Raw genomic sequence first — 57,671 nt, forward strand, 5'->3', positions numbered from 1 at the left:
AAGGTTACCGTCCACAGTTCTACTTCCGTACAACAGACGTAACAGGTACTATCGAATTACCAGAAGGCGTAGAAATGGTAATGCCAGGTGATAACATCAAAATGACAGTATCATTAATTCACCCAATCGCAATGGCAGACGGTTTACGTTTCGCTATCCGTGAAGGTGGTCGTACTGTTGGTGCTGGTGTTGTTGCTAAGGTTATTAAATAATTTAAACCTACTACATTAAGTATAAAGCGCATAAATAAATGCGCTTTATTAACTCCTATATAATTTTACGTTTACCTTTTAAAATCTTTATAAACAAATTTTCCTATAAAAATTCATATTGATGAATAATAAAAGTCAATTATGTCTTAAATAACTAAACTCATTTTAAATATTAATTAATGACTTTTTAGTTATTAATTGACATCTCTTTTCTCGCCAATACGTTATCTTCGAAATTTTAACTTTTCATTCATTAAATCACGCTAAGAGGAGATGTCGCTTTCAATTAACTTAACTGCAATAATAAATTTACTCATTACTCTTAAAGTTTTATTATCAGAGTTTAAACCATCAAATTTTTTATTTATATAATGGAAAAAATTATTCTTTTAATAATTATAAAAAATTTTGGATAGTTAATTTTTACAAGCAATATAATTAATACTTCCTATATTTTCATAACCATCGTAACCTACACCACCATTTACAGAATGTACAACAAACTGTCTGTCATTAGTATAATTATCTCTAGTCCAGTAATGTTTAGATCGCCATGCAGATTCTGGATAAGTGTTTTCGTTCATTGGTCCCCATTCAGCGCCTAAACTAAAATCAATAGATCTCGTATAGTTATTATCATGATATTTCCATTGCATCGGCGCACTATTTTTAGGTGAATTAGTTAGTTCTTTCCTACTTAATACCTTTTCTGTTCCACCACATTTGGTTGTTGAAGCTTCTAACCATCCTCCATTATAATCTCCTGTAGGAACTGCCCATACATTGGTAGGTGTAAACGTATAATTAAATTTCATTAATTCATTTTTTTTATTTACTACTTGAACAGTTATTGGTCCTGACGGTTTTTTCCACAATGTTACAAATCCCTGATAGTCAACATCAACAACATCTTTTGAAAAAGATTTAATATTAAACTTATAATCCGTCTGTGCTCCAACCATGACTAATTGGAATTTTGCACCAGGGAATCCTGTGGTCGGAAATATTCTACCATTTGAAGCGTTTGGATTTGCTTTAAAACCTAAATCCAATATATAATCAGGCGAATGCCCTCCTCCATATTCTGGACTAATTACAGCATTATCAAGATTCCATTTTTCAGAATTACCATTTACATCAAAACTATGCCATTGTGCATTTTGAGTAATTATAGTTGCATTAGGTCTTGCGTAGCATATTTTAGGCTTTAATGAAATCTCATAAAATTTAGTTATTAGCAAAAAATCACTTTCTTTTGGTATACCATACTGTGAAAATGTTTGTACTTTTGAACCTATTTCCAATTTTAATGGCATTGGATAACCACTTCCACAACCCATTATCTTATTATTATCACCTTTCGGTATTTTCTTATCATTAGCATCATACCATTGGAAATAAGCATCTTTCTCTAAAAATGGGTGAGTTGGATCAATGCTATCTCCATCAATGTCTTGATAATTTATTTGAGGATCTAATGATCCATAACCAAATATTTTGATACTGAAATCATTAAATGTTAAATCACCATCAAATTCCTTTATTTCATTTTCTTTTATATTTCCTGTTGATTCACTATAAAATACTCCATTCAATGTAAACCCATGTTTATCTGATGCTAGCTGAGTATTAATAATCTCTGGTGCGTAACCATGAATACCGTTTGCAGTTTTTGTTGCCAAACCATAAGCGGAAGGTAAGTTTACTAAGCACACTGAAAAAATAGTTAAACTTAATTGATAAATTAGTTTTCCTAAAAATAGGACTAAGTTAAAGATATTTGATTGTGATGTCTTAAAATAAGATAAAAGTCTTCCCTTAATTACGTTGTCAGTTGTCAGTTGTCCTTTATATTTTAACATTTTAAGCCAAACCTCATAAAAATTAATATATTATTAAAAAAATTAATCAAATAGACTTTGGCAATAATGAGTTAGTCACCAAATTTAATTCAATGTGATCATTATAAAATAATTAAACAACTTTGCATTTTTTTTAAGGTAAAGCTTTGTTAACTTAAACTGTTATTTAAAAAATAACATAAACCACTAACAACTTTAATTTTGGTTAATTATATAAATTTTTTATCTCAATTGACAAATGTCATAGTGTTTCTTGTTTTTGTGTAAATAATAATCATTATCATTAAATCGAATGAGAAGTGAGACGTTATGTGCAGAAAAAATAAAGTTATTCAAATAAGTATATTAACCCTATTCTATTCGCCTATGATGTTTAGCGGTTATGCATTAGCCGAGACAAGTCATGATACAATTATTGTTACCCCTAATGATAGTGATAATAGAAAAAATTCATTGTCTCCGACTTTTCAGCAGGAACAAGTTAAACAAAAACAAACTGCTGGAGCAACTAACTTAATCATTCCAGAACAGGAAAATAGATTATCCACACTACAAGATGCGCTTGATTATCAACCTAGAATTATTATTCAAAATTTTTTTGGCGGTACAGATCAACCAAGATTAAACATTCGTGGTTCCGGAGTGCAAAGCGCGCCACTATCAAGAGGGGTCTTACTATTACAAGATGGGCTACCTATCACGGATGCTGATGGTAATTTCCATATTAGTACCTTAGATATGCGTGAAGCTCGGTTAATTTCAGTTTACCGTGGAGCCAATAATACCCATCCTCAAGCTAATAGTTTAGGGGGAGAATTGAATTTCATCTCATACACAGGAAAAGATGAACTTGGTAGTGCTCGTTATGAATATGGTGCATTTGGTCGAGAAGCCGCACAAATCGCATTAGGTCATAGCGGTTATGATATGGATGGTCGCATTAGCCTATCTTATGACCATTTTGATGGTTATCGAGATCATTCAACTTCGCAACGGAAAACGGTTCGATCTAACTTTGGTTATAGTAATGAAAACTTTGAAAATAGAACATGGTTAAGTTGGACAGATTTACGTTTTGATATTCCAGGACCTTTATCGCAACGTAAAAGCAAAAGTGATCCAACGAGTATTTTTAAAGTTGTGCAAATGCGGGATCCGCATCGTAATGTTCAACAGGGGCGTATTGCTAACCGCGCAAATTGGACCCTAGATAACCAAGCCATTGAGCTAGGATTATGGTATCAGCGTACACATGATAATTTTGTTACGCCAACCGATTATGTTTTAAGTGATAGTAACACTATTGGTAGTCAATTAACTTATAATATGACCTTTGATAATTTTAGCTATCGATCAGCTCTAGCATGGGATAAAACCAATCTTGATCGTCAATTATTGATGAATCGACGTCATACCAAAATGAATAAACGTTCACTGGGAAAATATGATGCTACCGCAGAAAACGTATATGGTTCTATTAGCTCCTTATGGCAAATCAACAATGAATGGCAACTCAATTTAGATACTAAAATTACGCATGCCAAACGAGAGGTTGATGCGCGGCACAATAAAAACGCCCTTGATCAAGCATGGACATTTTGGTCACCCAAATTAGGGGTAATTTGGAATCAAACTAATGATACGCGATTTTATGCCAATTTAAGCACCAGTAACGAACCCGCATCCTTTCGTGAAATTATTACTAGCGATGGCATGAAAGCCAAAATTAACAAATTAAATCGTCAAAAAGGCATTACTGCTGAAATTGGTGGTAATGGTAAGATAACCCAAGAATTAAACTGGGATATTGCTTTATATAGAAGCATCATTAAAGATGAATATATTACCACTTACGACACAAGTGGAACGGCAATAGGGGTATTTAATTATGGCGCCAAAACACGTCATCAAGGGATAGAAGCAGGCCTAAAAGGACTAATACCTTCAGTTTTTATTTCTGGCGATATTGAATATCATCTAGCTTGGACGTATAACGATTTTCGTTTTATGGGTGGCGAATATAATCGTAATTATATTGCCGGCATCCCAAAAAATACGATTACTGCAGAAATTTTATATAAATATGATAACTGGACACTTGGCCCAAATATTCACTGGTCCCCAACAAATACGCCGGTTGATCATGCCAATAATATGAATGTTCAATACCGAGATAAATATGTAGCTTTAGGCTTTAAAATTAATTATCAAAATTCTAATGGTTGGTCGGCTTATTTAACTGCAGATAACCTAACCAACAAACATTATGCTACCGCCTCGGTTGCTAATAATGTAGTAAAATCAAAACAAGAAAATACTTTATTCCCAGCTATGGGATTCAATCTCAATAGTGGGCTTGTTTATTACTTCTAAAAAGTGTATCTGACAGTAATGCTGTCAGATACAGCTACTTAAAATGAACGTTGAGAAGGAAGCGTAAGCTGGTGAAGATAGGTTCTCTTTAAAATTGTTACCTGATTCAATTTAATTTCAATTATTTTTTGTTTACGCCAACTAGAAATTAGTCGGCTTAACGTTTCATAACGGATACCGAGCTTAGTTGCCAATTGACTGCGTGATATTGGTAACACAAAACTTGTATCTTGTTTCGAAGATAACGATAAAATATAAGTAGCTAAACGCTGTTCTGCCGAACTGGATGTTAACCAATCGATGTTATTAATTTGTTCGTATAGTTTAGTACTAAATTGCACTAACAAGCGTTGCATAACAATAGGATTATTCATACAAACTTGTAATACGCTATTTTTTTCAAGTAATAATAATGAGCAATTAGTTTTTGCTCGAATTGTCATGGGAAAGCGATTATGAGGCATAAACACTGCAACAATGGCAACTAATTCATAAGGCGAAAAAATCCCAAAAACTTTTTCTTCACCTAAATAAGTATTTCTAAATACCTCAACTTTACCAGCAAGAACCAAAGAACAACCAGAAAAAGGCATACCTTCATAACTAATTAGCTCACCGGTACTAAATTCCATATAACTAGCATTTTCAAGGATTGGTATTAATGCATCAGTGGTTAACCCATCAAACATTTTTACATTATTTAACCAAGTTAAAATCTCATCTTGAGTTGGTATATTTTTGACAAATGTCATAGGGATTGCCTAATAATAAATTTAGAATGACTTCAATATAATTGATAATAATTCTTATTTCAATAAATAAAGCCTTATTATTAATTATCAATAACCATATGAATTATAATGTTTTTTAACAAAAATGATTTAACCACTTATAACCTATATCATAAGCATTGACCAAAATAACAATTATATTTTGTTTTGCACTTACTGAAAAACAGGAGCATCTTATGCCAAATAATATTATTCCTCCAGCACAAGAACTAAATTTAGCTTCATTAATTAAACAAACGGAGCAAGGTATTGCTAGTCGAGTATTAGCTAAAACATCTGGTGGTAACTTAACCTTATTTGCTTTTGATAAAGGACAAGGTCTCTCTGAACATAGTGCACCATTTGATGCGATCGTTATGGTCATAGAAGGGCAATTAAATTTAATTATTGATGGCAAACCAGTTAAAGCTGAACCAGGAACGATAGTAAAAATGCCAGCTAATATCCCTCATGCTGTTGAAGCACCAATACCAGCAAAAATGCTATTAATTATGTTGAGAGAAATCACATTAAAGACTAATTAAACTAAGGATAGACAATGGAACAAATTAAAAAAGAAGCTGGCCATAAATTTCTTGCTCGTTTAGGGAAAACAAGGTTACGCCCAGGGGGAAAGAAAGCTACGGAATGGTTATTTAAACAAGCAGAATTTACGCCACAAAGCCAAGTGTTAGAGATCGCATGCAATATGGGTACGACCTCTATCGAAATAGCTAAGCGATTTAAATGCCATATTATTGGTATCGACATGGATAAAATGGCATTAGAGAAAGCCAAACAAAATGTTATAAAAAATAATGTTAGTCAGTTAGTCGATATACAACAAGCCGACGCTTCCAAATTACCTTTCCCTGATAACAGCTTTGATATTGTAATTAATGAAGCGATGTTAACCATGTATGCAGACAAGGCGAAAGCTCGCTTACTCAGCGAGTATTTTCGAGTATTAAAACCAGGTGGAAAATTATTAACGCATGACATTATGTTAGTAAATCCAGAAAACTCTCAAGACATCATGGCACAGATTCATAATGCGATCAATGTTAATGCACAGCCTATGAGTCATGATGAATGGATTAATCTTTTTTCAACTATAGGATTTATCAATATAAAATCAGAACATGCCGCTATGACGTTAATGTCACCACGAGGTATGATTACCGATGAAGGATTTTTTGGTGCAATCAAAATTGTTGGTAATGCATTACATAAACAAAATCGACCACAATTTATCAAAATGTTTAAAACATTTAGAAAAAATAAAAAATACCTTAATTACATTGCTATCTGTAGTGTCAAACCGAAATAATAAAAAACTATTAGGTATAGCTGAATATCATGACTAAATAGTCTTTTTTTGCTATAGTGGACATCATTTTATTTAATTTGGATTAATGAAAAACTATGGAATCTATACCTAATTGCCCGGCTTGCCAATCTGAACACACTTACCACGATGGTACTTTTTATGTTTGTCCGGAATGTGCACACGAATGGGATCCAAATCAAGAAACTTCGACAACCGATGAATTACAAGTTAAAGATAGCAATGGCAATTTGTTAGTTGATGGCGATGATATTATTTTGATTAAAGATTTAAAATTAAAAGGCTCATCAACCGTCCTCAAAAAAGGCGCTAAAGCTAAAGGCATTCGTCTAGTAGACGGTGATCACGAAATTGATTGTAAAATCGATGGCATGAAAGTAATGCTTAAAGCCTGTTTTGTTAAAAAGGCTTAATAATTTAAAGCAACATACAACTTTTTAATATAAGCTAATAAATTGACTTTGTTAGCTTATATCGTTATTTTTCCAGACCAAATCCACAACCTTTAATAAAAAACTAATATTTCATCACCTATAAAAATAAATACTTCTGGTAATCTTAATTTAAATGTGGTATAAAACGCGCGCGATATTTCAGATTATTTTTATTGAAAATAATCTGAAATATCAGCATAAAATTTAATAATTAATTAACGTTATAACACACACATATCATTACTCTTTGCCGGGGTGCCTTTTACTTAAAGTAATAAGGTCGGATAAAGCGGATATGTGGAGGCATAACCCCAACGTAAAAATGAGGAAATCATGACTACAGTATCAATGCGCGATATGTTACAAGCAGGTGTACACTTTGGACACCAAACTCGTTATTGGAACCCAAAAATGAAACCATTTATTTTTGGTGCTCGTAACAAAGTTCACATCATCAATCTTGAAAAAACAGTACCAATGTTCAATGAAGCATTAGCTGAATTAAACAAAGTTGCTGCGCGTAAAGGTAAAATTCTATTTGTTGGTACAAAACGTGCTGCAAGTGAAGCAATTAAACAAGCAGCAGAAAGCTGTGGACAATACTACGTTAATCACCGTTGGTTAGGTGGTATGTTGACAAACTGGAAAACAGTACGTCAATCAATCAAACGTTTAAAAGATTTAGAAACACAAGCTAATGATGGTACATTTGATAAATTAACCAAGAAAGAAGCACTTATGCGTGCTCGTGAAATGGCTAAATTAGAAAATAGCTTGGGTGGAATTAAAAATATGGGTGGCTTACCCGATGTGATTTTTGTTATTGGTGCAGACCATGAACATATCGCAATCAAAGAAGCTAACAATTTAGGTATTCCAGTCATTGCTGTTGTTGATACTAACTCAGATCCAGATGGTATTGATTACATTGTTCCTGGTAATGATGACGCAATCCGTGCAATTCAATTATATGCAAATGCAGTTGCTGAAGCAGTACGTTCAGGTCGTGAACAAAACCAATCTCCAGTATCTGAAGAAAGCTTTGTTGAAGAAGCTCCAGCAGCAGAATAATAAACTCAAATATTTTCAGGGTCGATAATATCGTCGACCCATTCTAATGAAAATCATCATAATGGTTAAATAGAGGATTTTAAAATGGCTGAAGTTACCGCTTCTATGGTAAAAGAACTGCGCGAAAGAACTGGCGCAGGTATGATGGAATGTAAAAAAGCATTAGTTGAAGCAAATGGTGATATCGATCTTGCTATCGACAACATGCGTAAATCAGGTCAAGCCAAAGCAGCTAAAAAAGCAGGTCGTGTGGCAGCTGAAGGTGTAATTATTTCTAAAATTTCAGCAGATAAAAAAGTTGGTGTTATTTTAGAAATTAACTGTGAAACTGACTTTGTTGCTAAAGATGCTGGTTTCTTAGAATTCAGTGATAAAGTAGCAACAGCTGCTTTAAATGATAAAATCACTGATATTGCAGCTTTACAAGCAAAATTTGAAGAAGAACGTACTGCATTAGTTGCTAAAATTGGTGAAAACATCGGCATCCGTCGTGTTCAACAAATTACTGGCGATGTAGTTGGTAGTTATCAACACGGTGCACGTATTGGTGTTTTAGTTGCAGCTAACAGTGGTTGTGATGAAGAATTAGTTAAACACATTGCAATGCACATTGCAGCAAGCAAACCAGAATATGTTGACCCTAGCGATGTACCTGCAGATGTGGTTGAGCATGAACGTAATATTCAAATTGATATTGCAATGCAATCTGGTAAACCTCGTGAAATCGCAGAAAAAATGGTTGAAGGCCGTATGCGTAAATTCACTGGTGAAGTATCACTTACTGGTCAACCATTTGTAATGGATCCAAGCAAAACAGTTGGTGATTTACTTACTGAGAAAAAAGCGACTGTTGCATCATTTATCCGCTTTGAAGTGGGTGAAGGTATCGAAAAAGTCGAAGTTGATTTTGCAGCAGAAGTGGCTGCGATGTCGAAACAATCTTAATTGTTTTATCAAAACCGCCTTCATGGCGGTTTTGTTTATCCACAAAATATTTTAAAATGATTGCCGGCTAGTTATGCTAGCTTTTTAAGTAATTAAATAACGAAATAGTGAGACTTCATATGGTAACCCCTTTCTATAAACGTATCCTTCTCAAACTTAGTGGTGAAGCGCTGCAAGGTGATGAAGGTTTTGGTATTGATCCAACCGTTCTTGATCGTATGGCTCAAGAAATTAAAGAACTTATCGACATGGGAGTTCAGGTTGCTGTTGTTATTGGGGGTGGTAATCTATTTCGTGGTGCAGGACTTGCTAAAGCAGGCATGAACCGTGTTGTTGGTGACCATATGGGTATGCTTGCCACAGTAATGAACGGTCTTGCTATGCGTGATGCATTGCACCGAATTGAAGTTAATGCCCGTTTGATGTCGGCAATTCCATTAAACGGCGTTTGTGATGATTATCGCTGGACTGAAGCAATCAGCTTGCTTAAACATGGTAAAGTCGTTATCCTTTCGGCTGGAACCGGTAACCCATTTTTCACAACTGACTCAGCAGCCTGTTTAAGAGGTATTGAAATTGAAGCTGATGTGGTTTTAAAAGCAACCAAAGTTGATGGTGTTTATTCAGCCGATCCGGTAAAAGATCCTAATGCAACACTTTATAAAACACTTAATTACGAGAAAGTGTTAGATGATGAATTAAAAGTGATGGATTTAGCCGCATTTACATTGGCTCGTGATCATAATCTACCAATTTGTGTGTTTAATATGAATAAACCGGGGGCATTACGTCGCGTCATTCTAGGCGAATCAGAAGGAACATTAATCAATAATCAGGCTACAGTTAGCTGCTAGTCTTATTTATTTAAAAAGGTTTTTATTATGCTAAATGAGATTCAAAAAGAAGCGCAAGAGCGCATGGAAAAAAGTATTGATGCGTTTCAGAATCATATTTCTAAAATTAGAACTGGTCGTGCATCGCCAAGTTTATTAGATGGCATTATGGTTGAGTATTATGGTAGCCCAACACCACTTCGTCAATTAGCCAATATAGTTGCTGAAGATGCAAGAACCCTTGCAATTACAGTATTTGATAAATCATTAACACCATTAATTGAAAAAGCAATTTTAACTTCAGATTTAGGATTAAATCCGGCATCAGCGGGTACCGTTATTCGAGTTCCGTTACCACCGCTTACTGAAGAGCGCCGTCGTGATTTAACTAAAATTGTTCGTGGTGAGGCAGAGCAAGGCCGTGTATCGATCCGTAATATCCGTCGTGATGCCAATGATCAAATCAAAGCATTATTGAAAGATAAAGAAATTTCTGAAGATGATGAACGTAAATCACAAGATTTAATTCAAAAAGCTACTGATGCTGCTATTAAAAAATTAGATGCAGTACTTGCAGAGAAAGAGAAAGAATTAATGGAATTCTAATCTATTTCAAAAATTCATAAATACCATTTTGACGCCCAATTTTATTAAATTGGGCGTTTTTATTTATTTCTTTAACATATTAATAATAGTTGTTATATTTCAAATTCTCACAAATTAGCGATATAATGTTATTAAAGTAACATTATTTGGTTATGTTTGTTATTTTTATAACATTACTATTTACAGATTAACAAAATTAACTAGATTTAACATTAATAAAAAATTTAAGGAAACCCTTATGGATTATGCAAAGTATATTGATCATACTTTATTAGCGATGAATGCGACTGAAGATCAGATTCGAAAACTCTGTGATGAAGCAAAAGAATATCATTTTTATTCTGTGTGCGTTAATTCTGGCTATGTACCTTTAGTGGCAGAGTTATTAAAAGGTAGTGATGTAAAAGTATGTTCAGTAGTCGGTTTTCCACTTGGTGCTATGCTTACGTCAGCTAAAGCTTATGAAACAGAAATGGCTGTTAAAGCTGGTGCAGAAGAAATTGACATGGTAATCAATGTCGGTTGGCTAAAAAGCAATAATTGGGATGCAGTTAAAAATGATATCGAAGCGGTATTCAAAGCCTGCGGTTCAGTACCATTAAAAGTTATTTTAGAAACTTGCTTATTAACCAAAGAAGAAATTGTTAAAGTTTGTACAATTTGTAAAGATATTGGCGTTGCTTTCGTCAAAACATCTACCGGCTTTAGTACTTCTGGAGCAACAGTTGAAGATGTAAAATTAATGCGTGAAACAGTCGGTGAAAATATGGGCGTGAAAGCGTCTGGTGGTATTCGTGATCGTATGACTGCCGAAAAAATGGTTCAAGCTGGTGCAAATCGTTTAGGCGCAAGTGCTGGTATTGCAATCGTTTCAGGTAACAGTACATCATCTAGCAATTACTAATCAATCATAACAATAAGTTACATATATATTATGTAGCTTTTTGTTATTTAGGAAAAACAATGGAAACTCAACCACAAAAAAGAATAAATGAACTCCTTGAAATCCTAAAAAACACTGACAAGATTCACCTAAAAGCAGCGGCAGAAAAATTAGCAGTGTCAGAAATGACTATCAGGCGTGATCTTAACAATTGCCCCTCCTCATTAATTGTCTTAGGTGGCTATATTGTCAATGAAGACCGTCATTCAATCGCAAAATATTTCGTTTCAGATCAGCAGGATAAGCAAGTTGAAGAAAAAGCTTATATTGCAAAACTTGTTAGTCAATTTATCAATGAAAACGATACAATATTTTTTGATTGTGGCACCACCATGCCTTTTATCATTAATGCAATAGATAATGATATTGCATTTACTGCTATCTGTTATTCATTAAATAGTTTATTGGCACTACAACATAAACCTAAATGTAAGATCATTTTATGCGGTGGTCAATTCCAACCAAATAATGCTATCTTTACAAGTTTACATCAATCCAACCAGTTAGATTCTATCTGTCCGAATAAAGCCTTTATTTCAGCAGCAGGTATTGATTTGCAACAAGGAGTAACTTGTTATCATTTTGAAGAATTAGATATGAAGCAACAAGCAATGAAAAAATCAGCGCAAAAAATATTGATTGCCGATCATACTAAATTTAATCAAATAAAGCCGGCATTTATTAGTGAATTGACTTTGTTCGATCAGATAATTACTGATAAACTGCCCGATGAGAGATTTGTTTCTTTTTTTAATGAAAACAACATAAGTTTAATTTACTAATATGAAAAATATCACAATTTTAGGCTCAACTGGTTCAATAGGTTGCAGCACTTTGGCCGTTATTCGACAAAATCCAGATTTATTTAAAGCATTTGCTTTAACTGGTGGGCAGAATGTTGGCAAAATGACTGAACAATGTTTGGAATTTAGGCCAAATTATGTCGCAATGGCTGATGAACAGGCGGCACAGCAACTTAGAAAAAATCTGCTTGAGCTAAAATTAAATATTGAAGTATTACATGGTCAACAAGCTATATGCGATTTAGCAGAGCTTACCGAAGTAGATATGGTAATGGCAGCTATAGTCGGGGCAGCAGGATTAAAACCAACACTTTCCGCCATAAAGAAAGGCAAACGAATTTTATTAGCAAATAAAGAATCTTTGGTAACTTGTGGTCATTTATTTATGCAGGCAGTCAAACAGTATGGTGCACAGCTATTACCTGTTGATAGTGAACACAATGCAATCTTTCAGAGCCTACCAACAACAGTCCAACAAAATTTAGGATTTGCTAATTTAACCGATTATGGTATCACTAAAATTGTCCTAACGGGTTCTGGAGGGCCATTTAGAGATTTACCACTCAATCAATTATCTAGTGTCACACCCGAACAAGCTATTGCTCATCCTAACTGGTCAATGGGTAAGAAAATCTCTGTCGATTCGGCCACCATGATGAATAAAGGACTAGAATATATTGAAGCCCGTTGGCTATTTAATGCTAGTGCTGACGAGATGGAAATTATAATTCATCCACAATCAATAATACATTCAATGGTTCGTTACCAAGATGGTAGTGTAATTGCCGAGCTCGGAATGCCTGATATGTGTACACCAATAGCCTATGCCATGTCATATCCAGATAGAATTTCATCAACGGTCCCAGCATTAGATTTTACTAAAATTTCATCACTCACTTTTACTCAACCTGATTTTAATCGCTATCCTTGTTTAAAATTAGCGATTGATGCATTTAATCAAGGACAAGCTGCGACCACGGCACTTAATGCGGCTAATGAAATTGCTGTAGAGGCATTTCTTCAAAACAAAATCGGCTTTATGGATATAGCTAAACAGGTATCAACAGTTTTAGAAACACTTGACTTTCCTGAACCAACCACGATTGAAGACGTATTTGCTATCGATCTATGGGCAAGACAAACCTGCATAAAATTATAGCTATACGGCCAAAAAGTTAGGAGCATTTCCCTGCTAACTTTTTATGAACTCGGCAGGGACACCCCATAGCAATAACATTGCTAGGTATATCACGATCAACAATGCTTCCGGCAGCAATAACACTATTATCACCAATTGTTACACCCGGTAATACAATAACATTACCGCCAATCCAAACATTATTACCAACCGTAATCGGTTTAGCAAACTCCAATCCACTACTCCTCGTTTGGCTATCAAGTGGATGACCTGAAGTATAAAAACCGCAATTAGGCGCGACAAGGACATTATCACCAAATGTTACTTTAGCTGCGTCTAATATAATACAGTTAAAATTAGCAAAAAAATCCTCGCCGATTTCAATATTATAGCCGTAATCACACTGAAAGCCGGGCATTATGGTAAATTTCTGTTTCGTTTTTCCTAATAATGTCTTGAATAATCGTTGCCGTTTATCAATAGCACTTGGCGATAATTGATTTAACTGAAAACAGATATCTTGGGCATAAAGCCGTTCATTTTCAAGTTCATCGATACTAGGATCATAAAGTAGTCCTGTTAGCATTTTTTGTTTTTCTGTCATTATTTACACCATTTGTTTAGCAATTAGCGCTGGGTTATCACTAATAAAGGATTGTAAAAATGCACTATCCGGTAATGCTGTTAATGCGCCTTTTTTAGTAGTAGCCAATGCCCCACAAGCGCTGGCTATCGTCATCATACTTTCTAACATTAATTTATCTTCCGGCATTCCCGATGAAGCAATACTACTAAGTAATCCAGCAACAAACGCATCGCCTGCGCCTGTTGTATCAATACTATTAACATGGAAAGAGTCGAAACTAAACGTTTTACCTTGCCATAACACAATACTACCGTCTTTACCTTTAGTGATTAATTTAAGTGGTGCATTATAATGTTGTTGCAGTTTATTAAGTGCTACATGCCAATCTTGACTTTCCGTTAACCAGAATAGCTCTTCATCTGAAAGTTTAAGAATATCTGCATCGTGACAAAATTGGGTAATAATAGTGCGCATTTCATTTTTATCCTGCCACATTTGTTCGCGCAAATTAATATCAAAGCTAATTAAGCCATTTTTGGCAGTCAGCTTTTCAATAGCTGTTTTTAATGTTTGTCGACAGGTTGTGCCAACTAACGCCAAAGAACAAAAATGTAAAATGTCCTGATTAAAATCCGGCAATGCTTGTTCAGATAAAAATTGATCAGCTGAAGGCGAAACAAGAAAAGTGAAACTGCGTTCACCATTATCTCCTAAATCAACTACCACAGTACTCGTTCTATGCTCATCGTCCTTTTCAAGACTTTGACAATCAACATGATGTTCACAAAAAGTTTTTTCCATAAAGTGGCCAAATGGATCATTACCAACTCGACCAATAAAAGCCGATGGTAGCCCTAACTTAGCTATCGCAATGGCAACATTCGCGGGAGCCCCACCAGCACAAGCTCGATAGTTCATTTCACCAAATGGCAATAAGTCAATAACGGCATCACCAAGAGACCATACTTTTGTATTTTTCATTTTGTCACTCATATTATTGTTAAAAAGGATTGAATGTATGTAACACGATTAATGTTATTGCACTATACTTTTCGATTAAATTAGTTAATTAATGACTAATTAATTGATATGCTGATAATCAATATTAATAATAAACTAAATCATTTATAAAAAAAATCATTGTTAACGTTAAAAATATGTGACTAGTATCACATAAATTAACGTTTATTTTATTATAAGTTAACGTTAACAAATATTTTGAGGTAGTATGTAATTATATTAACTTAACTCAATTTGAACGAAGGTAATGTTATGAATACTGCAATTGATAAAGCAAACCAAGCTGTAGAAAAACTAGAACAACAAATAAATAAACAGTATTACCCTCATTTTCATTTAGCACCACCAGCTGGCTGGATGAACGATCCCAATGGATTAGTTTATTATAAAGGGCAATATCATGCCTTTTACCAACATCATCCTTATGATGAAAATTGGGGGCCGATGCATTGGGGTCATGCGGTGAGTGATGATCTGATTACATGGCGAAGATTACCTATTGCTATTGCACCCGATCATGATTATGACCAAAGCGGTTGTTTCTCTGGTTCAGCCGTAGATAATAATGGTGAACTGTGTTTAATTTACACTGGTCATATCTGGCTAAATGGTCAAGGTAATGATGAACATATTCGTGAAACCCAATGTCTTGCTACCAGTAAAGATGGTATTCATTTTGAAAAACATGGTACTGTGCTGACACCAAAAGAAGGGATTATGCATTTTCGTGATCCTAAAGTTTGGCAACAACAAGGAAAATGGTGGATGGTGGTTGGGCAACGAGAAGCCAATGACATTGGGCAAGTATTGCTTTATCGTTCTACTGACTTAAAAGATTGGATATTTGATCAAGTACTTATCAGTGATATTGATCCTAATGTTTATATGCTTGAATGTCCTGACTTTTTCCCATTGGGTGATAAATGGATCTTGATGTTTTCACCGCAAGGCATGCACGCTAAAGGTTATCAATATCGTAATCGATTCCAATCGGGTTATATTGTTGGCGATTGGCAACCTGGTAAACCATTTACCGTCATTAAATCATTCCAAGAGATGGATTTTGGTCATGATTTTTATGCACCACAATCATTTCTTGCCGCTGATGGTCGCCGAATTGTATTTGCATGGATGGATATGTGGGAGTCAAAAATGCCAAGTAAACACGATAAATGGATGGGGGCATTTACTTTACCACGTGAATTAATCCTCGATCGCCAAAACAAAGTTCGTAACCGACCAGTGAAAGAACTTGAAGCTTTGCGAGAAAAACCGCAATTATTAACCAATATCACATTAAATAATGAATTAAAAAATACCGATATCGAGTCAATTAGTTGTGAACTTAATGTTGAAATTGATTTAGCCAATAGTAATGCCGAACGTTTTGGCTTACAACTCGCTGCCACCTCAGATGGTAAACAAGCTACATTATTGTATATTGACTTGCAATCTAATCGACTGGTTCTTGATCGAAGCCTTTCTGGACTCGATTTAAAAGGTTATCGCAGCGTGCCATTACCAAGAAACAAAAAAGTAACATTGCATATTTTTGTGGATGCATCATCAGTCGAGGTTTTCGTCAACAAAGATTTATATAGTCTTTCAAGCCGTATTTATCCAAAATTACCAGCTACACGTTTAATTAATTTATTTGCTGAAAATGGACAAGCAAGAATTAGCAAATTAGAAAGCTGGCAATTAAAATCTATTTATCAGTAATTGATAATAAAAACCACCATAATATGGTGGTTTTTTTACTCTAGACAGATTCTCTTGCTAAATAAGGCGATGGGATATGCGTGACATTTTTTTCGCTTAGGCCATTAATGATATGTAATGCAGCGGCTTGTCCTATTTCGTAATGAGGTAATTGCACGGTAGTTAGTGCAGGATAAAAAAGCTCACCAGTGCCAACCATATTATCATACCCAAGAACGGCGATATCCTTCGGTATATGAAACCCTTTGCTAAGTAAAAATTGATATGCAACAAAAGCGATGCGGTCATTACCGCAGATCAATACATCAAAATCAGGTTTTTTAATACAATGTTTTGCTAAGATCTCTACCGTCATCATATACTCTAACGCAAGATTATCAGGGGATATAGACGTATGATAGCTTTTGATATCCGCTAAATCATTACCTGCATCTAGCCATGCTTGTTCAACCGCTTTACGTCTAATTTTACCGGCTAAGGTATTTTCTGATAAATAAATGCAAAGTGGTTTTTTATAGCCTTTGTTGATCACGTTTTGCATGGCTTGATACTGACCAGAATAATCATCAGGAATGTAACAAGCAAGTTGTTCTGAATCACTAATACAATTGGCTAACACTAGATTCTTACCTAATAGTTTTTCAGGTAGTTCAACTTTTCTTAATCCCATTGTGGTATAAATAATACCATTAGGCCGATAAGATAAAAGCGTATTAATCGCATGATCTGCATCTTTATCATCAAATAAATTGACGATAAATGTATTCCAACCATGTTGCTGTGCCGTTTTTTCTATTGCTTGAAGTAATTCAACTGAAAATGGTGTCGTTGCCGTTTCTAAGGCCAACACGCCAATAGCATGTGGCCCTGAATTATCACCTCGAATTTTACGTGCTGATAAGTCAGGCACATAATTTAATTCTTCAATAGCTTTCTTCACTTTTTTATAAGTTTGTTTATTTAATTTTTCAGGATTATTGATCGCTCGAGACACTGTCATTAATGAAACAGATGCCAGTTTAGCCACATCCTTTAGTGAAGCCATAGTTGGATCCTTTTACTCAGCATAAAAACAATTAATATTTAGTTAGTGTGATGATACCACAAATAAAAATGATAAAAAGTGTGAGGAAAGTAACATTTATGAAATCTGATTGTATCTATTTTATTTCAATTATGGTCATAATGTTAACATTAACATGTTAACGTTAAACTAACCAATAGAAGAGAATGAAAATGAATATAGATATGATAAAAAATAAAAATTATTGGTTCTCATCAGGCTATCTTATTACCTTTTATGCTGCATGGTCGCTTTGGTGGTCTTTTTATGCGATTTGGCTTAAAAGCAAAATTGGATTATCTGGAGAACAACTAGGGGTTGTGTATGCAGCTAATTCGGCTGCAGCCATGTTTTTTATGATCTTTTACGGTATCATTCAAGATAAATTACAGATAGGAAAAGCGGTTGTTACTTTTCAAAGTATCATGATGATACTGATTGGCCCTTTTTTGATTTATGTTTATGAACCCCTATTAAGGCAGGATTTTATATTAGGTGTTTGTATCGGCGCTCCGGTATTAAGTGCGGGCTTTATATCGGGCAGTGCTTTAATTGACTCATTTATCGAGCGGATAAGTCGTTTATGTAACTTTGAATTTGGACCAGCAAGATTTTGGGGCTCATTTGGCTATGCTGCTGCGACATTTGTTGCCGGTATTTCATTTGGCATTGATCCACATATTAACTTTTGGCTCGCTTCTGGCGTCGCAGCTATCTATTTCATCATCAATTTATTTTTTAAACCTACACAAAAATTATCGGTAAGCAACAACAAACCGCAAATAATAGTACCAAAGCCAAATATTCCAACAATCAGTGAAATATTATCACTTTTTGCTCTTCGTAAATTTTGGCTATTTGTTGTGTTTATTATTGGTACTTTCAGTTTTTATACCATTTATGATCAACAGCTATTCCCGAATTTTTACACCAGCTTTTTCGAAAAAGAGGAAACTGGTTATAAAATTTATGGTTATTTAAATTCATTCCAAGTTTTTCTTGAAGCAAGTTGTATGATTATAGCACCTTATTTTATTAATAAATTGGGAGCTAAAAAATCACTATTAGTGGCGGCATTAGTTATGATTTGTCGAATTGGTTTATCAGCAAGCTTAGATAATGTCTACCTAGTCTCTTTGGTCAAACTATTTCATGCAATTGAAATTCCACTGTTTATTTTAGCTATGTTCAAATATATTGTAGCTAATTTTGATACCAGACTTTCAGCAACACTTTATTTGGTTGGCTTTAATATTTCATCAAATTTAGGGGTTATTGTGTTGTCAAAACCTGTGGGTAAATTATTTGATAATCATGGTTATTCAACGACTTTTTATATACTAGCTAGTATCGTGCTAATCATTTCATGCATCGCAATATTTACGTTAAGTGATAATAAACAAGCAAATAATCAATAATAACTCAATAATTGAATAGAAATGGGAACTGTGGGTTCCCATTTCACAAATTATCATCTGTTTGTCCATTAAAGCTTGCGTCTATCCATTGTTTGCGAAACAATACTAAATATTATGACTAATGTTTAAATCTATATAGGTATTTGGCGTGAATACAAGCAAAAAAATTGTTAAACCAGCTATGTTGTGGCAAACAATTCGACAAGAAGCATCGAAGCTGGTTGAAAGTGAACCAATGTTAGCGAGTTATTTCCATGCAACATTACTTAATCATGAAAATCTAGGTAGTGCCTTGAGTTACATTTTAGCCAATAAACTTGCCACCCAAGTTGTACCTGCAATTGAAATCCGCGAGATAGCCAGACAAGCTTATCAGGCTGATGATAATATTATCCATGCCGCCATTACCGATATTCTAGCTGTGTACGTTCGTGACCCCGCCACGAATTACTATTCAACGCCATTGCTCTATTATAAAGGTTTCCTCTCATTACAAGCTTATCGAATTGCACACTGGCTTTGGAAACAAGATCGTAAATCATTAGCAACCTTCTTACAGAGCCAAATTGCCATTGTTTTTGGTGTTGATATTCATCCGGCAGCCCAAATAGGTTGTGGTGTTATGTTTGACCATGCAACAGGTATTGTCATTGGTGAAACGGTAGTGATTGAAAATGATGTCTCTATCCTACAATCAGTTACTTTAGGAGGCACCGGTAAAGAGAATGGCGATCGTCATCCGAAAATTCGTGAAGGCGTCATGATTGGTGCCCATTCGACAATATTAGGGAATATTGAAATTGGCAAAGGCGCTAAAATTGGTGCCGGTTCAGTAGTTCTAGAGCCTGTACCAGAACATACTACTGTGGCAGGTGTGCCAGCTAAAATCGTTGGTTGTCCTGACTGTGATAAACCAGCATTAAATATGGATCAAGATATCTAACTGCAAAAAGAAATGTTGTATTCCGTTGCTAACCAGCAACAGAATACAATAATTGAATATTATGATTGAGAGTTTACATTTACATCCATAGTTGGATATGGAATGTTGATACCATTTTCAGTTAAGCCATTTTTAATATTTTCAAGCAGTTCAGCCTTTACTGGCCCATAATTGGCATTGAGAGTCCAAACTAAAACATTAAAATTCATCGATGAAGCATCCAATAAATCCAAACGAATAATTGTATCTTTACTGGTTAAGATATTATTTGTTTTATTCACTGCTTGATTTAGAACTTGATAAACCTTTTGAATATCTGAATCATAACCAACATTAACGACTAAATCTAAACGTCTTTCCGGCAAACGGGTATAGTTAATAATATTGGCACTAACTACTTGTCCATTTGGAATAACAACAACTTCATTAGTTGGTGTAATGATAGTTGTTGAAAAGATTTGAATAGAATCAATCACCCCTCTTTGGTTATTAATAACCACTGTTTCACCGACTTTAAAAGGACGAAAAATAATTAAAATCACGCCAGCAGCAAAATTTGACAAAGATCCTTGTAAGGCTAAACCAACAGCTAAACCGGCGGCACCAATCACAGCAACAATTGATGCTGTTTGGACACCAAGTTGTCCCAATACAGCAACGAAAGTCATCACTATAATGGCGTAATAGGATAAAGAGCTGACAAATTTAACTACGGTTGGATCAACATGACGATTGGTTAATATTCTTCTTAATTGGCGAGCAACAAATTTAGCAATGGTTCGGCCAATAAGAAAAATAAGAATAGCAAAACAAAAATGCGCTACATAACTTAATACTACCCCATCATATTTTTCTATAAAGAATAGAATTTGATTGGTTATATTTTCAAAATTCATGAAATTATCCTCTATAATAATAACAGAAATAGTTAGAACGATAATTGTTAGTGAGTCGAATTAAACTAACTGTTTTGCTAATAAAGCCCAACGGGTTTCAAAGTTTGTTGTGGGTAAATACTTAAAACCTGAACGAGAATAACGTGCCATCATTCCTTCACAAAATGCAAGTAACTGACCAGCCAAAATACGTTCATCAGTGGTAAAAGCGATACCTTCACGAATTTTTCTTTCTCGTATGACTTGCTTTATCTGGGTTTCGATTCGTTCAAATAATTGACTAATTCGATCTTGCAATTGCTCTTGCTCAAACATTAATGCATGCCCAGTCATGATACGAGTCAAACCTGGGTTCTTTTCAGAAAAACCAAGTATTAAGGCTAAAATAAGTTGCAGTCGAACAAAGGTATTCGGTTCATCTTGCATAATAACATTAATACGAGAAAGCAAAATATCTTCAATATAAACAATTAAGCTCTCAAACATTTTCGTCTTGCTGGGAAAATGTCGATACAATGCAGCTTCAGAAACACCAACTGTTGCAGCTAATTTAGCCGTTGTGATTCGTTGCGTACCTTCATTAGATTCAAGCATAGTTGCCAATGCTTGGAGTATATCTTCTTTACGATTTTTATTTTTGCTACTCACGATTATTTCTTACCTGAATGCCCAAATCCACCTTCACCGCGTGTTGATTCAACAAAATCATCAACAATATTAAATTCAGCTTGCACGACTGGCACAATAATTAATTGCGCAATTCTATCGCCCGGTTCAATAACAAATGGAGTTTGGCTTCGATTCCAAACTGGCACAAATAATTGACCTTGATAATCAGAATCAATTAAACCAACTAAATTACCAAGAACAATACCATTTTTTGAACCAAGTCCTGAACGAGGTAACACTAATGCAGCTAAGCTAGGATCAGCAATATGCATAGATAAACCAGTTGGAGTTAAAATCGTTTCGCCTGGTTTGATTTCGGTAGTTTTATCAAACATTGCTCTTAAATCGATACCTGCTGAACCTTCGGTTGCATAAGTTGGCAGTGGAAACTCATTACCTAAACGTTTATCTAATACTTTAATATCAATTTTTCTTTTCATCATGACTCGCTTTATATCGTGTTATAACTGCTTGAAGTAACTGTTTTGCTAATTGTTGTTTACTGCTTAATGGTAACGTTTGTTCGCCATTTCGCCAATAAAGGGTTAATGCATTTTGATCAGAGTTAAAACCTATATTATGGTCTGATACATCATTAGCACAAATCAAATCTAAATTTTTTGTAGTTAATTTTTTAAGGGCATAGGTCTTTACATCATTCGTTTCAGCGGCAAAACCAACGACAAATGGACGGTGTTCTTTTAATCCAGCAATACTGGCAACAATATCCGGATTTTTAACTAATTTAATCACAAGTTCATTGCTATCATCAGTTTTTTTAATTTTATTTTTAGCAATAGTCTCTGCTCGATAATCGGCAACAGCCGCACAAGAGATAAAAATCGCAGATTTTTCTGCCAAAACCAATGCTTCATCATACATCTGTTTAGCACTTTTTACATTAATGCGATTAACATTATTAGGTGTTGTTAAATTAACGGGACCACTAATTAAGTTTACTGTTGCCCCCATTTCGGCTGCCGCTTTTGCAATGGCAAAACCCATTTTACCAGAACTATAATTACTGATATAACGGACTGGATCAAGCTCTTCAATGGTAGGACCAGCTGTGATGGTAATGGTGGTTCCAGCTAGTTCAGAATTAGCTAAAAAATAGTTATTAATATTTTCAACGATAGTTGTCGGTTCAACCATGCGGCCAGGACCAATGTCACCACACGCTTGAAAACCATCATCTGGACCTAAAACTAATGTATTGCGTGATTCTAATGTCGCTAAATTTTGCTGCGTTGCGGCAGCTTTATACATCTGTTGATTCATCGCTGGTGCGATGATAATTTTGGCTGGCGTTGCAAGACAAATCGTCGATAGCAGGTCATCGGCAATACCATTTGCCATTTTAGCAATGATATTCGCTGTAGCCGGAGCAATTAATACTAAATCAGCCCATTTAGCTAATTCAATATGGCTCATTGAAAGTTCAGCAGCAGGATCGAATAACTCTTTTGAAACTGCATTACCAGACACCGCTTGTAAAGTCATTGGTGCGACAAAATGGCTAGCGGACTCAGTCAACACAACTCGTACTTGTGCACCAGCCTTTTTTAAATGGCGGACAAGATCTGGACATTTATAAGCAGCAATGCCACCCGTTATGCCTAATAAAATATTTTTACCAGATAAGCTCATAATTCTAGCTATCCTCAGTCCAAAATTAAAGTCGTTATATTACCATAATTAAATTAGATAATAAGTAACTCTTTCGCATTGGCTAATGTCGCATCTGTAATTTTATCGCCGCCCAATAACCTAGCTAACTCATTTAAGCGACCATTTTTATCTAATCTTTGCATATCAGTCGCTGTCTGTTTGCCATTTGTTTGTTTACTTACAAAGTAATGTTGATTAGCTTGACCAGCTACTTGTGGCAAATGTGTCACAGTAATAACTTGAGTTGATTCACCAAGTTGTCTTAATAACTGTCCCACTTTAGCGGCAGTAGGTCCGCTAATACCAACATCAATTTCATCAAAAATCAGTGCCGGTGTATCCATTTTTTGTGCTGTTAAAACTTGTATAGCCAAAGCAATACGAGATAATTCACCGCCAGATGCGACTTTAGCTAAAGGTTGTGCAATTTGTCCTGCATTGGTACTAACTAAAAAGGACACCTGATCTGCACCATCTTCATTTAAGCGGTTTTCATCGAATGTTATATCAATACTGAAATCACCATTTGGCATAGATAGTTCATGCATAGTAGCCGATACTTTTTTAGCTAGTGTTTTGCTAGCTGTTAAGCGTTTTTGGTGTAATTTAGTTGCTAATTCTACAGCAATTTGTTGATATTTTTTGATCTGCTCTTTTAATTGCTCACCTTGTTCATCTTGCTGATTAATCTGTTTAAATTCATTAAGTAAACTCTGATGTAATTCAGGTAACGCTTCCGGTGACACATGGTGCTTACGTGCCAAAGCAATCTGTTTTGATAAGCGTTGTTCAAGTTGCATAACTCTTGCCGGATCCAACTCTAAACTTTCACTATAATGACGTAATTCATAGCAAGCTTCTTTAATTTGGATAGTGGCTTCTTCTAGCATTGCCGAAACATTATTTAAGGATGGATCTAATGCAGCTAAATCATTAATAATATGTTTAACACTATTAAGCATATTACTTACATTGTACTCATCAGCTTCGTCGAGTAACATCATCGATTGTTGACTAAGGTTAATTAGCTGTTCACTATTGGCTAACTTCTTATATTCCTCATCAATTTGTTGATATTCTCCTTCAATCGGCGAAAATTCATTTAATTCTTTTAACTGATATTGCAATAATTGAACATGTGCATCACGTTCTTGTTTTGAGGATTGATATTGTTGATAAGCTTGGCTAGCCGTTTTCCATTGCTTATAGGCCTGTTGCATTTGCGATAATAAGTTTGGTTCATGCATATAGTGATTAAGTAATATTTGTTGATAATCACTTTTTAACAAACGCTGATGTTCATGTTGGCCATGAATTTGAATTAGCATTTGTCCTAAATCTTTTAATTGTGAAATTGGTACAGCTCGCCCATTAATAAATGCTTTAGAACGCCCATCTTGATTGATAACTCGTCGTAAAATACAGTCATTGCCTTCATCAAGTTGATTTTCAGTTAACCATGCATATGCTGCTGGCGTATCATCAAGTACGAAACTAGCTGAAATATCTACTCGTTCCGCACCATTACGAATGGCTGAGGCATCAGAACGATTACCTAAACATAGCCCTAAGGCATCAATCGCAATCGATTTACCGGCCCCTGTTTCCCCTGTAATTGCGGTCATCCCTGTTGTAAAATCAACTAACAACTGATCGACAATAGCAAAATTATTAATAGTAAGTTGAGTTATCATAATAATTAAATAAACACATGCAACTGATTAAAATTAGTACGAGTATATCAACAAAAACACTGTAAATAAATACAGCTTTTTAAATAAAATTACAATTTAATTTTATTATTTTAACTAGAATTACGTTGCTATCTAGATTTTACCTTGCTTGCAAAACTGATCTTTTGCTTAATAATTAAGCAGATAGATAAAAGGGAGTCATCAATTGATAAAAAAATAAACCATTGATAACAACTGAATCAATGGTTTTAATCAATCATTAGTTTATAAATAAGTTGATATTATAGTTAGTTAATATAATGAACTAATCACTTCATAAATTAGTTGTAAATTTAATATCACCAGCGAAATAGTCGCGACCCAACCTAAAATAATAGTTAACTTACTGTTAACAAACTCCTGCATAATTTTTTTATTTGAAGTGACTAAAATTAAAGGCACCATGGATATCGGTAAAGCAATGCTTAAAAATACTTGGGTATAAACGAGTAAATTCTCGACAATATTTTCTCTATCTCCCCAAATATAAATGCATAAAATAACCGGAACAACTGCCAATCCACGACTAAGTATTCGTCTTGCCCACAGAGGAATCGATAAATTGATAAATCCCTCCATAACAATTTGCCCTGTCAATGTACCAGTAATTGTTGCATTTTGACCAGATGCTAGTAATGCAACAGCAAATAAAGTAGCCATAACTGAACTCGCTACTGGTCCCACCATGTGTGGGTCTTTCAAAGCATCATAAAGTTGGGTGAATCGCCCCAATTCATCAGGATTATTGCCATAAAAGAGCGATGCACCAAGAATTAATAATAAACAATTTATAATAAATGAAAATGACAACTGTATATTGGAATCAATAGTTGCATATCTGATCGCATCTTTTAAGCTAGTTTTATTTTTTCTATCATATTTTCGAGTTTGGACAATAGATGAGTGAAGATATAAATTATGTGGCATAACTGTCGCACCAACAATGCCCAGAGCTATGACTAACGCCGAATCATGCCCTTTAATTGAGGCAGTAAAAATATCTGACCGAGGAATAAAACCATTTATAATGTCGCTAAATTCTGGAGATGCTCTTAAAACCTCATAAGCGAAGATAATAAATATTGTCGCAATTAAACAAAAAACGATAGCTTCTATTTTTCTAAAACCAAAACGCATTAGAATTAACAAAATAACCACATCAAATACCGTTAATAAAACACCAATTAATAATGGAATATCAAATAATAGGTTTAAGGCAACAGCACTACCAATTACTTCAGCAATTTCTGTGGCAATAATAGCTAATTCAGTGGATATCCATAAACAAAAAGCTATTTTTCTACCAACCATCGATTTAGTTGCTTGTGCAAGATCCATGCCTGTAACGATACCTATTTTTACACACATCGCTTGTAACAACATGGCTATCAGGCTAGAAATTAATATTACTGATAGTAGTAAATAACTATAAAGAGCCCCACCTTGAATTGAGGTTATCCAATTACCAGGATCCATATAACCAACAGCAACTAAAGCCCCTGGTCCAGAAAAAGCCCACAGTTTGCGAAAAAAACCAGCATTGGGATTGGGAATATGAACAGTATTATTAATCTCTTCAAGACTTACTGTAGATATTTTTAACATAATTAAAACCTCTAAATGGATATATCGGCATTATATATGATAATGATAATGAGAATCATTATCAATTAATAACTACTCATTTGCGGTTCTTTTTAAAAATTATGATGATAATATGTATTATTTACATTTAAACGAGTATATTATTTGTTCAAGATTAGTTTATATAGGTATGGCTATACCTATTATGACTGATTAAAGATACAGAAGTCCATCCCAAATCGTTATCACAAAACTAAACAATATCGTTTTAGGTAACCGATTATTTTATAAAATAATCAGCAGTGTTAAGTAGCAGTAAATTGATCTAAATTATTGTGTATTCTCGTTTGAAAATCTATTAAATATAGTAAGGAATAAGTCACATGTTTGGAAATAAAACAAATCGTCAAATTATCATCTGGACAACAATTATTGGTGGTTTTATAAGTTCATTAGTAAAGTGGGGATCTGAAGTTAATATGCCTCCTCGAGTTCCTGGTGAAATTTCACCACCAGCGGCACATATTGATGCTTGGCTTGGTTGGTTAAACATCAATTCTCACTCGCTTGATTATATTTATCAAGGAACCAATGTTTTGGGTGCAGTCACTCTTTATCACTGGTTATTCAGTTTCGCTTTTGCTTTTGTTTATGTATTTATTGCTTATTTTTGGAATAAAATCCGACTTTGGTACGGGGCATTTTATGGGCTAATTATTACTGTTGTCATGCACGGGTTTTTAATTCCTTTATTAGGTTTCCGCCATCCTGCTTACGCACCAGAAGGAACAATTGGTTGGTTGTGGAATTTAAATGGCTATGAATTATGGAGTGAAATTTTAGGCCATATTTATTGGGGTGTTTCTATCGAGATCTGTATGATTGCAGTACTTGCGCACTTTTCCAGACCAATCCGAGGCGAATGGCGAAAATAAATGTTGTTTACTCCCCCCTTCTATCTCGATCAAGATAGGAGGGTTTGGAATCTTAATTATATAAATTAATTATTAATCATTTTTGTAAAATATTTAGATTAATCTTCTCTACTCTTTCCACTTTTATATCACTAAGTTGTCGCTCAAGTCGTTTTGATTAACGAGATTTCTTTGTTTTTTTCACCATGAAATTATTTACCGGAATAAAAATAATAACCGCAGACAATAAGCCAACCGGAAAATAATCAAACCAATGTTTACGTGACTTAAATAGGTAATACAGAATATTGACATTACAGTTAAAAAAGAAAAAAACTATAATAAAAAAGTTCAGAATCGACTGACCAGTCATAACAACACTATGGTCATTACCTAATGATGGACAGATCAATCCAAGTTCAATAAAGTAAATTAAACAAAGAATAATACACGTAGTAACTATTATTGATCATGATCTGAAATTTCTTATTATCTTATATGCAGTTATTAAATAAATATATCTAATTTTAATTTATGTAAAAATGCTAGATCATTTTGTTATAGTTAAAAACTATATCAATCCATAAAAAACTATAATTATTCAATATCAATTTTTTTTGTTATCTTTTTATCTACTAAAGAACTGCGATGAAATGAAAGGAAAATAAAATGAATACTGCTGTTATTGGATATCCACGTGTTGGTAAGCTTCGTGAATTAAAATTTGCTACCGAAGCTTATTTTAAAGGAAACAAAACTCAAGTTGAACTATTAAGTGAAGCAAAAGCGCTACGTGCAGAACATTTAAATCAACAAGCTGCTCAAAAAATAGCATTTATATCATCAAATGACTTCTCATTTTATGATGCAGTTCTAGACACAGCATGTTTACTAAATGTTGTACCAAAACGTTATCAAGATTTAGGTTTACCTGAACTCGATCGCTATTTTGCAATGGCGCGTGGTTATCAAGGTGAAAAAGGTGATGTGCGTGCGTTAGCAATGAAGAAATGGTTTAACACCAATTACCACTACTTAGTGCCTGAAATTGAAGATTCACTACAAATTAAAATCGCCAGTACAAAACCTTTTGATGAATATCAAGAAGCAAAAGCATTAGGTATCCAAACTAAACCTGTTATTATTGGAGCATTAACCTTTTTCAAATTAGCCCAATATTTAGGTAGCAAACAACTAGTTGATTTTAAAGCAGAAATTATTAAAGCCTATCAAGAAATCATCCAAAAATTCACGACACTTGGTGCTGACTGGATCCAAATTGATGAACCAATTTTAGTGACGGATCTTAGTCAACAAGATATCGCACTATTTAACGAACTTTATCAAGCTATTTTATCTGTTAAAGGTAAAACTAAAGTCGTATTACAAACTTATTTTGGTGATGTACGTGACTGTTATAAAGAACTTGTTGCATTACCTTTTGATGGTGTTGGTCTTGATTTTGTTGAAGGTAAACAAACTTTAGCCTTACTTGAAAATAATGGCTTTCCTGCTGAAAAAGTATTATTTGCAGGTGTTGTTAATGGTAAAAATATTTGGAAAAATGATTACAAAAAAACCTTAACTTTATTAGCTAAAATTAAACAAAAAGCTGCAAACGTTGTGGTGAATACTTCATGCTCATTATTGCATGTACCTTATACGTTACAAAATGAGACTAAATTAACTATTCAACAACGTGCTTATTTTGCTTTCGCTCAAGAAAAACTACAAGAACTTGCTGAATTAGGCCAATTACTTAATGAAGCAAATCCAGATAATAATGCCGCTTATAAAGCGAACCAAACACTATTTACCCGTGAGCGTGAAGGAGCTAACCAAGCGGTCCGCCAAAAAGTGGCTGCACTGAAAGAGTCTGATTTTACTCGTTTACCTGAGTTTTCAGTACGTGAAGCTGCGCAGAAAAAAGCCTTTAATCTGCCATTATTACCGACTACAACAATTGGTTCATTCCCACAAACGCCGGATGTACGTTTAAATCGTGCTAAATTCAAAAAAGGTGAAATTTGCCTAAATGAATACACTGAATTTAATAAGAAAAAAATTGCTGAATGTATCAAACTACAAGAAGAGATCGGTATTGATGTATTAGTTCACGGTGAATTTGAACGTAATGACATGGTGGAATACTTCGGTGAAAGCTTAAACGGATTCGTATTTACTGAAAAAGCGTGGGTGCAATCTTATGGTACTCGTTGCGTTAAGCCACCAATTGTTTGGGGTGATATTTCTCGTTCAAAACCAATTACTGTTGAATATTCAAAGTATGCGCAAAGTTTAACTGATAAACCAGTTAAAGGCATGTTAACGGGCCCTGTGACTATCTTAAACTGGTCATTCCCACGTGAAGATATCTCACAAAAAGAATCGGTATTCCAAATTGGTTTAGCGATCAGTGATGAAGTATTAGATCTTGAAGCGGCTGGTATCAAAGTCATTCAAATTGATGAAGCAGCATTAAAAGAAAAATTACCATTACGTAAAGCTGATTGGAATAGTGAATATCTAGATTGGGCAATTCCAGCATTTAGATTGGTTCACAGCAAAGTTCAAGCTGATACACAAATTCATACTCATATGTGTTATAGCGAATTTGCTGACATCATCAAAGATATCGATGCGATGGATGCTGATGTTATTTCATTTGAAGCATCACGCTCAAATCTTCAATTAATTGATGTACTTAAAGCTAATAACTTCAAAACAGAAGTTGGACCTGGTGTGTATGACATCCACTCACCACGCGTACCACCAGTTGCTGAAATCAAAGCAACTATTGAAAAATTATTAGCTAAAATTGATAACCAAAAATTGTGGATTAATCCAGACTGTGGTTTAAAAACTCGAGGTGAAAAAGAAGTAGTTGAAAGCTTAGAACACCTAGTTCAAGCAACCTTAGAAGTGAGAAAGACACTTAATTAACACTGTTTTTTATAAAGTTAATTAGCTTTGTCTGTCTTAATTACCGCCGCCTTTATAGGCGGCGGTAATGTCAGTAGAGTAAAAAAGATAGCAAAAATGGATGGTACCAATGAAAACAAATTTATTATTTAACCAAAAAACAGTATTTTCCTTTGAGGTTTTTCCACCTAAAAAAACGTCACCATTAGAGACAATTTATAGCACATTACGCGAATTAGGTTATTTTAAACCTGACTTTATTAGTGTCACTTATGGTGCTGGTGGTAGCTTAAATGGCCAAACTACAATTGATATTGCACATTCGGTTAAACATACTTATGGTATTGAAAGTGTCGCACATTTACCGGGGATCAACTTCGACAAAGCCGAAATGCTAAAAATTCTTCACGACCTCAAATGTGCCGGAATTGATAATGTATTAGCATTACGTGGTGATATCAGCCCCAATGTACCACCAAAAGATGATTTTCGTTTTGCTAGCGAATTAGTCACCTTTATTAAAGAAAATGGTGATTTTAATGTTATTGGCGCATGCTATCCAGAAGGGCATCTTGAAGCAGCGACGCTTAAACAAGATTTAATCCATCTAAAAGAAAAAGTAAATGCTGGTACCGATCAGTTAATTTCACAACTATTTTTTGATAATGACTATTTTTATGCCTTTTTAGATAAAGCACATGATATGGATATTAATGTACCAATTGAAGCAGGCATTATGCCAGTTACCAATAAAAATCAGATTGAAAGAATGGTTTCAATGTGTGGCGTAAATTTACCTAAAAAGTTCAAACAGATGATGGAAAAATATGAACATCATCCGGATGCATTTCGTGATGCAGGTATTGCTTATGCTATCGATCAGATTGTTGATTTAGTCTCACAAAATGTTGATGGTATCCATTTATACACAATGAACAATAGTTACATTGCTAGACGTATTAGCGAAGCGGTATCAACATTACTTGCTGTGCCAAAATCTGCATAATGGTTAGTAATAAATAAAAGTGGGGAAAGATTTGGAGAAATTGGTTGCGGGGGCTGGATTTGAACCAACGACCTTCGGGTTATGAGCCCGACGAGCTACCAAGCTGCTCCACCCCGCGTCAAAGAGGTGGCTATATTATATCAATAAAATAATAAAGCAATACTTTTCTAGTCTAAACACCCTTTTTTTACGAATTACTTACCAAATAATCGCGTTTTTTATACGGTTTAGTATGCTTTTCTCAGTATTTTTTTACAACTAAACTTATTCTAGTTGATTATTCATTATGTTAATATTTGACCAATTAGCAAAATCATTAATTGGAAAAAGGGAAAAATATGTCAACTCAATATCATGGATCTTGTTTATGCGGTAAAGTTAAATTATCTGTGCCGTTTGCTAATACGGATTTTAGTGCATGCCATTGCCAAACTTGTCGTAAATGGAGTGCTGGACCTTTAATGACTTTAGCGCACAGTGGTGATTTAACGATAGAAGGACAAGAGAACGTTACCCATTTTAACTCATCACAATGGGCGGAAAGAGCATTTTGTAAAGAGTGTGGCTCTCATCTTTATTATCATTTAAAAGGTACGCAAAATTATTATATTGCTGCTTGGATTTTTGACGATATTAAGGATTTAAAATTCACGGCTGAAGTCTTTATTGATAAAAAACCAACTTGCTATGCGTTTGCTAATCAGACTCACAAATTAACTGAAGCAGATATTTTAGCAATGGCTGAAGGAAAGGCTTAAAAAATAAATTATAATTTAATCTATTTATAAAAAAAGACGAGCTATAGCTCGTCTTTTTGTTTATTGATAAAGTGCCTGTAACGGTATCACACTATCAGCAGGATCGTAATCCAGAGCTGCTGTCGTAGCATAAGCTGCATTCATAGTCGTATCGTAATGGACTTTATATTGGATAGCACTACGGCGTAGGATTTTAGATGCTTCAATAGCTGCACGACCTGAGGTTGTGTTAAGAATATAACTGTACTCGCCATTTTTAATATGATCATGGATATTTGGCCGACCTTCATTCTCTTTTTTAACGATTTGACAGCTGATACCAGCTTGTTGTAACAGTTTGGCCGTACCCAAGGTTGCATCAATCGTAAAACCATGCGCAATTAAACGTTTAGCTACTTCTAATAGTCTTGATTTATCTTGTTCACGAACTGAAAGTAATACTTTACCCGATTTTTTCATGTTAGATAAACTACCAAGTTGTGCTTTAGCAAAAGCTTCGGCAAACGTTTTACCAATTCCCATAACTTCACCGGTTGAGCGCATTTCAGGCCCTAAAATTGGGTCAACACCGCTAAACTTATTAAATGGTAATACTACCTCTTTAACTGAGTAATAAGGCGGAATCACTTCTTGGGTGACATTTTGCTTGGCAAGCGATTTTCCTGTCATCACCCGAGCTGCAATTTTGGCCAATGGTAACCCTGTGGCTTTCGAGACAAAAGGTACCGTTCGTGCAGCTCGAGGATTAATTTCAATCAGATAAACTTGATTATCTTTTACTGCAAACTGTCCATTCATTAAACCTTTTACATTAAGTTCAAACGCCAATTGTTTCGCTTGTTTTCGCAGTTCAGCTAAAATTTCAGGGCTTAAGGTATGAGTTGGCAGTGAACAAGCTGAATCACCCGAGTGGATACCGGCTTGTTCAATATGTTCCATAATGCCACCAATAACGATTTGTTCGCCATCGGCAATCACATCAATATCCACCTCAATGGCATCATCTAAAAAGTGGTCAAGTAGTACTGGCGCATTATTGGATTCACTTACTGCGGTTTTAAAGTAGCGCCGTAAATCTTGTTCATTGTAAACAATTTCCATTGCTCGTCCGCCTAATACATAAGATGGACGCACCACGAGTGGATAACCGATTTGCTCTGCCTTGATCACTGCGTCATCAATATCAGTTACAGTGGCATTAACAGGCTGTTTTAATATTAATTTATCGACTACTTCTTGAAAGCGTTTGCGATCTTCAGCTCTATCTATGGCATCAGGTGAAGTACCAATAATTGGAATTCCAGCAGCTTCAAGGGCTCGTGCCAATTTCAGCGGAGTTTGTCCACCATATTGTACGATCACGCCATCAGGTTTTTCAACGTGAGCAATTTCAAGCACGTCTTCAAGGGTAACCGGCTCAAAATAGAGTCTATCGGAAGTATCATAATCGGTTGAAACCGTTTCGGGATTGCAATTTACCATAATGGTTTCAAAGCCGTCTTCACGTAAAGCTAAAGCAGCATGTACACAGCAGTAATCAAATTCGATTCCTTGTCCAATACGATTAGGTCCTCCTCCTAAAATCATAATCTTTTTACGATTAAATTGTGGATTGGCTTCACACTCTTGTTCATAGGTTGAGTAAAGATAGGCGGTATCGGTTGAAAACTCGGCTGCACAGGTATCCACACGTTTATAAACTGGGTGAATATCATATTGTACGCGCAGATCTCGCACAGCTTGTTCTTGAGTATTAAGCAGTTTAGCAATACGAAGATCCGAAAAGCCTTTACGTTTAAGTTGCCATAAGGCCTCTTGATCAAGATCATGAATGGTTTGTTGCTTTAAGCGGTTTTCTATTTGTACTAATTCTTCTATTTGCACTAAGAACCAGCGATCAATATGAGTTAATAAAAACACTTCATTAACGGTAAAACCTGCGCGAAAAGCATCGGCTATATACCAAATGCGATCGCTACCAGCCTCTTGTAGTTCGTATCGAATTTTAGCAAGATTCTTTTCATCGCTAACATCATCGATTTTTTCATCTAATCCGCACGCACCGACTTCTAAACCGCGAAGTGCTTTTTGCATTGATTCTTGGAATGTTCGGCCAATTGCCATCACTTCGCCTACTGATTTCATTTGTGTGGTTAAGCGATCATTGCAACCGGCAAATTTTTCAAAATTAAACCGTGGGATTTTAGTCACCACATAATCAATAGAGGGTTCGAAAGAAGCAGGCGTTTTACCGCCAGTAATATCATTGGAGAGCTCATCAAGTGTATAGCCAACCGCTAATTTAGCTGCAATCTTGGCAATAGGAAATCCCGTTGCTTTAGAGGCTAACGCCGAAGAGCGTGATACCCGAGGATTCATCTCAATGACAATTAATCGTCCGGTTTGTGGATCAACCGAAAATTGTACGTTTGAACCGCCAGTTTCAACACCAATTTCGCGCAATACCGCAATAGAGGCATTACGCATGATTTGATACTCTTTATCTGTCAAAGTTTGTGCCGGCGCAACTGTTATCGAATCACCAGTATGAATGCCCATTGCGTCGAAGTTTTCAATCGAACAAACAATAATGCAATTATCGTTTTTATCGCGCACAACTTCCATTTCATACTCTTTCCAGCCTATTAGTGATTCGTCGATCAGGAGTTCATTGGTTGGAGATAAATCAAGTCCACGAGTACAGATTTCTTCAAACTCTTCTTGATTATAAGCGATGCCACCGCCGGTTCCGCCCATAGTGAATGATGGACGAATAATACAAGGAAAGCCCACCTGCTGCAGTACCACATAAGCCTCTGGTAATGAGTGAGCAATGCCTGAACGGGCGGTATCAAGCCCAATTTTTTTCATTGCCTGATCAAAACGTTTGCGATCTTCGGCTTTATCAATGGCATCGGCGGTAGCGCCGATCATTTCAACATTAAACTCTTTTAAAACACCCTGTTTTTCAAGTTCTAATGCACAATTTAATGCTGTTTGTCCGCCCATCGTTGGTAAAATGGCATCGGGGCGCTCTTTTTCAATAATTTTGCGTACACATGTCCAATGAATTGGCTCAATATAGGTGGCATCCGCCATTTCAGGATCGGTCATAATGGTTGCCGGATTCGAGTTAACTAAAATGACTCGATAGCCTTCTTCACGTAATGCTTTACATGCCTGAGCACCGGAATAATCAAATTCACAAGCTTGACCGATAACGATTGGACCAGCGCCAATAATTAGAATACTTTTAATATCTGTTCGCTTAGCCATGTTATTGCTCCTGCTTATAAATTTTAATTAATTCAATAAAGTGATCAAAAAGTGGCGCAGCATCATGAGGCCCAGGACTTGCCTCTGGATGGCCTTGAAAACTAAATGCTGGTTTTTGATTGTGATGAATACCTTGTAATGAACCATCGAATAACGATTTATGTGTAGCTCGTAAATGATTAGGTAAGGAATTTTCATCGACAGCAAAGCCATGATTTTGCGCTGTAATCATTACCCTATTATTTTCCAGATCTTTAACTGGATGGTTACCACCATGGTGACCAAATTTCATTTTGATAGTTTTAGCACCACAGGCTAGTGCTAACAGTTGGTGCCCCAAACAGATACCAAAAACAGGAATATCGGTAGTCAGAAACTGCTTAATCGCTTCAATGGCATAAGTACAAGGCGCCGGATCTCCTGGACCATTTGATAAAAAGATACCATCCGGATTCAGTGCCAGCACTTCATTTGCTGGCGTTTTAGCGGGAACAACAGTTAACTTACATCCACGCGCAACTAACATCCTTAAAATATTTTGTTTAACACCAAAGTCATAAGCAACAACATGGTAAGGTAGTTCACTTTCTGCTTTTGGGATTGGATACTCTTGTTGAATTGTCCATATACTGCTGGTCCATGTATAACTTTTACTGCACATCACATCTTGAGCCAGATCTAAACCACTTAAACCCTTATAATCTATAGCCTGTTGTTTAGCATTTTCTACATTATCAAGTAAGGTCTGTTTATCATTTGCGGTAATAATCACGCCATGTTGTGCACCTTTTTCACGTAAAATACGTGTTAAACGACGTGTATCAATATCAGCAATTGCAATCACATTATGTTTTTTTAAATAACTTGAAAGATCCATTTCGCTGCGATAATTACTTGCGATTAATGGTAAATCTCGAATAATCAATCCTTTTGCATAAACTTGCGTTGATTCGGCATCAGCACTATTGGTACCAACATTACCAATATGCGGATACGTTAATGTCACTATTTGTTCACAATATGAAGGATCAGTAAGAATTTCTTGATACCCTGTCATAGAAGTATTAAATACAACTTCACCAACAGTTTGGCCATCAGCACCAATTGATTTACCAATAAATTGTGAACCATCTTGTAAAATAAGGAGGGCATAAGTTTGCATGATTAAACGACCTTTTGATTAAATAATCAATAATTATGAATAAAAATTCAATTAATTGTTTTCTAAAGAGACAATATTTGGCCATTTTATTACAATTTTTTAAACAAAAAAAGCGATATTATAAAAAATAATTAAACAATAAAGTCTAATTTTTTAGACTATTCCATAATTTAACACCAATATCACATAAATATGAAATGTTTAACTTGAAATTGCATAATTATTCAAATAAAATCTTAATAATTTTTTACGGCTATTAGGAGCTCTGTATGCACGGTTTTTATCAACGTCATTTTTTACGTTTACTTGACTTTACTCCAGCAGAAATTAATCAATTGATTAATCTAGCTATTGAATTAAAAAAGGCCAAAAAACAAGGTACCGAAAAACAACATTTAGTCGGTAAAAATATTGCGCTTATTTTTGAAAAAGACTCAACTCGCACTCGCTGTGCATTTGAAGTTGGTGCATTTGATCAAGGTGCACAAGTTACCTATTTAGGGCCAAGTGGCAGCCAAATTGGACACAAAGAATCAATTGCGGACACAGCTCGAGTATTAGGCAGAATGTATGATGGCATTGAATACCGTGGCTATGGACAAGAAATTGTTGAAACCTTAGCTAAATATTCTGGTGTTCCAGTTTGGAATGGTTTAACCACTGAAGCACATCCAACTCAAATTTTAGCTGATTTTATGACCATGCAAGAACATATTGGTGAGCGAGCATTAAGCAGTGTTAAATTTGCTTATTTAGGTGATGCCCGTAATAACATGGGTAACTCATTAATGGAAGGTGCTGCACTTATGGGCATGGAAATTCGTTTAGTGGCCCCTAAAGCTTGTCAGCCAGAAGCAGAATTGGTACAAAAATGCCAAGAAATAGCTAAAACGACTGGCGCAAAAATCATTTTAACGGAAGACGTTGCTGATGGTGTTAAAGATGTGGATTTTCTATATACCGATGTTTGGGTATCGATGGGCGAACCAAAAGAAGTTTGGGACGAAAGAGTCAAATTATTAACGCCATATCAAGTAAATCAGGATGTCATCAATTTAACTGGTAATCCAGAAGTCAAATTTATGCACTGTTTACCAGCATTTCATGATATGAATACCACTGTTGGTAAACAAATGGCAGCTCAGTATGGTTTAAAAAATGGTTTAGAAGTCACAGATGAAGTCTTTGAATCTAAACATAGCATCGTTTTTGATGAAGCTGAAAACCGCTTGCATACGATTAAAGCAGTAATGGTTGCAACGTTAGCTAAAGACTAATAATATATTTGATTATCATCATTGCTTGCTTAGCTTAACTTGGCTAAGAAACTTTTTGCCGACCTAATGTCGGCATAATTTTATCAAAAGATTTTTATCATAATGACTAAAAAACAGCGCAATAAAGATTTTAAAAAGTACCTTAAGCTAACTAATCCCATTCACTTTTTGGCTGTTGGCTTAGGTAGTGGTTTATCGCCAATCATGCCGGGTACTATGGGATCATTAATGGCGATCCCATTATGGCTGTTATTCTACGGTTTAACGCCAACGTTATATTGGGTGTTTATTTTAGTAACCTTTATTTTTGGTTGTTTTGTTTGCCAAAAAACTTCAGATGATACTCATACTCATGATTCAGGCCATATTGTCTGGGATGAATTTGTCGGTATGTGGATAACTTTATTTTTTATTCCACAGATTTCGATTTTATGGGTAACGATTGCTTTTGTTGCATTTAGAATCTTTGATATGGCCAAACCTTGGCCAATCCGTTGGTTTGATAAACGTGTAGCAGGGGGATTTGGCATTATGGTTGATGATGTGATCGCGGCAATCTTTTCATCATTATCGGTTTATCTTTTAACCTTTATCATTTAAAGATAAATCTATCTTTAAATGATAATTTCAATATGAAAATAAGGGTTATTTAGCATAGCAACCCTTAAAACATTTTTTGTGACCAACCTAACTTACTCGATAAATTATTAAAATAATCATAGTCTTTAGTATGGATTAAATTAAATTCATAATTGGAGCGACGGATTATCACATCTTGGGTTGGCCTAACCGGTAAAATAATTTGGCTATCACAAGCAATATTAAGATCCAAAGCGGTAGTTGGAAATTTAAGATGAATAGGATCATCACTCTTAATCACTAAAGGTCTAACTGCCAAAGAGTGTGGAAACATTGGCGTAATAATTAACGCATCTAAATGTGGCGCCAGTATTGGCCCCCCTGCCGATAATGAATAAGCGGTCGAACCAGTCGGCGTGGCAATAATTAAACCATCAGCACGTTGTGAGAAGGCATTACGCTCATTGATATACACATCATAATCAATCATATGCGCAACAGTATTGGGGGTAACCACAATTTCGTTTACAGCAAAACCAGAATTAATCAATTGACCATCACTATAGATAGATACTTCTAGTAAAAATCGTGAATCTTCGTCATATTCACCTTTAATAACAGGTGTTAATTGTTCGATGACATGGTCGTGAGAAATATCAGTTAAAAAACCTAAATTACCTCGATTCACCCCAATTACTTTGATTTTATAGTGTGATAAGTGACGAGCGGAACGTAACATATTGCCGTCACCACCCACCACAATGGCTAAATCAGCTTGTTCACCAATAGTATCGAGAGATGCATAGACATTGCTAGGTAATTTAATATATTGAGCTAATCGATCTTCTACTAAAACTTCAATACCTAAGTTAACTAGCCAGTCATAAAGTACCTGATGAGTTTCTATCGCCTCTAATTTACGTGGAATCCCAACCAAACCAATACATTTAAATGGTCTACCCATAAAATATCCTTGTTCATTTTTGACTTAAGTATCATTATTTTTTAGTTATCAATTAAAAAACACGATATCATCTTATCGTTAAACTTGTAATAATAAAATTTGTCCCCATAATAACTGTTATTCACTAAGTTTTCGACTAAATTTGGAGTACCGTATGACAGAACAAGAGAACAATATGTCAGAAAATGAAACAAACATTGAAACCCAAGCTGAGCAAAGTACTGAAGAGCAAACCCCATCACAACCAAGTGTTGAAGATCAGTTAAAGGCTAAAGATGCTCGCATTAGCGAACTTGAACAAGCACTGCAACTTGCTAAGAAAAACGAGAGTGAAGCAATGATTCGTGCTCGTGCTGAAATCGATAATGTACGCAAACGTGTTGAACAAGATGTTGATAAAGCACGTAAATTTGCTCTTGAAAAATTCTCAAATGAACTTTTACCGGTGATTGATAATCTTGAACGGGCATTAGAATCTACCGATAAAAATAATCCTGAACATAAAGCAACGGTAGAAGGATTAGAGTTAACACTTAAATCATTTTTAGATACGGTCAAAAAATTTGGTATTGAAGTTATCAATACAGCTGATTCACAGCTAAATCCTGATCTGCATCAAGCAATTAGTATGGTTGAATCACCAGAACATCAATCAGGACAAATTGTTAATACTATTCAAAAAGGCTATACACTTAATGGCCGATTAATTCGACCAGCAATGGTAATTGTAGCTAAATAAAGTTAGGCTATATAGTAAAAAACCGCCAAAATAGCTGGCGGTTTTTTTTATCGATTTTTCTGCTCCTCACGAGTCAGTTTTTTCATCTTTTGTTCAATACGTTGTCGCTTTAATGGCGAGAGATAGTCAACAAACAGTTTACCTTTTAAATGATCCATTTCATGCTGTATACAGATGGCTAACAATTCATCAGCATCGATTTCGTAAGGATTACCATTACGATCTAACGCTTTAATCTTGATTTTTTCCGATCTAGGCACAAATCCACGGCAGTCAGGTATCGATAAGCATCCTTCTTCAATGCCTGTTTCACCCTCTTGACTAATCACTTCTGGATTAATAATCACATAAAGTTGGCTTTTATCTTCTGACACGTCAATTACAATAATTTGCTCATGCACATCAACTTGCGTTGCGGCAAGCCCAATGCCATGTTCAGCGTACATGGTTTCAACCATATTATCGATAATTTCTTGTAGCTCAGGTGTAAAATTAGAGACAGGCTTAGCGACTGTGCGAAGTCGTTCGTCTGGGAAACGTAATACCGGTAAAATAGCCATAAATTCTTCGATCTACTCCTCAATTTGGTGTTTTCTCAATTTCGTATACATTGTAAACATTTATTATGCCCATGAATAGCCTTAGTTGGCTATTGGTAAAATATATCTAATCAATTCTAGATATGGTTCAAGCTAACGATGTATATAAAAGGACTGTAATGAGTAAATATGAATTTTTATTGCGAATTTCAATGCTTGGCCATAAAAGAATGAGATATTTTGAAAAAATAGGACTATATTTTCGCGCTGGTCTACCTAATAAAATAAATAATGTACCACTATTATTGGAAAAGATAGGCGTTTGTAAAACTCTTCAAAGTCGTTTTTTTGCCATTTCCTATCTTCATTTTGAACCCATCCTCGATTGGTTAGCTACCGCTAACCCAGCTAAACATTTGATTGCTTATTGTGACTCAGATTATCCAACATTACTTAAACAAATCAGTTCACCGCCATTATTGCTATTTGTTATGGGTAATAAACAACTATTACATTCTCCACAAATTGCAATGGTGGGCAGCCGTGAATTTAGTGAATATGGCGCACAGTGGGGGCGCTATTTTGCTAGCGAATTAGCAATTAATGGTTTAACCGTTACTAGTGGGCTCGCTCTCGGTTTAGATGCCATTTGTCATCGTGGTGCACTAGAAGTATTCGGCAATACCATTGCTGTATTAGGTAGCGGTTTAGCTGAAATTACACCACGCGCCAATCTAAGATTGGCAAATGATATTTTAGCTCAAAACGGAGCGCTTATTTCAGAATTCTGCCCATTTGAAAAAGCAAGATCAGTATACTTTCCTCGTCGAAATCGAATTATTAGTGGATTGAGTTTAGGGACATTTGTGCTTGAAGCTTCTGAGCAAAGTGGTTCACTTATTACCGCACGTTATGCTCTTGAGCAGAATCGTGATGTTTTTGCTTTGCCAGGTGATATTGATAATCCCAATAGCCATGGTAGCCATTATTTAATCCAACAAGGCGCTTATCTTGTTACTAAACCAACCGATATTTTAGAACATTATAGTGGCTTTTTATCATCACTTAATCGACAGAATAATCATGAAAACAAAGAGAGTAATACCGTTTTATATCCAGAAATTTTTGCTGTTATACATCATCAGCCTATTGCTGTTGATACAATCGCTACGCTAGTTGATTTACCCATTCCTGAGTTAACCATTAAATTATTAGATATGGAAATAGCTGGCTTAATTATCACAGTCACTGGGGGCTATATTCGTAACCGCACGATATAAAGTTATAGAAAGAATTGAGGAACGGGGTTTTTTAACATAAAAAAACCGCTGTAAAGATACTGCGGTTTATTAAAATGAATAACTAAAAAGAATAACCAAGTTATTTATCGTCTACTTCAAGTGCAATTTCAGATAAGATAATGCCTGTATTATCAGCATAAACAAAATCACCTGAGAAGAAAGTTACACCGCCAAAATTGACACGAATATCAACTTCGCCAACACCTTGATCTTCTGCACCAACAGGAATTGCAGCTAGTGCTTGAATACCAATTTCAGCATCAGCAAGATAATCTACTTGGCGCACTGCACCATAAACAATAATGCCTTCCCATTGGTTTTGTAGGGCAATATCAATTAATTCGGCATCTATCAATGCTCGACGCACCGAACCACCGCCATCAATAACCAATACTTTCCCAGCACCATTGGATTGTAACACTTCGTACAAAATGCCGTTATCTTCAAAACATTTAACGGTGACAACTTGGCCAGAAAATGAAGCCACACCACCAAAGTTACTAAATATCGGTTCGACAACGTTCACATCTTCTGGGTAGTAATCGCAAAGAATTGATGTATCAAATTCCATGGTCGAGTCTCCTTATACAGTAATATCTATTCGATTCTAGTATAACGCTAACATGAAGTAAAACGATATAAATTTGGAATAAACGTGAGCTAGCTCAAAATAATACCTAAACAATAAAGTAAATTAGTCAATAAAGCAAGTTTGACCATTTGTACTAATAGTGGCACAGCGTCTTTATTCGTATTAAATTTAAACACCATGTACATATGTTTAAGATACAACGGCAGTGTTAATAAAAAGATACCACTGCAATAAGTGTGTAACTGTTGATAAGCAAATAAACCAAAGAAACATAATGATACAATTAACAAAACTAACTGATAACAACAACCATAAGTTTTACCAATCAGCACAATCAAAGTCCGTTTATGATGTTGTTTATCACTTTCATAATCACGCAAATTATTAATATTCAGCACTCCCACTGCCAACAAACCACTAGCTATTGCAGGAAAAATTATTGATGCCGATAAAGTTTTAGTCTGTAAATAATAACTGCCCATCACACCAACTATGCCAAAGAAGATTAACACCGATAGATCACCTAAACCAATATAGCCATAAGGTTTTTTACCAACGGTATAAGTAATTGCTGCGATGATTGAAGATAAACCTAATAAGATAAAAATTAATAATTGATAAGCGTTATTACAGGCTAACCAAAGTAGAGTCAATCCAGAGCAAACACACAATATAATGGTGATCCAGATAGCTATTTTTAACTGATTAAGAGTGATTAGACCTAGCTGTAAACCACGTTGATGGCCGATTAAATTGTGTTTATCGCCACCTTTAACCGCATCACCATAATCGTTGGCTAAATTTGATAAAATTTGTAACAACGCTGCAGTAATCATTGCTAACAACATAATTATTAGATCAAAAGAATGTTGCCAATACGCAAGCGCATTGCCCAACAAAATAGCAGAAAACGATAAAGCTAATGTTTTCGGACGTAAACTAATAATCCATGGATAACATTTATTGGCCATATAACTGTTTTTTTACGAAAAAATCAATCATTCATCATATCAGTAATTGATAGTATATTCATCCATTAGCACTAACTAATAGATGGTTTATTATCAATTTTTTTATTATTGGAATGCATAAATTTCTTTATTTTTCTGATGTATCCTCTGATTTTACCCTCTCGCAATGCCGCAATAAAAAAGCCTAACGAACCATAAATTGCACCAAGAAATAGAATCATAAAGATATTAAATAAATTATCTGACAAACCTAATCCCATCTGATTTACTCCAGCAATCATATTGGTTGCCCAAGTTGATGGTAACATCCGTGATACCGTTTGTACCCATAACGGCATGGCATCAAGTGGCCATATGGTACCAGATAGATAAAATACCGGTGTTGTCAAAAAAGCTAAAGTTAAGTAAATCATCTCGGTTCGATGTAAACATTCAGTCAGTAATTTACTTAAGCCTAATACTCCTAATAATAGCGGAAATGTCATCACCAAAATCGCCGGTATGCTAGCTAATTGCCGATAACCAAGCACCCATGGCCATAATCCAAACAGAACTAAAGACAAAAATAACCATATCGGAATAAGACCACACAAGCTACCAAATATGACAATTTTTGGCGGTTTTCCTTGTGGCAGTGAATGCAAAGTTAGATTAGTTCGTGTTGAAGCTATTAAAAAGGTATGTTGCAATAACATAACTAACAAACCAGGAAACGTTATCGCCGCAAAACTGATACCAGCATTATAAAGCGGCATAGTTTGCCCTTTAATTGGTGATAAGATGATATTAATCTGTGGATCAGAAAAACCACTATTCCGCATCACCCGCGTATTATATTCGGTCAATATTTGTTGATATATTCCTCTAATATCCACCTGTATCAGACCATTTGCTAAACGGCTAGAGGCATCACCATAAGCTGGGATTGTCACATCCTCACCATTCAATAGTCGCTTTTCAAAATCCCGTGGAATGGTGAACACCGCAAATAACTTACGGCTGTTAATATCATCGTAGGCTTGCAATGAATTTTCATAAGTAAGCACATCAATTTTGGAACTGGTATTTAAAGAACGAATCAGACTTCGACTGGTGGTAGTATGATCTTGATCAACAATCGCAACCGGCAAATTGGTGATGGTACCATTCACATATACTAAACTCATTAACGAGACAGACACCAACAGCAACAGCCACATTGGTCGCATTAGCATATAAAAAAACATCTTTACTGCTGAAGATAAAAATAGCTTAAGCATGCCAATATAGCCTCTTACTGTGAATGTAAACGTTTGACTAAACGTTTTCTTACTAATACTGTAATAATTATTGGATAGATCATTAAAATAGCACAGGTTTTCAATACCGATATATAACTAGAATGCCGTAAAAATAGATCGAATAATTTATTTAGCGCATAGGTTAAAGGTTCAAGTGACGAGATAAATCTCGCTATCCACGGCATCGACAATTCTGGCACAACCACCCCCGAATAAGTTAATGCCAATCCAACTAACACCCCAATATAGGTATAGGCATCTAATACATTTTTGGTAAACGTATAAAGTAAAATACCGATACTTTGTGCTGCAATCACATAAAAAAACACCACTAGCATCATAGCGAATGGAGAACCTGATACCCTAGCATCAGAAAATAACACCAGCATTGCTATTTCAAACATTAATAACATAGTATACCAAATGGTATAAGGTGCTAATTTACCCAAAACAAACGGATAATTAGGCCGAGTTCGCTTAGGCAAGCGAGATAAAATATAAATAGTTGTCGTTACAACAAATAGTTGTAATAAATGTACTACTGCAGAAAACTGCTGAAAGTACATTGAGTTACCACTGGCATTAAATAGCCCATCATAATTGAAATTAACTTGTGCAAGTTTCGGTACCGGCAAACCAACACTCGTCGCCATGGTAGTACGATATTGAGTATTTAATGAGGCTATTAAACCTGAATAATCCATTATAGAATAGAGACCAGCACTATAGTATAAAGCATTATAATAGAGCATCGGTGTTGGTTGACGTCCTGCTAACACATCAGCTTCAAAATTAGGCGGAATATACAAAATAGCGTAGATTTTTGCTTTTTCTAAATCGCGTTCTGCGCTCTTAAGCTGATTATCATAATTGAATAAATTTGCATGCGCACCAGCATTAAGATCGCGAACAATTTCACGAGATAAAGTACTTTTATCTTGATCGACATAGCCTACTGGCAGATCAAATAACACACCTCGGTAAAATATACTACTGATGATCACAAAGATAATCAGCGGTAAAATCCACATTAACCAGTGGAAAGTAAAGCGCTTAAATATATCTGGGATTTCATCGTTAAATGCGTCTTTAAAGCGATGCCAGAAGTCTAAAATTAGTCGTCGATTTTCCATAATGTACTCATACCTGCACGTAAGCCTTCTACAGGTTTAGTTGGATAAAGTCTAATTTCAAACGTTTTTAAATCAAAATCACCCGTCGCTCGTGTTGCCCGTTTAGTAGCATAATCTCCCATTGGCGCAATAAAACGAATTTCAGCTTCAATTTCTTTATTACCAAGCGCAGGAACTTCCAGTTTAACATGATCACCTTTGTGAATATTAGGCATAATATTTTCACGCAGATTAAACACAAAATAAGCTTGCGGTAAGCGAATAACCGTTAATAGTGGACTATTAGGATTAAATAGCTCGCCAACTTCAGCTGGAATTGAACCGACTTCCCCATCTACTGGCGCTTTAACTTGCAAATCATCGTATTGGATCTGTAGTTGTTTAAGCTGTTCTTCAGCTTCTTTTAATTTAGCATTATAGATTTCTCGTTGTTCAATCCGATCGCCATTTTTGGCTTGATCTAAATTAGCTTGAGCTGACAACACTTGTTGATAAGCCGCATCACGAGTTTTTAGCGCACTATCTAATATTGATTGAGAGACAAAGCCTTTGGCCGAAATCGCTTTGTTGCGATTGTATTCTTTAGAGGCGTTATCGTAAGCAACTTTAGCTTGTTCAAGTAATGCTTCATAATAACGAATACTCTCTTCACGAGTACCATTTTGAGAAAGTTGCACTTGTGCCTGCGCTTGCTCTCTGGCTGCTTCAGCGGCTTTAACTTGCGCTAACAATTCAGGGCTATCGAGTGTAATTAAGATGTCATTTTGCTTAACATCATCACCTCGATTGACATGAATAGTCTGCACTCGCCCCTTTGCTTTTGAGGAAATGCTAACATTAGGTGCATCCACTTCACCTTGCAAAATTAGCTGGCTACTATGAGCACGAATTAAAATCGTCATTGAAATTAAAATAACAATCAATGCAATTACAATAAAAATTTTTTTATTCATATATTTTTTAGATTAATAAGTATCAGATAAGACCTAAACAACTAGGATAATTGTATGTAATAAAGAATTAGCATACTTCAATTACAAATATTATATCATGGGATATCGTGCTAAATTTAAACAATCTAAGCTATATTTTATGCTCAAATAAGAATTAGAAGGAATTATTTACAACTATATTAACAGATTATTCTATTTTAGCCTTAAATAAATTTCAATAATTGTAAACCATCATTTTAATAGATTTTATTTATAAATGTTATCAGTCAAAAAAAATAGATAAAAACCTACTTATTTAGTATGATATTTTTTAATTGAAATAATAAGGCTTAAAATATGCAAAAAATAATTATTATTGGCGGTGGTGCTGGCGGTTTAGAGCTTGCTACCGACCTAGGCGATAAATTAGGCAAAACTGATAAAGCTCAAATTACCTTAATTGATAAAAACAGTTATCATTTATGGAAACCACTATTACATGAAGTAGCAACTGGCGTACTTGATGAGCAAGTTGATAATATTTATTATGCATCTCAAGGACAACAGCATAATTTCGAATTTACTCAAGGTACCTTCACCAACCTTGATCGCAACCAAAAGCAAATTAGCATTATCAATCATAACGATGAAACTTTTCTTGTTGATTATAATATTTTAGTTATTGCTATTGGTAGCACCTCTAATGACTTTGGTACCCCTGGTGTGAAAGAACATTGTATCTTCTTAGATGACCAAAATGCCGCTATTCGCCTACGTGAAACCTTAATTAATAAATTTACTGGTTTTTGTTCGATCATTGATGACGATCAAACCACAAAAGAAGATAAAATTCATATTGCTATCGTTGGCGGTGGAGCGACTGGAGTCGAATTAGCTTCTGAATTACCTCATATGGTGGAAACATTTGGTGCTTGCGGTCGTAATAAAATGTGTTCCGATCTATTAGATGTTTCAGTCATTGAAGCAACCGATCGTATTTTACCAGCTTTACCAGAAAAAACCGCAGCTAGTATTACTAACACACTGAAAAAACAAGGGATTCATGTATTAACCAATACTATGATCACTAAAGCGGAAGGCGATGGGTTTTATCCGAAAGAAGGTGAAATCATTAAAGCCGATATGATGATTTGGACTGCTGGCGTTAAAGCTCCTGATTATTTAAAAGAGATCGCTGGTCTAGAATCAAGCCGATCAAATCAATTAGTGGTAAAACCAACATTACAAACATCTCGTGATGACAGTATTTTTGTTATTGGTGATTGTGCATACGCAATGCAAGACAATGGTCATGCTTCACCACCTACCGCTCAAGCAGCTCATCAAATGGCAAAAATTTGCTATGAAAATATCGTTAGATTATTAAACAACCAATCATTAAAAACATTTAAATACACTGATAAAGGTACTGTGATTTCATTACATGATACTGCTGAAGGTGTAGTCAAATTAATTGGTAATAGTGAAATGGGAGTGAAAGGATTTTTCGCTTTAATGATCCACAAACTACTCTATCGTATGCATCAAGCAAGCTTACTTGGTATTTTTAAAACTATTCGTTTCGCCAGTGCTAGCAAATTTATGTATAAAACCAAATCAACTTCGATTTTTAGTAATCGTGATTAATTGCTAAAAAATATTTAACAGCTACTGAAAAATTTTGTTAAGTAGCTGTTTTCACTTATACTATTATCTTAATTACAATTTTTAGATAATAGATGATGCGTTTTATTTTCATTTTTAGTTTACTTTGCGCTAGTTACACAGCTATAGCAAATTATCAGCCACATGATGGCGATGTCATTTTCCAATCTTCTCAATCAAATCAAAGTAAAGCCATTGAGCAAGCAACAAATTCACCTTATAGTCATGTAGGAATAATTTTTATTAAAAATGGCAAACCTTATGTTTTTGAAGCAGCAAGTAAAGTTATTTATACCCCGTTAGATAAATGGATAAATCGTGGTAAAAATAAAACATATGTGATTAAACGGTTAAAAAATCATCCTTTATCTCAGCAAGAAATTACCAGTTTAAAACAAGTTGCCCATAAATTTGAAAACAAACCTTACGATATTTGGTTTGGTTGGGATGACAAATATATTTATTGTTCAGAATTAGTGTGGAAAATTTATAATCGAGCGCTTAAATTAAAAATTGGTCAATTACAAACAATTAAAGATTTTAATTTATCATCGCCGGCGGTTAAACAAAAACTAAAAGAACGTTATGGTAATAACATTCCATATCAAGAAACGGTGATATCACCGGTTGCGATATTTAATTCACCACTACTTAGCACTGTTGATAAGCGGGATTAAATTAGTAATAATCTTTTTATTGGTGTAAAGCTTTTACGATATAGATGATTCACGCCATGTTGTTCAATGGCGTTTAAATGATCTTTGGTTGGATAGCCTTTATGTTTAGCTAAACCATATTGAGGGTATAACTTATCAAGCTCAACCATTTCACGATCACGGGTCACTTTGGCTAAGATCGATGCAGCACTAATTTCAGCCACTAACAGATCACCTTTAACCACTGCTTGGGTTCGAATACCAAAATTAGGGCAACGATTACCATCAACTAACACATAATTTGGTTTAATGTTTAAGCCAGACACGGCTCGTTGCATTGCCAGCATGGTAGCATGTAGGATATTGAGTTCATCAATTTCATCAACCGATGCTCTAGCGACACACCATGCTAATGCATTTTGTTTAATAATATCAAAGAGCGCTTCACGTTTTTTTTCTGATAATTTTTTAGAATCAGTTAATCCCTCAATCGGTTTATTCGGATCTAAAATCACCGCAGCAGTTACGACATCGCCACAAAGTGGTCCGCGACCAACTTCATCAACACCGGCAATTAATGTCGCATCAGGGTAAGTAAACTCTAATAACAAGGGGAATCCTCTAATACATCTAATACCGCCTGGGCAGCTTGTTCATCAGCATTACAGCGAATTTGTTTATGTAAAGCTAAAAATGTTGCTTTTAGTTCGGTGTTGTCACTTTCTAAAAAAGGTAAAACATGATTAGCGATATTTTCTGGTGTACAGTCGTGCTGTAATAATTCAGGGACGATTTCTTTACCCGCTAGAATATTAGGTAGAGAAACATAAGGGGTTTTGATAAGTTTTTTTGCCAGCCAAAAGGTGAAAGCTTTCATTTTATAGCCAACAACCATTGGGCATTTAGCCAGCATACACTCAAGTGCCACCGTCCCTGAAGCTAAAATTGCAGCATTACTGGCAATCATAGCTTCCCGAGCATAACCATCTAATAATTGCAGCTTAAGCTCTGGTGCAATCTCTGCCTTTATTTGTTCAAATTCCGCTCTTCTTTTGCTATTCACTAATGGAACTACAATATTTAAATCAGGGAATTTATCACGTAACAATTGCGCTGCTTTTAAAAAAGGCTCAGATAATAATGTCACTTCGGCATGGCGACTGCCGGGTAATAAGGCTAAGCATTGGCAATCAACAGGAATACCTAACTGTTGACGCATAGCTGTTTGATTGGGTTCGAGGGGAATATCATCGGCCATTTTATGACCAATAAATCGACAAGGTACATCAAATTTATCATAAAAGGCTTTCTCGAAAGGCAGAAAAGCTAAAATTAAATTTGTATTGCGTTTAATCTTAAATACCCGCTTTTGCTTCCAAGCCCAAACAGAAGGACTGACATAATGAATCGTTTTAATCCCAGCTTGCTTAAGTTTACCTTCTAACGAGAGATTAAAATCCGGCGCATCAATACCAATAAAAACATCGGGTTTGAGATCAATCAAACGTTTAGTAATATCACGACGAATAACTAAAATACGCCGTAGCCGACCTAATACCTCAACAATCCCCATCACTGATAGCTCGTCCATTTCATACCAAGCTTGGCAACCTTCAGTTTGCATTAGTGGACCAGCAATACCGACAAATTTAATATTAGGATGGTGTTTTTTAAGAGTGCGAATTAAACCGGCACCAAGAATATCGCCAGATGTTTCACCAGCGACCAGAGCAATGGTTAACTGCTTATCTGTCATTAACGGATAATGCCTCGGGTTGAACGAGCAAAAAAGTCATTAAACAGCTGTATTTCTGGATACTGTTTAGCTAGCATTGCAATTTCAACTTTTGCATCGTCAAGCGTTAATCCATTTCGATATAGAATTTTGTACGTGTTACGGATGGCTTGTAGTGCTTCTTTACTAAAGCCACGACGTTTCAAGCCTTCATAATTGACGCCATGTGGTGTTGCGTGATTTCCTTGAGCAATAACATAAGGAGGTACATCTTGAGCAACGCCAGAACAACCGCCAACCATAACGTGAGAACCGATTACACAAAATTGGTGTACTGCGGTCATACCGCCAATAATCACATGATCATCTAACTGAACATGACCACCAAGCGTGGCATTATTAGCCAAAATACAACGATCACCAATGATACAATCATGCGCAACATGGGCATTAATCATCAATAAATTATCACTACCAATACGGGTTAACTCACCACCTTGAACAGTGCCACGATGAATCGTCACACTTTCCCGAATCATATTGCGATCACCAATTTCGGTGCGAGTTGGTTCACCACGATATTTCAGATCTTGGTTAACTTCACCAATTGAAGCAAATTGATAGATTTGATTATTTTGACCAATTTTGGTGTGTCCATTAACGACAACATGTGATTTTAAAAAGGTACCATCACCTATTTCAACATTTTCACCAATATAACAAAAAGGCCCGATTTTGACATTATCACCAATCTTTGCCCCCTTTTCTATTACTGAACTTGGGTGTATTTCCGTTGCCATAGCAATTCCTTAATACGTTTGGGATTTTTCAAAATCAAAATTATTTACGAGCACACATCATCTCAGCTTCGCAAACTAATTTGCCATCAACTGTTGCAACACCATGGAACAATGCTATACCACGACGTTCTTTAATATATTCAACATCAAGCATAATTTGATCACCTGGCACCACAGGTCGTTTAAAGCGAGCTTTATCGATTGAAGCAAAATAGTAAAGTTGACCTGGTGACAATTCTTCAATACTTTTAAACGCTAAAATTCCCGTTGCTTGTGCCATTGCTTCCAAAATTAAAACGCCTGGGAAAATCGGTTTATTCGGGAAGTGACCTTGGAAAAACGGTTCATTAAAAGTGACATTTTTAATGGCTTTTAATGTTTTACCTTTCTCATAGCTAAGTACACGATCAACCATCAAAAATGGATAACGGTGTGGTAGTAAACTGATAATTTCTTCAATATCAAGGGTATTAAGTTCGGTAGTCAAAATAGCTATCCTTATAAATTATATTTTATAACTTATTTGTATTATAACTGAGGATACTACTTTCACTCAAGGAGTGATTTAAACGCCAAATTTTAAAATTTGTGATGACTAAAAAAAACAAATTAATGTAATTAATTATCTAAATGATATGTAAATACTATTTTATACTATATTAGATCATATATAATACGTTCAATATTTAGCTAAAAAGATGATTAACTTGGAGAGTAGAATGAAATCATTTATAAAAATGACATTAGTAAGTAGTGCTATCGTATTAGCATTAGCGGGCTGCGATGAGAAAAAAGCTACCGAAGAAAACAAAGCACCAGCAACAACCACTGCAACAACAAATAGTGCTGAAAATATCAATGTGACAGAAAGCAAAACTGAAGCAACTATTGCACAAAACTCAGCAGATAAAGCGACAATTTCAACTGATGCGCAAAAAGAAGCCTATGCGTTAGGTTCTTCATTTGCTAACTATATGAAATCAAATTTAGAACAAAATGAAGTAACTGCCGATCAAGAATACCTAATCAGTGGCTTTAATGAAACCATGCGTGGTGCCTCACAACTTAGCCAAGACGAAGTTAAAAATGTGTTAGATGCATTTGGTAAACGAATTCAAGAAGAAAGCCAAGCTCGTTTTGAAAAACAAAAAACTGAAAATACTGCTGCTGGTGAAAAATACCGCGAGGATTTTGCTAAGCAAGAAGGTGTAATTAAAACTAAATCTGGTTTAATGTATAAAGTCATTAATGAAGGAACCGGTCGTCATCCGACAGCAGAAGATACTGTTATTGTCCATTATGTTGGTACATTAACAGATGGTCGTACATTTGACAGTTCTTATGATCGTAATGAACCAGCAACTTTCCCACTCAATGGAGTAATTAAAGGTTGGACAGAAGGGATCCAATTAATTGGTGTTGGTGGTAAAATTAAATTAGTTGTTCCACCTGAATTAGCCTATGGTGACCAAAGTTTCCCAAGTCAAGGCGATAAACCAGGTATAACACCTGCATCAACTTTAGTTTTTGAAGTTGAGCTACTTGGTATAGATAGCGATAAGGAAAATAATCAAGAATCAACACCGGCAGTAAAAACCGAACCAGAACAAACACAAGAACAACCAGCAGCTAACTAATTTTATGAATCCATTAAATTATACACTGGTTATTATGGGTCCCGCTTATGGGGCCCAATCTGCTTATTGCGCTTATCAATTCGCGCAAATACTGCTTTCAAGCACTAATCATTCCATCGATAATATCTTTTTTTATGCGGATGGTGTTTACAACGCCAACTGTTATACGGATCCGGCTAATGACGAGTTTGATTTAATCAAAGCTTGGCAAAACTTAGCTAAACAATATTCCTTAAAGCTTACGGTCTGTGTAGCGGCTGCGCAAAGACGAGGAATTAGTGTAGACAATCTTGCCGAACATTTTGAATTAACTGGTCTTGGAGAGTTAAGTGAAGCAATAGCAAATTCAGATCGGGTTCTACAATTTTAAAAATAGGCTGATAACATGAAAAAAGTAGCAATCATTATTAGCTCAGCACCACATGGCAGTGCCAAAGGCCGAGAGGCATTAGATACCGCTTTAGCCCTTTCAACATTTAATCATATATCTGTCTTTTTTATGGGTGATGGTGTTTTTCATCTTCTACCTAATCAACATCCAGAAGATATCTTGATGCGAGATTATATAGCAACATTTAATATGTTAGAACTTTATGACATTGAAGATGTTTATGTTTGTAAAACTTCGTTAGATAATCGGAATTTAAGCCAGATAGCTATCAATATTCCTAATCAACTGATTGAAGATACCCAATTTCAACAATTACTAGCAGGTCAAAACACTGTTATACACTTTTAATTAACTTCAAAATCCTCATTCCTGAACTCTTATTTTTCGATTTTATAATACTCTTTGATATTCAATCTATTTTTTAAGTGACAATAAAAATCCTCGAGGTTTTATTGGCCACGAGGATAAACTTGATAAAACTTGCTAGATAAAATTTAGATTAAAGCAAGTTTTTTCATTTGATCTGCAATCTTTTCAGCTTGTTGACCAACTACGATTTGTACGCCTGTTTTACCTAATTTTATAACTGCCATTGCACCTAGTGCTTTAGCTGCTTGTTCATCAATTAGATCTGTATCATGGACATTTAAACGTAAACGAGTAATACATGAATCAATATTAGTTAAGTTTTCTTTACCACCAATAACTACTAAATATTGTTCAGCAAGTTTAGATAAATCACCACCAACTGGTGCATTTTCTTGTGCTGATGTTTCTTCAGTAATTACAGTTGCATTAGCAACATCATCTTCACGACCCGGCGTTTTAAGATTGAATTTCACAATTACAAAGCGGAATACGATATAGTAAACAAAGAAGAATACGATACCTTGTAGAATTAACATATACCAATGTACTGCTAATGGGTTACGAGATTGTAACAACATATCGATTAGACCTGCACTGAATGCAAATCCAGATATCCATTGCATTGTTGCAGCAATAAATAGAGAGATCCCCGTTAAAACAGCATGGATTACATATAACACAGGCGCAACAAACATAAACGCAAACTCTAATGGTTCAGTAATACCAGTAAAGAAGGCCGCAAAAGACGCCGCTAACATGATTGAAGCTGTTTTATCTTTATTACCTTTTTTAGCAGTATGATAAATTGCCAGTGCAGCACCAGGTAAACCAAACATCATAATAGGGAAGAAACCTGCTTGGTAACGACCAGTTATACCTGCAATCGCTTTACCAGAATCAATAGAACCTTGTCCGCCTAAGAAGTTAGGAATATCATTAACACCAGCAACGTCAAACCAAAATACTGAGTTTAAAGCATGGTGTAGACCAACAGGAATTAATAAACGGTTAAAGAAGCCATAAATACCTGCACCTACTGAACCTAAATTCTTAATCCATTCACCAAAAGATACTAATGAGCTAAATACCATAGGCCAAATAAAATATAGCACTACAGAAACAAGTAGCATCACAATAGATACAATGATTGGGACCAAACGCTTACCACTGAAAAAAGCTAATGTTTTATGTAGTTCAACAGAACTAAAGCGATTATATAGTTCAGCAGAAATAATCCCTACTAAAATACCGATAAATTGGTTATTTATCTTACTAAAAGCTGGTGATATTTGTGCATTCCAACCTTCCACGCTGGTATCAACTCCTTCAAATAGAGCGATAGTATTAGGTGATAATAGTGTAGTAATGATTAAAAAGCCTACCAATCCAGATAATGCTGCTGCACCATCTTTATCTTTAGACATACCATATGCAACACCGATTGCGAAAAGGATTGGCATATTATCGATAATAGCACCGCCAGATTTAATCAAAAATGCCGCAGCAATATTGTTTGTTCCCCAACCATCTGGATCAATCCAATAACCAACACCTAAAAGTATTGCAGCAGCAGGTAATACTGCCACGGGCACCATTAAAGAGCGCCCAATTCGTTGTAAATAAGCTAAAATTCCCATAAGTTTTACCTCATATTATTATTTGGGAGTTACTTAAAAATAGTGAAATCTCACATCTTTAAGTAAAAGTAAGTAAGTCGATTATATTTGACATTATATTATTTTACTTCGCAAATTAAATGTTTGCTTTTTGTGATTTATATCACGATTTTTTTTTGCTTAATTAGTTTAATATAGTAGAATACCTACAACATATTTTACTTTAAAAAAAAAGATTTTATTTAATTATATCAGAAGAGGCTATATCTTATGAGACTTATTCCTTTAGAAAATGCGCAAGAAGTCGGCGCTTGGGTAGCGCAGCGCATTGTTAACAAAATTAACCAATTTAAACCGACAGCGGATCGTCCGTTTTTACTAGGTTTACCAACAGGAAGTTCACCGCTAGTTATGTATCAACAACTGATTAAACAGTACCAAGCTGGTAACGTCAGTTTTAAACATGTAGTTACTTTCAATATGGATGAGTATGTTGGTCTTCCTGAAGATCATCCACAAAGTTATCACACTTTTATGTATGAAAATTTCTTCAACCATATTGATATTGATAAAAACAATATCCATATATTAAATGGTAACGCGCCTGATGTCGATCAAGAATGTCGTGAATACGAAGAAAAGATTAAAGCTTATGGTAAAATCAATATTTTCGTTGGTGGTGTGGGTCAAGATGGACATATTGCATTTAATGAACCGGGTTCTTCACTTTGTTCAAGAACACGTATCAAAACCTTAACTGAAGATACTATTATCGCTAATTCACGTTTCTTTGATAATGATATCAAACAAGTTCCAAAACATGCGTTAACTATAGGTGTTGCAACATTAATGGATGCACAGGAAGTGATCTTATTAGTTTGTGGTCATAACAAAAGTTTAGCTTTACAAGCAGGTGTTGAAGGATCAGTTAATCATTTATGGACAGTTACCGCATTACAAATGCATCCAGCATCAATTATTGTTTGTGATGAGCCGAGTACTGATGATCTTAAAGTGAAAACCCTAAAATATTTCCAACAAATGGAAGCTGATAACCTTAAAGTGACCGTTTTATAAAGGATAACTCAATGTACGCATTAACAAATTGTCGTATTTATACTGGTTATGAAATTCTTGAAAATCACGCCGTTGTAATCGACGGCGATAAGATTGCCAAAGTTTGTAAACAAGAAGAATTACCAGCAGGTATCACCATTAAAAATTTACAAGGTGCCATCGTCGCACCAGGCTTGATTGATATTCAGGTTAATGGTTGTGGTGGTGTACAATTTAATGAAACACTTGATGCGTTAAGTGTTGAAACATTAGAAAAAATGCAAGCAACCAATCTTGTTTATGGCTGTACCAGCTATTTACCGACGTTAATCACTTCAACTGATGAATTTATGATTAAAGCAGTAAATGTAATGCGTGAATATTTGGTTAAACATCCAAACCAAGCATTAGGTTTACATCTTGAAGGGCCTTATATTAACCCTGAAAAGAAAGGTATACATAACGTTAATTATATCCGCCAACCTTCACAAAAAATGATCGACTTTCTTTGTGACAATGCCGATGTAATAAAAATTATTACGTTAGCTCCTGAAAAAGTTGAATCTCATTATATTAAACAATTAGCTGAAGCTGGCATTCATGTTTCTGTTGGCCATTCTAACGGCCATTATGAAGATTGCCGTCGTGGTTTTAATGCCGGTATTCGTTTAGGCACACATCTATTTAATGCAATGCCTTATATTACAGGTCGTGAGCCGGGTGTTGTTGGTGCAATTTATGATGAGCCAGAAGTTTAT

The 57,671-nt window shown here is 35.2% G+C and carries 54 protein-coding genes, 1 tRNA gene and 1 pseudogene (1 of these 56 running past the window's edge); 30 read left to right on the top strand and 26 right to left on the bottom strand.

The window, feature by feature from the left end; translation table 11 throughout:
• Nucleotides 1-212: pseudogene (locus B6C99_RS02055) on the top strand (elongation factor Tu); the annotation flags it as partial.
• Between the two features lie 416 nt (nucleotides 213-628).
• Here the strand turns inward: B6C99_RS02055 and B6C99_RS02060 are convergent.
• Nucleotides 629-2,074 (bottom strand): hypothetical protein, encoded by a 1,446-nt coding sequence (locus tag B6C99_RS02060; RefSeq protein ID WP_086358310.1) that lies wholly within the window; start codon nucleotides 2,072-2,074, stop codon nucleotides 629-631.
• Nucleotides 2,075-2,383: 309 nt separating this feature from the next.
• Here B6C99_RS02060 and B6C99_RS02065 point away from each other — a divergent pair, with 309 nt between their 5' ends.
• Nucleotides 2,384-4,447: a TonB-dependent receptor domain-containing protein gene (locus B6C99_RS02065; RefSeq protein ID WP_086358311.1), complete on the top strand. Its 2,064-nt coding sequence runs from the start codon at nucleotides 2,384-2,386 to the stop codon at nucleotides 4,445-4,447.
• A 38-nt stretch (nucleotides 4,448-4,485) separates the two neighbouring features.
• On the opposite strand, the gene B6C99_RS02070 is transcribed toward B6C99_RS02065, so the two are convergent.
• Nucleotides 4,486-5,199, bottom strand: coding sequence for a Crp/Fnr family transcriptional regulator (locus B6C99_RS02070; RefSeq protein ID WP_086358312.1), 714 nt, complete (start codon nucleotides 5,197-5,199; stop codon nucleotides 4,486-4,488).
• Between the two features lie 215 nt (nucleotides 5,200-5,414).
• On the opposite strand from B6C99_RS02070, the gene B6C99_RS02075 reads away from it, so the two are divergent.
• The 10 genes from B6C99_RS02075 (at nucleotide 5,415) to ispC (ending at nucleotide 13,359) form a co-directional block, all read left to right on the top strand.
• On the top strand, nucleotides 5,415-5,762 hold the full coding sequence (locus tag B6C99_RS02075) for a cupin domain-containing protein (RefSeq protein WP_086358313.1): 348 nt from the start codon (nucleotides 5,415-5,417) through the stop codon (nucleotides 5,760-5,762).
• 14 nt (nucleotides 5,763-5,776) lie between these two features.
• Nucleotides 5,777-6,547 carry a class I SAM-dependent methyltransferase gene (locus B6C99_RS02080; RefSeq protein WP_086358314.1) on the top strand — a complete coding sequence of 257 codons (771 nt, stop codon included), beginning with the start codon at nucleotides 5,777-5,779 and terminating at the stop codon, nucleotides 6,545-6,547.
• Between the two features lie 95 nt (nucleotides 6,548-6,642).
• Entirely contained in the window at nucleotides 6,643-6,978 is a 336-nt protein-coding gene (locus B6C99_RS02085) for a zinc ribbon domain-containing protein YjdM (protein ID WP_065579134.1), read from the top strand.
• Nucleotides 6,979-7,332: 354 nt separating this feature from the next.
• Complete coding sequence (gene rpsB, locus B6C99_RS02090) at nucleotides 7,333-8,070, top strand: 30S ribosomal protein S2 (RefSeq protein ID WP_065579133.1); 738 nt, start codon at nucleotides 7,333-7,335, stop codon at nucleotides 8,068-8,070.
• Between the two features lie 84 nt (nucleotides 8,071-8,154).
• A complete protein-coding gene (gene tsf, locus B6C99_RS02095; protein WP_065579132.1) occupies nucleotides 8,155-9,015 on the top strand; it encodes a translation elongation factor Ts in 861 nt (286 codons plus the stop codon).
• A gap of 119 nt (nucleotides 9,016-9,134) precedes the next feature.
• Nucleotides 9,135-9,869 carry a UMP kinase gene (pyrH, locus tag B6C99_RS02100; RefSeq protein WP_065579131.1) on the top strand — a complete coding sequence of 245 codons (735 nt, stop codon included), beginning with the start codon at nucleotides 9,135-9,137 and terminating at the stop codon, nucleotides 9,867-9,869.
• A 27-nt stretch (nucleotides 9,870-9,896) separates the two neighbouring features.
• Nucleotides 9,897-10,454 carry a ribosome recycling factor gene (frr, locus tag B6C99_RS02105; RefSeq protein ID WP_065579130.1) on the top strand — a complete coding sequence of 186 codons (558 nt, stop codon included), beginning with the start codon at nucleotides 9,897-9,899 and terminating at the stop codon, nucleotides 10,452-10,454.
• Between the two features lie 238 nt (nucleotides 10,455-10,692).
• Entirely contained in the window at nucleotides 10,693-11,358 is a 666-nt protein-coding gene (deoC, locus tag B6C99_RS02110; RefSeq protein WP_065579129.1) for a deoxyribose-phosphate aldolase, read from the top strand.
• 59 nt (nucleotides 11,359-11,417) lie between these two features.
• The gene (gene deoR / locus B6C99_RS02115) at nucleotides 11,418-12,179 is read left to right on the top strand and encodes a DNA-binding transcriptional repressor DeoR (RefSeq protein ID WP_065613725.1); all 762 of its coding nucleotides are present in this window, start codon (nucleotides 11,418-11,420) and stop codon (nucleotides 12,177-12,179) included.
• Between the two features lies 1 nt (nucleotide 12,180).
• Nucleotides 12,181-13,359 (top strand): 1-deoxy-D-xylulose-5-phosphate reductoisomerase, encoded by a 1,179-nt coding sequence (gene ispC, locus B6C99_RS02120; RefSeq protein WP_086358315.1) that lies wholly within the window; start codon nucleotides 12,181-12,183, stop codon nucleotides 13,357-13,359.
• A 16-nt stretch (nucleotides 13,360-13,375) separates the two neighbouring features.
• Here the strand turns inward: ispC and B6C99_RS02125 are convergent, their stop codons facing one another.
• Both B6C99_RS02125 and B6C99_RS02130 read right to left on the bottom strand, forming a co-directional pair.
• Complete coding sequence (locus tag B6C99_RS02125; RefSeq protein WP_173795325.1) at nucleotides 13,376-13,945, bottom strand: sugar O-acetyltransferase; 570 nt, start codon at nucleotides 13,943-13,945, stop codon at nucleotides 13,376-13,378.
• Entirely contained in the window at nucleotides 13,946-14,905 is a 960-nt protein-coding gene (locus B6C99_RS02130) for an aminoimidazole riboside kinase (RefSeq protein WP_065613721.1), read from the bottom strand. It abuts the gene before it with no gap.
• Nucleotides 14,906-15,196: 291 nt separating this feature from the next.
• Here B6C99_RS02130 and B6C99_RS02135 point away from each other — a divergent pair, with 291 nt between their 5' ends.
• Nucleotides 15,197-16,666 carry a glycoside hydrolase family 32 protein gene (locus B6C99_RS02135; protein WP_086358317.1) on the top strand — a complete coding sequence of 490 codons (1,470 nt, stop codon included), beginning with the start codon at nucleotides 15,197-15,199 and terminating at the stop codon, nucleotides 16,664-16,666.
• 40 nt (nucleotides 16,667-16,706) lie between these two features.
• Here B6C99_RS02135 and B6C99_RS02140 read toward each other — a convergent pair whose 3' ends face one another.
• On the bottom strand, nucleotides 16,707-17,711 hold the full coding sequence (locus B6C99_RS02140; protein ID WP_086321054.1) for a LacI family DNA-binding transcriptional regulator: 1,005 nt from the start codon (nucleotides 17,709-17,711) through the stop codon (nucleotides 16,707-16,709).
• Between the two features lie 203 nt (nucleotides 17,712-17,914).
• Here B6C99_RS02140 and B6C99_RS02145 point away from each other — a divergent pair, with 203 nt between their 5' ends.
• Nucleotides 17,915-19,147 carry an oligosaccharide MFS transporter gene (locus tag B6C99_RS02145; RefSeq protein ID WP_216819349.1) on the top strand — a complete coding sequence of 411 codons (1,233 nt, stop codon included), beginning with the start codon at nucleotides 17,915-17,917 and terminating at the stop codon, nucleotides 19,145-19,147.
• A 181-nt stretch (nucleotides 19,148-19,328) separates the two neighbouring features.
• Nucleotides 19,329-20,090, top strand: a complete 762-nt coding sequence (gene cysE / locus B6C99_RS02150) for a serine O-acetyltransferase (RefSeq protein WP_065579143.1) — start codon at nucleotides 19,329-19,331, stop codon at nucleotides 20,088-20,090.
• A 59-nt stretch (nucleotides 20,091-20,149) separates the two neighbouring features.
• Here cysE and B6C99_RS02155 read toward each other — a convergent pair whose 3' ends face one another.
• From B6C99_RS02155 to B6C99_RS02180, 6 genes are all read right to left on the bottom strand, one after another.
• Nucleotides 20,150-20,986 carry a mechanosensitive ion channel domain-containing protein gene (locus B6C99_RS02155; protein ID WP_086358319.1) on the bottom strand — a complete coding sequence of 279 codons (837 nt, stop codon included), beginning with the start codon at nucleotides 20,984-20,986 and terminating at the stop codon, nucleotides 20,150-20,152.
• Nucleotides 20,987-21,046: 60 nt separating this feature from the next.
• A complete protein-coding gene (gene slmA, locus B6C99_RS02160) occupies nucleotides 21,047-21,634 on the bottom strand; it encodes a nucleoid occlusion factor SlmA (RefSeq protein WP_242650638.1) in 588 nt (195 codons plus the stop codon).
• Between the two features lie 2 nt (nucleotides 21,635-21,636).
• A complete protein-coding gene (gene dut / locus B6C99_RS02165) occupies nucleotides 21,637-22,095 on the bottom strand; it encodes a dUTP diphosphatase (protein ID WP_065579119.1) in 459 nt (152 codons plus the stop codon).
• Nucleotides 22,079-23,308, bottom strand: coding sequence for a bifunctional phosphopantothenoylcysteine decarboxylase/phosphopantothenate--cysteine ligase CoaBC (coaBC, locus tag B6C99_RS02170; protein ID WP_086358320.1), 1,230 nt, complete (start codon nucleotides 23,306-23,308; stop codon nucleotides 22,079-22,081). The genes dut and coaBC overlap by 17 nt, the downstream gene beginning before the upstream one ends.
• A gap of 50 nt (nucleotides 23,309-23,358) precedes the next feature.
• Complete coding sequence (recN, locus tag B6C99_RS02175) at nucleotides 23,359-25,020, bottom strand: DNA repair protein RecN (RefSeq protein ID WP_086358321.1); 1,662 nt, start codon at nucleotides 25,018-25,020, stop codon at nucleotides 23,359-23,361.
• Between the two features lie 291 nt (nucleotides 25,021-25,311).
• Nucleotides 25,312-26,664: an Nramp family divalent metal transporter gene (locus tag B6C99_RS02180; protein ID WP_086358322.1), complete on the bottom strand. Its 1,353-nt coding sequence runs from the start codon at nucleotides 26,662-26,664 to the stop codon at nucleotides 25,312-25,314.
• Between the two features lie 362 nt (nucleotides 26,665-27,026).
• Between B6C99_RS02180 and B6C99_RS02185 the strand changes: the two genes are divergently transcribed.
• The 3 genes from B6C99_RS02185 (at nucleotide 27,027) to metF (ending at nucleotide 31,485) form a co-directional block, all read left to right on the top strand.
• Complete coding sequence (locus B6C99_RS02185) at nucleotides 27,027-27,578, top strand: DUF1440 domain-containing protein (RefSeq protein ID WP_086358323.1); 552 nt, start codon at nucleotides 27,027-27,029, stop codon at nucleotides 27,576-27,578.
• A 648-nt stretch (nucleotides 27,579-28,226) separates the two neighbouring features.
• Entirely contained in the window at nucleotides 28,227-30,500 is a 2,274-nt protein-coding gene (gene metE, locus B6C99_RS02190) for a 5-methyltetrahydropteroyltriglutamate--homocysteine S-methyltransferase (RefSeq protein WP_086358324.1), read from the top strand.
• A gap of 109 nt (nucleotides 30,501-30,609) precedes the next feature.
• On the top strand, nucleotides 30,610-31,485 hold the full coding sequence (gene metF, locus B6C99_RS02195; protein WP_065613700.1) for a methylenetetrahydrofolate reductase [NAD(P)H]: 876 nt from the start codon (nucleotides 30,610-30,612) through the stop codon (nucleotides 31,483-31,485).
• A 41-nt stretch (nucleotides 31,486-31,526) separates the two neighbouring features.
• Here metF and B6C99_RS02200 read toward each other — a convergent pair.
• Nucleotides 31,527-31,603: transfer RNA gene (locus B6C99_RS02200), tRNA-Met, on the bottom strand.
• A 220-nt stretch (nucleotides 31,604-31,823) separates the two neighbouring features.
• Between B6C99_RS02200 and B6C99_RS02205 the strand changes: the two genes are divergently transcribed.
• Nucleotides 31,824-32,243, top strand: a complete 420-nt coding sequence (locus tag B6C99_RS02205) for a GFA family protein (protein WP_025316813.1) — start codon at nucleotides 31,824-31,826, stop codon at nucleotides 32,241-32,243.
• Between the two features lie 60 nt (nucleotides 32,244-32,303).
• Here the strand turns inward: B6C99_RS02205 and carB are convergent, their stop codons facing one another.
• Nucleotides 32,304-35,519, bottom strand: coding sequence for a carbamoyl-phosphate synthase large subunit (gene carB / locus B6C99_RS02210; protein ID WP_086358325.1), 3,216 nt, complete (start codon nucleotides 35,517-35,519; stop codon nucleotides 32,304-32,306).
• Nucleotide 35,520: 1 nt separating this feature from the next.
• Nucleotides 35,521-36,681 (bottom strand): glutamine-hydrolyzing carbamoyl-phosphate synthase small subunit, encoded by a 1,161-nt coding sequence (gene carA / locus B6C99_RS02215; RefSeq protein ID WP_086358326.1) that lies wholly within the window; start codon nucleotides 36,679-36,681, stop codon nucleotides 35,521-35,523.
• Between the two features lie 269 nt (nucleotides 36,682-36,950).
• Between carA and argF the strand changes: the two genes are divergently transcribed.
• Complete coding sequence (argF, locus tag B6C99_RS02220) at nucleotides 36,951-37,958, top strand: ornithine carbamoyltransferase (protein ID WP_086358327.1); 1,008 nt, start codon at nucleotides 36,951-36,953, stop codon at nucleotides 37,956-37,958.
• 102 nt (nucleotides 37,959-38,060) lie between these two features.
• On the top strand, nucleotides 38,061-38,558 hold the full coding sequence (locus B6C99_RS02225; RefSeq protein WP_086358328.1) for a phosphatidylglycerophosphatase A: 498 nt from the start codon (nucleotides 38,061-38,063) through the stop codon (nucleotides 38,556-38,558).
• 64 nt (nucleotides 38,559-38,622) lie between these two features.
• Here B6C99_RS02225 and nadK read toward each other — a convergent pair whose 3' ends face one another.
• Nucleotides 38,623-39,501, bottom strand: a complete 879-nt coding sequence (nadK, locus tag B6C99_RS02230) for an NAD(+) kinase (RefSeq protein ID WP_086358329.1) — start codon at nucleotides 39,499-39,501, stop codon at nucleotides 38,623-38,625.
• Nucleotides 39,502-39,655: 154 nt separating this feature from the next.
• On the opposite strand from nadK, the gene grpE reads away from it, so the two are divergent.
• Nucleotides 39,656-40,240, top strand: a complete 585-nt coding sequence (grpE, locus tag B6C99_RS02235) for a nucleotide exchange factor GrpE (protein WP_086358330.1) — start codon at nucleotides 39,656-39,658, stop codon at nucleotides 40,238-40,240.
• 47 nt (nucleotides 40,241-40,287) lie between these two features.
• Here grpE and def read toward each other — a convergent pair whose 3' ends face one another.
• The gene (def, locus tag B6C99_RS02240) at nucleotides 40,288-40,800 is read right to left on the bottom strand and encodes a peptide deformylase (RefSeq protein WP_086358331.1); all 513 of its coding nucleotides are present in this window, start codon (nucleotides 40,798-40,800) and stop codon (nucleotides 40,288-40,290) included.
• 158 nt (nucleotides 40,801-40,958) lie between these two features.
• On the opposite strand from def, the gene dprA reads away from it, so the two are divergent.
• The gene (gene dprA / locus B6C99_RS02245; protein WP_158092423.1) at nucleotides 40,959-42,059 is read left to right on the top strand and encodes a DNA-processing protein DprA; all 1,101 of its coding nucleotides are present in this window, start codon (nucleotides 40,959-40,961) and stop codon (nucleotides 42,057-42,059) included.
• 100 nt (nucleotides 42,060-42,159) lie between these two features.
• On the opposite strand, the gene rraA is transcribed toward dprA, so the two are convergent.
• The 5 genes from rraA to B6C99_RS02270 form a co-directional block, all read right to left on the bottom strand.
• Complete coding sequence (gene rraA / locus B6C99_RS02250; RefSeq protein WP_086358333.1) at nucleotides 42,160-42,651, bottom strand: ribonuclease E activity regulator RraA; 492 nt, start codon at nucleotides 42,649-42,651, stop codon at nucleotides 42,160-42,162.
• 89 nt (nucleotides 42,652-42,740) lie between these two features.
• Complete coding sequence (locus tag B6C99_RS02255) at nucleotides 42,741-43,643, bottom strand: 1,4-dihydroxy-2-naphthoate polyprenyltransferase (protein WP_086358334.1); 903 nt, start codon at nucleotides 43,641-43,643, stop codon at nucleotides 42,741-42,743.
• Nucleotides 43,644-43,714: 71 nt separating this feature from the next.
• The gene (locus B6C99_RS02260; protein WP_065652037.1) at nucleotides 43,715-44,902 is read right to left on the bottom strand and encodes an ABC transporter permease; all 1,188 of its coding nucleotides are present in this window, start codon (nucleotides 44,900-44,902) and stop codon (nucleotides 43,715-43,717) included.
• Nucleotides 44,903-44,916: 14 nt separating this feature from the next.
• Nucleotides 44,917-46,056, bottom strand: coding sequence for an ABC transporter permease (locus B6C99_RS02265; protein WP_086358335.1), 1,140 nt, complete (start codon nucleotides 46,054-46,056; stop codon nucleotides 44,917-44,919).
• Nucleotides 46,038-47,009: an HlyD family secretion protein gene (locus B6C99_RS02270; RefSeq protein ID WP_086358336.1), complete on the bottom strand. Its 972-nt coding sequence runs from the start codon at nucleotides 47,007-47,009 to the stop codon at nucleotides 46,038-46,040. The genes B6C99_RS02265 and B6C99_RS02270 overlap by 19 nt, the downstream gene beginning before the upstream one ends.
• Nucleotides 47,010-47,345: 336 nt before the next feature.
• Between B6C99_RS02270 and B6C99_RS02275 the strand changes: the two genes are divergently transcribed.
• Both B6C99_RS02275 and B6C99_RS02280 read left to right on the top strand, forming a co-directional pair.
• Entirely contained in the window at nucleotides 47,346-48,635 is a 1,290-nt protein-coding gene (locus B6C99_RS02275) for an NAD(P)/FAD-dependent oxidoreductase (protein WP_086358337.1), read from the top strand.
• Nucleotides 48,636-48,730: 95 nt separating this feature from the next.
• A complete protein-coding gene (locus B6C99_RS02280; RefSeq protein ID WP_371265806.1) occupies nucleotides 48,731-49,330 on the top strand; it encodes a YiiX family permuted papain-like enzyme in 600 nt (199 codons plus the stop codon).
• Here B6C99_RS02280 and rnhB read toward each other — a convergent pair.
• Genes rnhB through fabZ form a run of 4 tightly spaced genes read right to left on the bottom strand, consistent with a single transcriptional unit; the run spans nucleotide 49,327 to nucleotide 52,331 of the window.
• On the bottom strand, nucleotides 49,327-49,920 hold the full coding sequence (gene rnhB / locus B6C99_RS02285) for a ribonuclease HII (RefSeq protein ID WP_086358339.1): 594 nt from the start codon (nucleotides 49,918-49,920) through the stop codon (nucleotides 49,327-49,329). The two genes, B6C99_RS02280 and rnhB, sit on opposite strands and share 4 nt — an antisense overlap.
• Nucleotides 49,911-51,065 (bottom strand): lipid-A-disaccharide synthase, encoded by a 1,155-nt coding sequence (gene lpxB, locus B6C99_RS02290; protein WP_086358340.1) that lies wholly within the window; start codon nucleotides 51,063-51,065, stop codon nucleotides 49,911-49,913. The genes rnhB and lpxB overlap by 10 nt, the downstream gene beginning before the upstream one ends.
• Entirely contained in the window at nucleotides 51,065-51,844 is a 780-nt protein-coding gene (gene lpxA, locus B6C99_RS02295; protein WP_086358341.1) for an acyl-ACP--UDP-N-acetylglucosamine O-acyltransferase, read from the bottom strand. The genes lpxB and lpxA overlap by 1 nt, the downstream gene beginning before the upstream one ends.
• Nucleotides 51,845-51,884: 40 nt before the next feature.
• A complete protein-coding gene (gene fabZ, locus B6C99_RS02300; RefSeq protein ID WP_086358342.1) occupies nucleotides 51,885-52,331 on the bottom strand; it encodes a 3-hydroxyacyl-ACP dehydratase FabZ in 447 nt (148 codons plus the stop codon).
• A 232-nt stretch (nucleotides 52,332-52,563) separates the two neighbouring features.
• On the opposite strand from fabZ, the gene fkpA reads away from it, so the two are divergent.
• Genes fkpA through tusC form a run of 3 tightly spaced genes read left to right on the top strand, consistent with a single transcriptional unit; the run spans nucleotide 52,564 to nucleotide 54,220 of the window.
• On the top strand, nucleotides 52,564-53,481 hold the full coding sequence (gene fkpA / locus B6C99_RS02305; protein WP_086358343.1) for an FKBP-type peptidyl-prolyl cis-trans isomerase: 918 nt from the start codon (nucleotides 52,564-52,566) through the stop codon (nucleotides 53,479-53,481).
• A gap of 4 nt (nucleotides 53,482-53,485) precedes the next feature.
• Nucleotides 53,486-53,851, top strand: coding sequence for a sulfurtransferase complex subunit TusD (gene tusD / locus B6C99_RS02310; protein ID WP_086358344.1), 366 nt, complete (start codon nucleotides 53,486-53,488; stop codon nucleotides 53,849-53,851).
• Nucleotides 53,852-53,866: 15 nt separating this feature from the next.
• Entirely contained in the window at nucleotides 53,867-54,220 is a 354-nt protein-coding gene (gene tusC, locus B6C99_RS02315) for a sulfurtransferase complex subunit TusC (protein WP_086358345.1), read from the top strand.
• A gap of 146 nt (nucleotides 54,221-54,366) precedes the next feature.
• On the opposite strand, the gene nagE is transcribed toward tusC, so the two are convergent.
• Nucleotides 54,367-55,878 carry an N-acetylglucosamine-specific PTS transporter subunit IIBC gene (gene nagE, locus B6C99_RS02320; protein WP_086358346.1) on the bottom strand — a complete coding sequence of 504 codons (1,512 nt, stop codon included), beginning with the start codon at nucleotides 55,876-55,878 and terminating at the stop codon, nucleotides 54,367-54,369.
• A gap of 249 nt (nucleotides 55,879-56,127) precedes the next feature.
• Here nagE and nagB point away from each other — a divergent pair, with 249 nt between their 5' ends.
• Complete coding sequence (gene nagB, locus B6C99_RS02325) at nucleotides 56,128-56,934, top strand: glucosamine-6-phosphate deaminase (RefSeq protein WP_086358347.1); 807 nt, start codon at nucleotides 56,128-56,130, stop codon at nucleotides 56,932-56,934.
• A gap of 11 nt (nucleotides 56,935-56,945) precedes the next feature.
• Nucleotides 56,946-57,671: the 5' portion of an N-acetylglucosamine-6-phosphate deacetylase gene (nagA, locus tag B6C99_RS02330; protein ID WP_086358348.1), read on the top strand. Its footprint extends 417 nt past the window's final position; only the first 726 of its 1,143 coding nucleotides appear in the window; its start codon is at nucleotides 56,946-56,948; its stop codon lies beyond the right edge, outside the window.

The sequence above is a fragment of the Gilliamella sp. N-G2 genome (assembly GCF_002142215.1).
In the GTDB taxonomy this organism is placed as follows: Bacteria; Pseudomonadota; Gammaproteobacteria; order Enterobacterales; family Orbaceae; genus Gilliamella.

Excerpts from the sequence above, each read along its gene's own strand:
- B6C99_RS02060 (WP_086358310.1), bottom strand. The coding sequence starts at position 2,074 with ATGTTAAAATATAAAGGACAACTGACAACTGACAACGTAATTAAGGGA.
- B6C99_RS02065 (WP_086358311.1), top strand. The coding sequence starts at position 2,384 with ATGTGCAGAAAAAATAAAGTTATTCAAATAAGTATATTAACCCTATTC.
- B6C99_RS02070 (WP_086358312.1), bottom strand. The coding sequence starts at position 5,199 with ATGACATTTGTCAAAAATATACCAACTCAAGATGAGATTTTAACTTGG.
- B6C99_RS02075 (WP_086358313.1), top strand. The coding sequence starts at position 5,415 with ATGCCAAATAATATTATTCCTCCAGCACAAGAACTAAATTTAGCTTCA.
- B6C99_RS02080 (WP_086358314.1), top strand. The coding sequence starts at position 5,777 with ATGGAACAAATTAAAAAAGAAGCTGGCCATAAATTTCTTGCTCGTTTA.
- B6C99_RS02085 (WP_065579134.1), top strand. The coding sequence starts at position 6,643 with ATGGAATCTATACCTAATTGCCCGGCTTGCCAATCTGAACACACTTAC.
- rpsB (WP_065579133.1), top strand. The coding sequence starts at position 7,333 with ATGACTACAGTATCAATGCGCGATATGTTACAAGCAGGTGTACACTTT.
- tsf (WP_065579132.1), top strand. The coding sequence starts at position 8,155 with ATGGCTGAAGTTACCGCTTCTATGGTAAAAGAACTGCGCGAAAGAACT.
- pyrH (WP_065579131.1), top strand. The coding sequence starts at position 9,135 with ATGGTAACCCCTTTCTATAAACGTATCCTTCTCAAACTTAGTGGTGAA.
- frr (WP_065579130.1), top strand. The coding sequence starts at position 9,897 with ATGCTAAATGAGATTCAAAAAGAAGCGCAAGAGCGCATGGAAAAAAGT.
- deoC (WP_065579129.1), top strand. The coding sequence starts at position 10,693 with ATGGATTATGCAAAGTATATTGATCATACTTTATTAGCGATGAATGCG.
- deoR (WP_065613725.1), top strand. The coding sequence starts at position 11,418 with ATGGAAACTCAACCACAAAAAAGAATAAATGAACTCCTTGAAATCCTA.
- ispC (WP_086358315.1), top strand. The coding sequence starts at position 12,181 with ATGAAAAATATCACAATTTTAGGCTCAACTGGTTCAATAGGTTGCAGC.
- B6C99_RS02130 (WP_065613721.1), bottom strand. The coding sequence starts at position 14,905 with ATGAAAAATACAAAAGTATGGTCTCTTGGTGATGCCGTTATTGACTTA.
- B6C99_RS02135 (WP_086358317.1), top strand. The coding sequence starts at position 15,197 with ATGAATACTGCAATTGATAAAGCAAACCAAGCTGTAGAAAAACTAGAA.
- B6C99_RS02140 (WP_086321054.1), bottom strand. The coding sequence starts at position 17,711 with ATGGCTTCACTAAAGGATGTGGCTAAACTGGCATCTGTTTCATTAATG.
- B6C99_RS02145 (WP_216819349.1), top strand. The coding sequence starts at position 17,915 with ATGATAAAAAATAAAAATTATTGGTTCTCATCAGGCTATCTTATTACC.
- cysE (WP_065579143.1), top strand. The coding sequence starts at position 19,329 with ATGTTGTGGCAAACAATTCGACAAGAAGCATCGAAGCTGGTTGAAAGT.
- B6C99_RS02155 (WP_086358319.1), bottom strand. The coding sequence starts at position 20,986 with ATGAATTTTGAAAATATAACCAATCAAATTCTATTCTTTATAGAAAAA.
- dut (WP_065579119.1), bottom strand. The coding sequence starts at position 22,095 with ATGAAAAGAAAAATTGATATTAAAGTATTAGATAAACGTTTAGGTAAT.
- recN (WP_086358321.1), bottom strand. The coding sequence starts at position 25,020 with ATGATAACTCAACTTACTATTAATAATTTTGCTATTGTCGATCAGTTG.
- B6C99_RS02180 (WP_086358322.1), bottom strand. The coding sequence starts at position 26,664 with ATGTTAAAAATATCTACAGTAAGTCTTGAAGAGATTAATAATACTGTT.
- B6C99_RS02185 (WP_086358323.1), top strand. The coding sequence starts at position 27,027 with ATGTTTGGAAATAAAACAAATCGTCAAATTATCATCTGGACAACAATT.
- metE (WP_086358324.1), top strand. The coding sequence starts at position 28,227 with ATGAATACTGCTGTTATTGGATATCCACGTGTTGGTAAGCTTCGTGAA.
- metF (WP_065613700.1), top strand. The coding sequence starts at position 30,610 with ATGAAAACAAATTTATTATTTAACCAAAAAACAGTATTTTCCTTTGAG.
- B6C99_RS02205 (WP_025316813.1), top strand. The coding sequence starts at position 31,824 with ATGTCAACTCAATATCATGGATCTTGTTTATGCGGTAAAGTTAAATTA.
- carB (WP_086358325.1), bottom strand. The coding sequence starts at position 35,519 with ATGGCTAAGCGAACAGATATTAAAAGTATTCTAATTATTGGCGCTGGT.
- carA (WP_086358326.1), bottom strand. The coding sequence starts at position 36,681 with ATGCAAACTTATGCCCTCCTTATTTTACAAGATGGTTCACAATTTATT.
- argF (WP_086358327.1), top strand. The coding sequence starts at position 36,951 with ATGCACGGTTTTTATCAACGTCATTTTTTACGTTTACTTGACTTTACT.
- B6C99_RS02225 (WP_086358328.1), top strand. The coding sequence starts at position 38,061 with ATGACTAAAAAACAGCGCAATAAAGATTTTAAAAAGTACCTTAAGCTA.
- nadK (WP_086358329.1), bottom strand. The coding sequence starts at position 39,501 with ATGGGTAGACCATTTAAATGTATTGGTTTGGTTGGGATTCCACGTAAA.
- grpE (WP_086358330.1), top strand. The coding sequence starts at position 39,656 with ATGACAGAACAAGAGAACAATATGTCAGAAAATGAAACAAACATTGAA.
- def (WP_086358331.1), bottom strand. The coding sequence starts at position 40,800 with ATGGCTATTTTACCGGTATTACGTTTCCCAGACGAACGACTTCGCACA.
- dprA (WP_158092423.1), top strand. The coding sequence starts at position 40,959 with ATGAGTAAATATGAATTTTTATTGCGAATTTCAATGCTTGGCCATAAA.
- rraA (WP_086358333.1), bottom strand. The coding sequence starts at position 42,651 with ATGGAATTTGATACATCAATTCTTTGCGATTACTACCCAGAAGATGTG.
- B6C99_RS02255 (WP_086358334.1), bottom strand. The coding sequence starts at position 43,643 with ATGGCCAATAAATGTTATCCATGGATTATTAGTTTACGTCCGAAAACA.
- B6C99_RS02260 (WP_065652037.1), bottom strand. The coding sequence starts at position 44,902 with ATGCTTAAGCTATTTTTATCTTCAGCAGTAAAGATGTTTTTTTATATG.
- B6C99_RS02265 (WP_086358335.1), bottom strand. The coding sequence starts at position 46,056 with ATGGAAAATCGACGACTAATTTTAGACTTCTGGCATCGCTTTAAAGAC.
- B6C99_RS02270 (WP_086358336.1), bottom strand. The coding sequence starts at position 47,009 with ATGAATAAAAAAATTTTTATTGTAATTGCATTGATTGTTATTTTAATT.
- B6C99_RS02275 (WP_086358337.1), top strand. The coding sequence starts at position 47,346 with ATGCAAAAAATAATTATTATTGGCGGTGGTGCTGGCGGTTTAGAGCTT.
- B6C99_RS02280 (WP_371265806.1), top strand. The coding sequence starts at position 48,731 with ATGCGTTTTATTTTCATTTTTAGTTTACTTTGCGCTAGTTACACAGCT.
- lpxB (WP_086358340.1), bottom strand. The coding sequence starts at position 51,065 with ATGACAGATAAGCAGTTAACCATTGCTCTGGTCGCTGGTGAAACATCT.
- lpxA (WP_086358341.1), bottom strand. The coding sequence starts at position 51,844 with ATGGCAACGGAAATACACCCAAGTTCAGTAATAGAAAAGGGGGCAAAG.
- fkpA (WP_086358343.1), top strand. The coding sequence starts at position 52,564 with ATGAAATCATTTATAAAAATGACATTAGTAAGTAGTGCTATCGTATTA.
- tusD (WP_086358344.1), top strand. The coding sequence starts at position 53,486 with ATGAATCCATTAAATTATACACTGGTTATTATGGGTCCCGCTTATGGG.
- tusC (WP_086358345.1), top strand. The coding sequence starts at position 53,867 with ATGAAAAAAGTAGCAATCATTATTAGCTCAGCACCACATGGCAGTGCC.
- nagE (WP_086358346.1), bottom strand. The coding sequence starts at position 55,878 with ATGGGAATTTTAGCTTATTTACAACGAATTGGGCGCTCTTTAATGGTG.
- nagB (WP_086358347.1), top strand. The coding sequence starts at position 56,128 with ATGAGACTTATTCCTTTAGAAAATGCGCAAGAAGTCGGCGCTTGGGTA.